Annotated in this window: 53 protein-coding genes, 2 tRNA genes and 11 pseudogenes (1 of these 66 only partly in view); 26 read left to right on the plus strand and 40 right to left on the minus strand. The window is 68.3% G+C overall.

What is annotated here, in order from left to right; genetic code table 11:
• Positions 1-1248 (minus strand): annotated as a pseudogene (radA, locus tag C7T91_RS13360) (DNA repair protein RadA); the annotation flags it as partial.
• A gap of 127 nt (positions 1249-1375) precedes the next feature.
• Positions 1376-1513: pseudogene (locus C7T91_RS13365) on the minus strand (paraquat-inducible protein A); the annotation flags it as partial.
• A gap of 1 nt (position 1514) precedes the next feature.
• On the opposite strand from C7T91_RS13365, the pseudogene C7T91_RS13370 reads away from it, so the two are divergent.
• Positions 1515-1848 (plus strand): annotated as a pseudogene (locus C7T91_RS13370) (helix-hairpin-helix domain-containing protein); the annotation flags it as partial.
• Between the two features lie 4 nt (positions 1849-1852).
• Here the strand turns inward: C7T91_RS13370 and C7T91_RS35660 are convergent.
• The 4 genes and pseudogenes from C7T91_RS35660 to C7T91_RS13385 form a co-directional block, all read right to left on the minus strand.
• Positions 1853-2089, minus strand: a pseudogene (locus tag C7T91_RS35660) (TIGR04282 family arsenosugar biosynthesis glycosyltransferase); the annotation flags it as partial.
• A complete protein-coding gene (locus tag C7T91_RS13375) occupies positions 2086-2514 on the minus strand; it encodes a GNAT family N-acetyltransferase (protein ID WP_201742099.1) in 429 nt (142 codons plus the stop codon). The gene C7T91_RS13375 and the pseudogene C7T91_RS35660, both read right to left, overlap by 4 nt.
• A complete protein-coding gene (dapE, locus tag C7T91_RS13380) occupies positions 2511-3656 on the minus strand; it encodes a succinyl-diaminopimelate desuccinylase (protein WP_108259679.1) in 1146 nt (381 codons plus the stop codon). The genes C7T91_RS13375 and dapE overlap by 4 nt, the downstream gene beginning before the upstream one ends.
• A 64-nt stretch (positions 3657-3720) precedes the next feature.
• Complete coding sequence (locus tag C7T91_RS13385) at positions 3721-4059, minus strand: hypothetical protein (RefSeq protein WP_108259680.1); 339 nt, start codon at positions 4057-4059, stop codon at positions 3721-3723.
• A 100-nt stretch (positions 4060-4159) separates the two neighbouring features.
• Between C7T91_RS13385 and C7T91_RS31600 the strand changes: the two genes are divergently transcribed.
• Together C7T91_RS31600 and C7T91_RS13395 are read left to right on the plus strand one after the other, a co-directional pair.
• Positions 4160-5683, plus strand: a complete 1524-nt coding sequence (locus C7T91_RS31600; protein WP_145962877.1) for a hypothetical protein — start codon at positions 4160-4162, stop codon at positions 5681-5683.
• Positions 5684-5770: 87 nt separating this feature from the next.
• Positions 5771-6505 (plus strand): competence/damage-inducible protein A, encoded by a 735-nt coding sequence (locus C7T91_RS13395; RefSeq protein ID WP_108259682.1) that lies wholly within the window; start codon positions 5771-5773, stop codon positions 6503-6505.
• Between the two features lie 84 nt (positions 6506-6589).
• Here the strand turns inward: C7T91_RS13395 and mnhG are convergent.
• From mnhG to C7T91_RS13430, 8 genes and pseudogenes are all read right to left on the minus strand, one after another.
• Positions 6590-6862 (minus strand): annotated as a pseudogene (gene mnhG, locus C7T91_RS13400) (monovalent cation/H(+) antiporter subunit G); the annotation flags it as partial.
• Positions 6859-7161 carry a monovalent cation/H+ antiporter complex subunit F gene (locus C7T91_RS13405; protein ID WP_108259683.1) on the minus strand — a complete coding sequence of 101 codons (303 nt, stop codon included), beginning with the start codon at positions 7159-7161 and terminating at the stop codon, positions 6859-6861. The pseudogene mnhG and the gene C7T91_RS13405, both read right to left, overlap by 4 nt.
• Positions 7161-7643: a Na+/H+ antiporter subunit E gene (locus C7T91_RS13410; protein WP_108259684.1), complete on the minus strand. Its 483-nt coding sequence runs from the start codon at positions 7641-7643 to the stop codon at positions 7161-7163. Before C7T91_RS13410 ends, C7T91_RS13405 begins: the two co-directional genes overlap by 1 nt.
• A complete protein-coding gene (locus tag C7T91_RS13415; protein WP_108259685.1) occupies positions 7640-9028 on the minus strand; it encodes a Na+/H+ antiporter subunit D in 1389 nt (462 codons plus the stop codon). Before C7T91_RS13415 ends, C7T91_RS13410 begins: the two co-directional genes overlap by 4 nt.
• The gene (locus C7T91_RS31605; RefSeq protein WP_145962878.1) at positions 9028-10119 is read right to left on the minus strand and encodes an Ig-like domain-containing protein; all 1092 of its coding nucleotides are present in this window, start codon (positions 10117-10119) and stop codon (positions 9028-9030) included. Before C7T91_RS31605 ends, C7T91_RS13415 begins: the two co-directional genes overlap by 1 nt.
• Positions 10005-11990, minus strand: a complete 1986-nt coding sequence (locus C7T91_RS13420) for an Ig-like domain-containing protein (RefSeq protein ID WP_108259686.1) — start codon at positions 11988-11990, stop codon at positions 10005-10007. The genes C7T91_RS31605 and C7T91_RS13420 overlap by 115 nt, the downstream gene beginning before the upstream one ends.
• A gap of 22 nt (positions 11991-12012) precedes the next feature.
• Positions 12013-12477: a hypothetical protein gene (locus C7T91_RS31610; protein WP_145962879.1), complete on the minus strand. Its 465-nt coding sequence runs from the start codon at positions 12475-12477 to the stop codon at positions 12013-12015.
• An 86-nt stretch (positions 12478-12563) separates the two neighbouring features.
• Positions 12564-12935, minus strand: coding sequence for an ArsR/SmtB family transcription factor (locus C7T91_RS13430; protein WP_108259688.1), 372 nt, complete (start codon positions 12933-12935; stop codon positions 12564-12566).
• Positions 12936-13096: 161 nt separating this feature from the next.
• Here C7T91_RS13430 and C7T91_RS35665 point away from each other — a divergent pair.
• Positions 13097-13357, plus strand: a pseudogene (locus C7T91_RS35665) (ABC transporter permease); the annotation flags it as partial.
• Here C7T91_RS35665 and C7T91_RS13435 read toward each other — a convergent pair.
• Positions 13356-14104: pseudogene (locus C7T91_RS13435) on the minus strand (ABC transporter ATP-binding protein). The pseudogenes C7T91_RS35665 and C7T91_RS13435 overlap by 2 nt on opposite strands.
• Positions 14101-14644, minus strand: a pseudogene (locus tag C7T91_RS13440) (MlaE family ABC transporter permease); the annotation flags it as partial. The pseudogenes C7T91_RS13435 and C7T91_RS13440, both read right to left, overlap by 4 nt.
• A 171-nt stretch (positions 14645-14815) precedes the next feature.
• Between C7T91_RS13440 and C7T91_RS13445 the strand changes: the two are divergent.
• From C7T91_RS13445 to C7T91_RS13455, 3 genes are all read left to right on the plus strand, one after another.
• The gene (locus C7T91_RS13445) at positions 14816-16447 is read left to right on the plus strand and encodes a molybdopterin-dependent oxidoreductase (RefSeq protein WP_407943297.1); all 1632 of its coding nucleotides are present in this window, start codon (positions 14816-14818) and stop codon (positions 16445-16447) included.
• Between the two features lie 128 nt (positions 16448-16575).
• A complete protein-coding gene (locus C7T91_RS39475; RefSeq protein WP_108259689.1) occupies positions 16576-16830 on the plus strand; it encodes a transposase in 255 nt (84 codons plus the stop codon).
• Complete coding sequence (locus tag C7T91_RS13455) at positions 16791-17678, plus strand: AcvB/VirJ family lysyl-phosphatidylglycerol hydrolase (protein WP_108259690.1); 888 nt, start codon at positions 16791-16793, stop codon at positions 17676-17678. The genes C7T91_RS39475 and C7T91_RS13455 overlap by 40 nt, the downstream gene beginning before the upstream one ends.
• 3 nt (positions 17679-17681) lie before the next feature.
• Here the strand turns inward: C7T91_RS13455 and C7T91_RS13460 are convergent, their stop codons facing one another.
• The 5 genes and pseudogenes from C7T91_RS13460 to rpmI form a co-directional block, all read right to left on the minus strand.
• Positions 17682-18938 (minus strand): MGH1-like glycoside hydrolase domain-containing protein, encoded by a 1257-nt coding sequence (locus C7T91_RS13460; protein ID WP_108259691.1) that lies wholly within the window; start codon positions 18936-18938, stop codon positions 17682-17684.
• A gap of 141 nt (positions 18939-19079) precedes the next feature.
• Positions 19080-19214, minus strand: a pseudogene (locus C7T91_RS13465) (hydrogenase expression/formation protein HypE); the annotation flags it as partial.
• A 1718-nt stretch (positions 19215-20932) separates the two neighbouring features.
• Positions 20933-21931 (minus strand): annotated as a pseudogene (locus C7T91_RS13470) (amidase family protein); the annotation flags it as partial.
• Between the two features lie 98 nt (positions 21932-22029).
• Positions 22030-22392, minus strand: a complete 363-nt coding sequence (gene rplT, locus C7T91_RS13475; RefSeq protein ID WP_108259692.1) for a 50S ribosomal protein L20 — start codon at positions 22390-22392, stop codon at positions 22030-22032.
• Positions 22393-22404: 12 nt separating this feature from the next.
• On the minus strand, positions 22405-22605 hold the full coding sequence (gene rpmI / locus C7T91_RS13480; protein ID WP_108259693.1) for a 50S ribosomal protein L35: 201 nt from the start codon (positions 22603-22605) through the stop codon (positions 22405-22407).
• Positions 22606-22801: 196 nt separating this feature from the next.
• On the opposite strand from rpmI, the gene C7T91_RS13485 reads away from it, so the two are divergent.
• Together C7T91_RS13485 and C7T91_RS13490 are read left to right on the plus strand one after the other, a co-directional pair.
• Complete coding sequence (locus tag C7T91_RS13485; protein WP_108259694.1) at positions 22802-23158, plus strand: DUF1428 domain-containing protein; 357 nt, start codon at positions 22802-22804, stop codon at positions 23156-23158.
• A 55-nt stretch (positions 23159-23213) separates the two neighbouring features.
• Positions 23214-23981, plus strand: coding sequence for a MauE/DoxX family redox-associated membrane protein (locus tag C7T91_RS13490; RefSeq protein ID WP_108259695.1), 768 nt, complete (start codon positions 23214-23216; stop codon positions 23979-23981).
• A 34-nt stretch (positions 23982-24015) separates the two neighbouring features.
• On the opposite strand, the gene C7T91_RS13495 is transcribed toward C7T91_RS13490, so the two are convergent.
• Both C7T91_RS13495 and pyk read right to left on the minus strand, forming a co-directional pair.
• The gene (locus C7T91_RS13495; protein WP_108259696.1) at positions 24016-24543 is read right to left on the minus strand and encodes a DUF1269 domain-containing protein; all 528 of its coding nucleotides are present in this window, start codon (positions 24541-24543) and stop codon (positions 24016-24018) included.
• Between the two features lie 93 nt (positions 24544-24636).
• Complete coding sequence (pyk, locus tag C7T91_RS13500; RefSeq protein WP_108259697.1) at positions 24637-26082, minus strand: pyruvate kinase; 1446 nt, start codon at positions 26080-26082, stop codon at positions 24637-24639.
• A 90-nt stretch (positions 26083-26172) separates the two neighbouring features.
• Between pyk and C7T91_RS13505 the strand changes: the two genes are divergently transcribed.
• Together C7T91_RS13505 and C7T91_RS13510 are read left to right on the plus strand one after the other, a co-directional pair.
• Positions 26173-26961 (plus strand): N-formylglutamate amidohydrolase, encoded by a 789-nt coding sequence (locus C7T91_RS13505; RefSeq protein WP_108259698.1) that lies wholly within the window; start codon positions 26173-26175, stop codon positions 26959-26961.
• 69 nt (positions 26962-27030) lie between these two features.
• On the plus strand, positions 27031-27345 hold the full coding sequence (locus C7T91_RS13510; protein ID WP_201742100.1) for a DUF1244 domain-containing protein: 315 nt from the start codon (positions 27031-27033) through the stop codon (positions 27343-27345).
• Positions 27346-27373: 28 nt separating this feature from the next.
• On the opposite strand, the gene C7T91_RS13515 is transcribed toward C7T91_RS13510, so the two are convergent.
• Together C7T91_RS13515 and C7T91_RS13520 are read right to left on the minus strand one after the other, a co-directional pair.
• Positions 27374-27601, minus strand: coding sequence for a DUF6732 family protein (locus C7T91_RS13515; protein ID WP_108259699.1), 228 nt, complete (start codon positions 27599-27601; stop codon positions 27374-27376).
• A gap of 83 nt (positions 27602-27684) precedes the next feature.
• Positions 27685-28044 carry a response regulator gene (locus C7T91_RS13520; protein ID WP_108259700.1) on the minus strand — a complete coding sequence of 120 codons (360 nt, stop codon included), beginning with the start codon at positions 28042-28044 and terminating at the stop codon, positions 27685-27687.
• A gap of 326 nt (positions 28045-28370) precedes the next feature.
• Here C7T91_RS13520 and cbiB point away from each other — a divergent pair, with 326 nt between their 5' ends.
• The gene (cbiB, locus tag C7T91_RS13525) at positions 28371-29153 is read left to right on the plus strand and encodes an adenosylcobinamide-phosphate synthase CbiB (RefSeq protein WP_108259701.1); all 783 of its coding nucleotides are present in this window, start codon (positions 28371-28373) and stop codon (positions 29151-29153) included.
• Between the two features lie 20 nt (positions 29154-29173).
• Here the strand turns inward: cbiB and def (C7T91_RS13530) are convergent, their stop codons facing one another.
• Positions 29174-29668: a peptide deformylase gene (gene def, locus C7T91_RS13530; protein WP_108259702.1), complete on the minus strand. Its 495-nt coding sequence runs from the start codon at positions 29666-29668 to the stop codon at positions 29174-29176.
• Complete coding sequence (gene def / locus C7T91_RS13535) at positions 29665-30201, minus strand: peptide deformylase (RefSeq protein WP_236638226.1); 537 nt, start codon at positions 30199-30201, stop codon at positions 29665-29667. Before def (C7T91_RS13535) ends, def (C7T91_RS13530) begins: the two co-directional genes overlap by 4 nt.
• A gap of 139 nt (positions 30202-30340) precedes the next feature.
• Here def (C7T91_RS13535) and C7T91_RS13540 point away from each other — a divergent pair, with 139 nt between their 5' ends.
• Positions 30341-31519, plus strand: a complete 1179-nt coding sequence (locus tag C7T91_RS13540; RefSeq protein WP_108259703.1) for a MalY/PatB family protein — start codon at positions 30341-30343, stop codon at positions 31517-31519.
• A 37-nt stretch (positions 31520-31556) separates the two neighbouring features.
• On the opposite strand, the gene C7T91_RS13545 is transcribed toward C7T91_RS13540, so the two are convergent.
• Positions 31557-32387: a TAXI family TRAP transporter solute-binding subunit gene (locus C7T91_RS13545; RefSeq protein WP_108259704.1), complete on the minus strand. Its 831-nt coding sequence runs from the start codon at positions 32385-32387 to the stop codon at positions 31557-31559.
• Between the two features lie 17 nt (positions 32388-32404).
• The gene (locus tag C7T91_RS13550; protein WP_269101512.1) at positions 32405-33091 is read right to left on the minus strand and encodes an alanine racemase; all 687 of its coding nucleotides are present in this window, start codon (positions 33089-33091) and stop codon (positions 32405-32407) included.
• Positions 33092-33994: 903 nt separating this feature from the next.
• Between C7T91_RS13550 and C7T91_RS13560 the strand changes: the two genes are divergently transcribed.
• The 3 genes from C7T91_RS13560 (at position 33995) to kduI (ending at position 37074) form a co-directional block, all read left to right on the plus strand.
• Positions 33995-34987: a TRAP transporter substrate-binding protein gene (locus C7T91_RS13560; protein WP_161555889.1), complete on the plus strand. Its 993-nt coding sequence runs from the start codon at positions 33995-33997 to the stop codon at positions 34985-34987.
• Between the two features lie 161 nt (positions 34988-35148).
• Positions 35149-36234, plus strand: a complete 1086-nt coding sequence (gene bglB, locus C7T91_RS13565) for a beta-galactosidase BglB (protein WP_108259708.1) — start codon at positions 35149-35151, stop codon at positions 36232-36234.
• 3 nt (positions 36235-36237) lie between these two features.
• Entirely contained in the window at positions 36238-37074 is an 837-nt protein-coding gene (gene kduI / locus C7T91_RS13570) for a 5-dehydro-4-deoxy-D-glucuronate isomerase (RefSeq protein WP_108259709.1), read from the plus strand.
• Positions 37075-38603: 1529 nt separating this feature from the next.
• Here kduI and C7T91_RS35680 read toward each other — a convergent pair.
• The 4 genes and pseudogenes from C7T91_RS35680 to fabI all read right to left on the minus strand — a co-directional run.
• Positions 38604-39701, minus strand: a pseudogene (locus C7T91_RS35680) (aminotransferase); the annotation flags it as partial.
• A gap of 6 nt (positions 39702-39707) precedes the next feature.
• On the minus strand, positions 39708-40205 hold the full coding sequence (gene gpt / locus C7T91_RS13580) for a xanthine phosphoribosyltransferase (protein WP_108259711.1): 498 nt from the start codon (positions 40203-40205) through the stop codon (positions 39708-39710).
• Positions 40206-40225: 20 nt separating this feature from the next.
• On the minus strand, positions 40226-40843 hold the full coding sequence (locus C7T91_RS13585) for a LysE family translocator (protein ID WP_108259712.1): 618 nt from the start codon (positions 40841-40843) through the stop codon (positions 40226-40228).
• Positions 40840-41643 (minus strand): enoyl-ACP reductase FabI, encoded by an 804-nt coding sequence (gene fabI / locus C7T91_RS13590; RefSeq protein WP_108259713.1) that lies wholly within the window; start codon positions 41641-41643, stop codon positions 40840-40842. Before fabI ends, C7T91_RS13585 begins: the two co-directional genes overlap by 4 nt.
• A gap of 128 nt (positions 41644-41771) precedes the next feature.
• On the opposite strand from fabI, the gene pdxH reads away from it, so the two are divergent.
• The 6 genes from pdxH to C7T91_RS13620 all read left to right on the plus strand — a co-directional run bounded on the left by pdxH (position 41772) and on the right by C7T91_RS13620 (position 45531).
• On the plus strand, positions 41772-42377 hold the full coding sequence (gene pdxH, locus C7T91_RS13595) for a pyridoxamine 5'-phosphate oxidase (RefSeq protein WP_108259714.1): 606 nt from the start codon (positions 41772-41774) through the stop codon (positions 42375-42377).
• A gap of 129 nt (positions 42378-42506) precedes the next feature.
• Complete coding sequence (locus C7T91_RS13600; RefSeq protein WP_108259806.1) at positions 42507-43085, plus strand: cold-shock protein; 579 nt, start codon at positions 42507-42509, stop codon at positions 43083-43085.
• Between the two features lie 107 nt (positions 43086-43192).
• A complete protein-coding gene (locus C7T91_RS13605) occupies positions 43193-43621 on the plus strand; it encodes a DUF192 domain-containing protein (protein ID WP_330848843.1) in 429 nt (142 codons plus the stop codon).
• Positions 43599-43675 (plus strand) — tRNA-Pro (locus C7T91_RS13610). The genes C7T91_RS13605 and C7T91_RS13610 overlap by 23 nt, the downstream gene beginning before the upstream one ends.
• A gap of 738 nt (positions 43676-44413) precedes the next feature.
• A complete protein-coding gene (locus C7T91_RS35685) occupies positions 44414-44623 on the plus strand; it encodes a DUF1656 domain-containing protein (RefSeq protein ID WP_108259715.1) in 210 nt (69 codons plus the stop codon).
• Positions 44620-45531 (plus strand): HlyD family secretion protein, encoded by a 912-nt coding sequence (locus C7T91_RS13620; RefSeq protein WP_108259716.1) that lies wholly within the window; start codon positions 44620-44622, stop codon positions 45529-45531. Before C7T91_RS35685 ends, C7T91_RS13620 begins: the two co-directional genes overlap by 4 nt.
• Positions 45532-45573: 42 nt before the next feature.
• Here C7T91_RS13620 and C7T91_RS13625 read toward each other — a convergent pair whose 3' ends face one another.
• Positions 45574-46614 (minus strand): mechanosensitive ion channel family protein, encoded by a 1041-nt coding sequence (locus tag C7T91_RS13625; RefSeq protein ID WP_108259717.1) that lies wholly within the window; start codon positions 46612-46614, stop codon positions 45574-45576.
• Between the two features lie 23 nt (positions 46615-46637).
• Between C7T91_RS13625 and C7T91_RS35690 the strand changes: the two genes are divergently transcribed.
• Complete coding sequence (locus C7T91_RS35690; RefSeq protein WP_108259718.1) at positions 46638-48689, plus strand: xanthine dehydrogenase family protein molybdopterin-binding subunit; 2052 nt, start codon at positions 46638-46640, stop codon at positions 48687-48689.
• Between the two features lie 174 nt (positions 48690-48863).
• On the opposite strand, the gene C7T91_RS35695 is transcribed toward C7T91_RS35690, so the two are convergent.
• A complete protein-coding gene (locus tag C7T91_RS35695) occupies positions 48864-49382 on the minus strand; it encodes an ATP-dependent nuclease (protein WP_236638227.1) in 519 nt (172 codons plus the stop codon).
• A 47-nt stretch (positions 49383-49429) separates the two neighbouring features.
• On the opposite strand from C7T91_RS35695, the gene C7T91_RS13640 reads away from it, so the two are divergent.
• Positions 49430-49765, plus strand: a complete 336-nt coding sequence (locus C7T91_RS13640; protein ID WP_108259719.1) for a tyrosine-type recombinase/integrase — start codon at positions 49430-49432, stop codon at positions 49763-49765.
• Positions 49766-49815: 50 nt separating this feature from the next.
• Here the strand turns inward: C7T91_RS13640 and C7T91_RS13645 are convergent.
• The 5 genes from C7T91_RS13645 to infA all read right to left on the minus strand — a co-directional run bounded on the left by C7T91_RS13645 (position 49816) and on the right by infA (position 51977).
• Positions 49816-49890: transfer RNA gene (locus C7T91_RS13645), tRNA-Phe, on the minus strand.
• An 88-nt stretch (positions 49891-49978) separates the two neighbouring features.
• Entirely contained in the window at positions 49979-50146 is a 168-nt protein-coding gene (locus tag C7T91_RS13650; RefSeq protein WP_108259720.1) for a DNA gyrase inhibitor YacG, read from the minus strand.
• A complete protein-coding gene (locus tag C7T91_RS13655) occupies positions 50143-51174 on the minus strand; it encodes a ribonuclease E/G (RefSeq protein ID WP_108259721.1) in 1032 nt (343 codons plus the stop codon). Before C7T91_RS13655 ends, C7T91_RS13650 begins: the two co-directional genes overlap by 4 nt.
• Entirely contained in the window at positions 51171-51749 is a 579-nt protein-coding gene (locus tag C7T91_RS13660) for a Maf family protein (RefSeq protein WP_108259722.1), read from the minus strand. The genes C7T91_RS13655 and C7T91_RS13660 overlap by 4 nt, the downstream gene beginning before the upstream one ends.
• A gap of 9 nt (positions 51750-51758) precedes the next feature.
• Positions 51759-51977, minus strand: coding sequence for a translation initiation factor IF-1 (infA, locus tag C7T91_RS13665; RefSeq protein WP_011455993.1), 219 nt, complete (start codon positions 51975-51977; stop codon positions 51759-51761).
• Positions 51978-52377: 400 nt separating this feature from the next.
• On the opposite strand from infA, the gene C7T91_RS13670 reads away from it, so the two are divergent.
• Together C7T91_RS13670 and C7T91_RS13675 are read left to right on the plus strand one after the other, a co-directional pair.
• On the plus strand, positions 52378-53244 hold the full coding sequence (locus C7T91_RS13670; RefSeq protein WP_108259723.1) for a 5'-nucleotidase, lipoprotein e(P4) family: 867 nt from the start codon (positions 52378-52380) through the stop codon (positions 53242-53244).
• A gap of 269 nt (positions 53245-53513) precedes the next feature.
• On the plus strand, positions 53514-53724 hold the 5' portion of the coding sequence (locus C7T91_RS13675) for a ketosteroid isomerase-related protein (RefSeq protein WP_108259724.1). Its footprint extends 182 nt past the window's final position; only the first 211 of its 393 coding nucleotides appear in the window; the start codon lies at positions 53514-53516; its stop codon lies beyond the right edge, outside the window.

The raw sequence follows: 53724 nt of genomic DNA on the forward strand, positions 1-53724 counted from the left end.
TTTNCGCCGCCTCTTTCAACCGGTTTTCCATCTGTGTGACAGGACGCAGCGCTCCCGAGAGGCTGATCTCGCCGAAGACGACGGTGCCTTCGGGCAGGGCCTGGTCCTCGCGCGCCGACAGGAGCGCCGCCGCCACCGCCAGATCGGCGGCCGGTTCGCTCATCTTCAGCCCGCCCGCGACGTTGAGATAGACGTCGAGCCCGGCGAAGGAGAGGCCGCAGCGCGCCTCGAGAACCGCGAGGATCATCGCCAGCCGTCCCGAGTCGAGTCCGACGGTGGACCGCCGTGCCTGGCCCGCGGGCGCGGGCGCGACCAGCGCCTGGAGTTCGCAGAGCACCGGGCGGGTGCCCTCGATGCCCGCGAAGACCACCGAGCCCGGCGACGGCTTGCCGCGGCCGTCGAGGAACAATGCCGAAGGGTTGCGCACCTCGGCCAGCCCGCGTCCGGTCATCTCGAAGACGCCGATCTCGTCGGCGGGGCCGAAGCGGTTCTTCACCGCGCGCAGGATGCGGAACTGGTGGCCGCGCTCGCCCTCGAAATAAAGCACGGTATCGACCATGTGCTCGACCACGCGCGGCCCGGCGATCTGGCCTTCCTTGGTGACATGTCCGACCAGGATGACCGACGTCCCGCGGGATTTCGCGAAGGTGGTCAGTTCATGCGCGGCGGCGCGGACCTGGCTGACCGAGCCGGGCGCGGAATCGACCGTGTCGAGCCACATGGTCTGGATCGAGTCGATGACGGCAAGGTCGGGCGCGGTCTCCTCCAGCGTGGTGAGGATGTCGCGCAGGTTGGTTTCGGCGGCGAGCTGGACCCTGGCCTTGCCGAGCCCGAGCCTCTGCGCGCGCATCCGCACCTGCGCCGAGGCTTCCTCGCCCGAGACATAGACGACCTTCAGCCCGGAATGCGCGAAGGCCGCCGCCGCCTGCAGGAGCAGGGTGGACTTGCCGATGCCCGGATCGCCGCCGACCAGGATCGCCGAGGCCGGGACGAGCCCGCCGCCCAGCACGCGGTCGAGCTCCTCNGACGCGGGTCTCGCTGCGCGGCGGCGGGGCTTCCTCGGTGGCGAGGTCGAGAAGCGGCACGGATTTGCCGCGCAGCGCGCCGAGCGACTTGCCGNGGACCGGCGGCGAGGGGGCGTTCCTCGACGATGGTGTCCCAGGCGCCGCAGGCATCGCAGCGGCCCATCCACTTGGCATGGGCGGCACCGCAGGAGGAGCAGACGAAGGGGCGGGGTTTCTTTGCCATGATGGCTGGTTGCCCGAAGCCGGGGCCGGGGGCAAGGGGTGAGGGGCCGGGGGGGGGGGGGGGGGGGGGGGGGGGGGGGGGGGGCGCGCCCCCCCCCCCCCCCCCCCGATACCCCCTCTCCCGGCGCTCAGAACCTCCGCCAGCTGAGGAGCAGCGAGGCGAGCACGCAGAAGGTGAAGAGCCAGAGCCCCCAGGCGGTTTCGACATGGCCGATCCCGGTGCCCTTGGCGACGACGACGTAGAGCGCGATCAGGAAGATGTCGGCCGTCGAGCAGTTCCACCGCGACGGCTGGATCAGGGAACCGGCCGACATCTTCGCGCTGAAAGCGCGCTACGGCCAGGGCCTGCAGCAGCTGAAGAACCGCGAGGGATGGGGCGACAAATCGGCGGCGAAGCTCTTCGACGCGATCGACGAGCGCCGCCGGATCGAGCTGAACCGGGTGATCTTCGGCCTCGGCATCCGCCATGTCGGCGAGGTCGCGGCGGCGGATCTGGCGCGCCATTACGGCAGCTGGGACGCCTTCCTGCGCGCCGTCGACCTGGCGCGCCCCGCCGAGCAGCGCCACCAGCTGGCCGAAGTGGCCGTCGAGGAGGAGCGCCGTGGCCCCTGCGCGACGCGCGGCAGGTCGCCGGGCCAGACGCGGCTCTCCAGCCCCTCGCGGTCGGGGCTGACCGCCAGAACCAGATCCCAGCGCGGATCGCGCAGCCGCCGCAGCAGTCCCGCGCATTGATGGCGGAACCACCAGGCGGCCGGGACCGCGCCGATCTCGCGGCCGAGCCTTGTCTTCACCCGTCCCGGATGCGGTTCCTTGACCATCACGGCCAGGCGCGGCCGGATCATGCGAGGGTCAGCCACATGTCCTTGTGGGGGATGCCGGCGTCGTCATAGATCTCGCCATCCTCGGAGAAGCCGAGATTGCGGTAGAATCCCAGCGCGTCGACCTGCGAGGACAGCTTCGCCGTCGCGATGCCGTCGGTCGCGCGGATCGCGTCGAGCGCGGCGAACATCAGCTGCGCGCCGACGCCGGTGCCGCGATAGGTGTCAAGGACGCAGACCCGCTCGATCTTGGCGGTGTCGCCGATCACCCGCCAGCGCAGCGTGCCCGCGGGATTCCCGGCCTCGCGCGCGATCAGGTGGCGCGCCGTGCCGTCGAGCCCGTCCCATTCCAGCTCGGCCGGCACGTTCTGTTCTCCGATGAAGACGGCCTCGCGCAGCGCGCGGATATCGGCCATGTCCTTGTCGCCCTTGGCTTCGGTGATGGTCATTGCGCGAAATACTCCCTGAGGATGCGGGCGTAGATGGCCTTCAGTTTCGGGATCTGCGCGGTCTCGACCCGCTCGTCCACCTGGTGCATGCGGTGGCCGACCAGTCCGAATTCGACGACCGGGCAGTGGTCCTTGACGAAGCGCGCATCCGAGGTGCCGCCCGAGGTCGACAGCTCCGGCACGATCCCGGTCTCGGCTTCGGCGGCGCGCGCGATCATGTCGCTGAGCGGTCCCGGCGGCGTCAGGAAGCTTTCGCCGGAAACGGCGGTGGTCATGTCGAATCCGATGCCGGTCTCCGCCGCGACCTCCGCCATCTGCTCTCCGAGCCAGGCCGCCAGGCTGTCGGAGGTATGGATGTCGTTGAAGCGGATGTTCACCGTCGCGCGGCAGCTTGCCGGGATCACGTTGGTCGCCGGGTTGCCGGTGTCGAAGGTGGTCACCGCCAGCGTCGAGGGATCGAAATGGTCGTTGCCTTCGTCGAGCACGGCGGCGCTCAGCCGGTCGATCAGCTTCGCCATCGCCGCCACCGGGTTCGCGGCCTTGTGCGGATAGGCGACATGGCCCTGGATGCCGGTCGCGGTGAAGAACGCGCTGACCGAGCCGCGCCGCCCGATCTTCATCATGTCGCCGAGCCGCTTTGGGCAGGTCGGTTCGCCGACGAGGCAGAGCGCCATCGCCTCGCCCTGATCCTTCATCCAGTCGAGGATCGCCACCGTGCCGTCCTTGGCCGGGCCTTCCTCGTCGCCGGTGATGGTCAGGATCACCGCGCCGTCGGGCGGCGTTTCCGTCACCAGGTCGATCGCGGCGGCGGCAAAGGCGGCGACGCCCGATTTCATGTCGGTCGCGCCGCGGCCGTAGAGCCAGCCATCGGCCTCCTCGGCACCGAACGGGTCCATCGTCCAGGCGGCGGCATCGCCCACCGGCACCACGTCGGTATGGCCGTTGAAGCCGAAGGTCTTCGGATGGCCCCTGGCGCCCCAGCGGGCAAAGAGATTGGCGGTGCCGTTCCGGTCGACGCGGGTGCAGGCGAAACCGGCGGCGGAGAGCTCGGCGGCCAGAAGCTCCAGCGCGCCGCCTTCCTCAGGGGTAACGGAGGGGCAGCGCACGAGGCGGCGGGTCAGCTCGACGGGATCGGTGGTCATCGGCGGTCTCCTTCTGGGACGGGAGTACCGCGCGGGGCCGGGGGGCGCAATCCGCCCGCCGGGATCAGCCCTTGTCTTCGTCTCCGAAGAACGGGGTCATCTGCGCGACGATCACGGCGTTCTCCGCGAGCGCGCGGTCCATCAGCCCGGCCTCGTCCTCGTCGATCTCGTGGCCCATGTCTTCGCGTTCCGCGCGGGTGCCGTAGCCGGTGACGTCGAGCGGCGCGAGGTCGGCCTGCTTCAGCACGGCGACGGTCTCGCGCACGGCCTCGGCCTCGTCGACGCCGGAGGAGTAGCACATCAGCGCCGCCCCGGTCGCGCCATCGGGCAGCCCGTCCCCTGCCTTGCGGCCGATCTGGACGAGAAGGGTGAAGACCTGCTGGGGTTTCTTTTCCTTGGACATGGCCGCCAGATGCGCGGGATTGGATGCGGCGTCAAGCGGGTTGTTCGGGCGGGGCCACGCGGGCAGGGTGGGGGCGGATTATTTGAATGAGTTGCAACCTATGATCTTTAGCGGGAACGACGGCGCGGAAGAATTTCTTGGTCGCTACCCTGTTCGCATCCGCAACCTGATGGGAGTCAGATCGGCGCTGCGCGCTGCGCCGGTTATCGGCTATAATGGGGTTGCTAGCGCGCAGTTGATGGCACTTCCCCTAATGCGAGGTCTGCTATCTTGCGCTGCTGCGCACAACAGGTCTGAAGCTGCCCTCCGTGCCGCGACGAGATCTGCGTCAAAGCAGGCGTGGTCTCTCGGCGCCGAGCTTGAAATGCTAGAGGGAAGTGTTTCCGGCAATGTTATTGGCTCGGCAATTGGTGCGTTTCAGGCGACCTGCTGGGGCGCGAGCTTTTCGGAAATGGATGATGAGCCATCAACATTTTACCGGAACCCGACAAGGGCTCAAGCCATGGCGATATCCGGCTTCCTGGCGGGCGATCACCTATCTCGGGCTCTGCGGGTGTCCGCAGAAACAGATGCCAAGTCGCTGGAAGCGCGTTCGGGCGCGGTCTCTGACCTGCTAGCTTGTCCCCTATGGGCTATTGAAAAGGAGCCGAATGAACTCATCGACGGCAGGGTGCGGATCCTAGAGCAATTGAAAGCAGGATCTTCTCAGGAGTCGTTCTGGGATCGATGGTGGGCAGGAATGCTTGCCGGCGACTGGACCGACTGGGACCTCTGCCGCGACATCGCCCTGATCCCGGACGACACTTGGAAGGAAGGCCCGGCAGCGGTGGCCGATGCGATCCGGGAGATTGAGGCGAAACACGCCGAGCAGCGTTTCCCTGTTGCCGAACGCGTCGAGCCGACACCGGATGGGGACCGGCTGCGCATCGTGCCGCTGGACATCTCGAACGGGGACCTGCTGTCGACCGGGCTGGATGCCGTGGAGACGGCATTGGACCGGGCGCTGCGCCGGGGTGGCAACGGGCTGATGGACAGTTGCTACGAGGTCGAGATCCTGCGGGACACGATCACGCGTTTCGCCAACAACCCGCAGCGCGTCGAGATGGACCTGATGCTCGCCGCGAAGTCGCTGCACCGGCAGGTCGAGACGAAGGAATATGCCGACAGCCCGGAAGTGCTCGGCCTGATCGAGACCTGCCAGACCTCGGCGCTCGATATCCGCGCGACCCATCCGCCGATTGCCGAGGCGCGGGACTTGCGCCTGTCGCAGTCCCTGCGCGAGATGACCGACGAGCAGAAGGAACTGCTCGAAGTGGCGGAGCCAGTCATCGCGCCGATAGAGACCGACGAACTTCGCGAAGAGATGCGCGAGGATATCCGGAGGCTCGCCGCGCCGACTGGTCCCGTTCCGCGCCATGGAACGCTCGGCCCGGCGGAGCGGAACCCCGGATTGGTTCAGGTTGATGCCGCCAACCGCGTTTTCAGCCGTGGCGCGAAGATGTGGCGGCGGCTCAAGGAGGACGAGGCGTTGCGTGAAAAGCTTTGGAAACGCGGGGTCGATGTCGCGCAGGTGCTTGGTGCACTTTCTGGTGTGATCATGCTTGCCCTGACGCTGCTTGGCTGAGGCTTATGTCAGCATAGTTGATCCCGTGCTGGAACAGGACTAGCCAGAGCCTAGATGTGGCGGAGCGGTTTCCGGAAAGGACAGGACATGACGGACAATCCCACGGCGGCGATGCTGGTGATAGGAGACGAGATCCTCTCGGGCCGGACCCGCGACTCCAACATGCATTTCCTCGCAGGCGCGCTGACCCGCCACAACATCCCGCTGATGGAGGTCCGCGTCGTTCCCGATGTCGCCGCCATCATCACCGCCGCGGTCAGGGCGCTGTCGGAGGCCTACACTTACGTTTTCACCTCGGGCGGGATCGGGCCGACCCATGACGACATCACCGCCGATGCCGTCGCCGCCGCTTTCGGCGCCCCTATCGGTGTCCGCGACGATGCCCGCGCGATCCTCGAGGCGCATTACGCCAACCGCGGCACCCAGATCAACGAGGCTCGGCTGCGCATGGCGCGCATCCCCGACGGCGCGGGCCTGATCGACAATCCGGTCTCCGCCGCGCCGGGATTCACCCTCGGCAATGTCCATGTGATGGCGGGCGTGCCGACGGTCTTCGAGGCGATGGTGGCCTCGGTCATCCCGAAGCTCACCGGCGGCGCGCCGCTCCTGAGCCAGTCGGTGACGCTCTACATCCCCGAGGGAGAGCTCGCCGGACCGCTCGGCGCGCTGGCGCTGGAATTCCCCGAGCTCTCCATGGGCAGCTATCCGTTCCAGCGCGACGGCGCCTTCGGCGCGCAGATCGTCGTGCGCGGCACCGACGGACCCCGCATCGACGCAGCGATGGCGCGTCTGGGCGAGGTGCTTCCGCAGGTGGGCAAGTGAGCCTGCCGGGCCCCGAGGCGATGCGCGCGGCGCTGGCTGCGACCTGGCCTCGCGCGTCAGGTCGCGGGTGCGCCAGAGCGGCACCCGCGTCGACACCGCAGCGCGGCCGACCATGTGCGCCCCGATCGGCGCGGTCAGCAGCAGCAGCAGGATGATCGCCACGGCGCGGATCCAGACCTCCAGCGTGCCGGCATGCACCGCCACCGCCAGAACCGTCAGTCCCGAGGCCAGCGTGCCGATCTTGGTGGAGGCATGCATCCGGATCAGCACGTCCGGCAGCCGCAGCAGCCCGAGCCCGCCGAGCAGCGTGAAGAAGCCGCCGCCCAGCACGAGAAGGGCGGTGATCGCCTCGGTCATCGGTCGTCCTCCCCGTCGCCGGTCCGGTCCTCGTGGCTGCGCTCGGCATAGCGGGCGAGGGCGACGGTGGCGAGGAAGCCGACGATCGCCAGGACAAGCGCCACGTCGAGGAACTCGCCATGGCCGAAGCTGATCGCCGTCAGCCCGCAGAACACCACCAGCATCAGCGTCATCATGTCGAGCGCCACCACCCGGTCCGGCAGGCTCGGGCCCTTGACCAGCCGGAAGAAGGCCAGCACCAGCGATAGGACCACCATCGCGAAACCGGCGGTGAGCGCGTAGTAGAGCAGGGTCTCCATCAGGTTTCTCCTTCCACGGCGGCAATGACCTTGGCTTCCATGCCCTGTTTCAGGTCGCGCACCAGCGCCTCGGGATCGCGGGCGAACATGGCATGGATGCGCAGCGTGCGTCGGTCCTCGCTGATGTCGAGGCTGAGCGTGCCCGGGGTCAGCGAGATCAGGTTGGTCACCAGGAGGATCCCGGCATCGCTGCGGACATCGAGCGGCATGTCGATGATCGCGGGCTCGGCGCGGTGGCGCGGGGTCAGGATGTCCACGGCAACCGCGACGCTGGAGACCACGAGTTCGTAGAAGAAGAAGAGCACGAGCCTGATCCAAGCCAGCGCCCGGTCGGGATAGCGGCTCGGCCCGAGGATCGGGCGGACCAGCCACAGGACCGCGTAGCCCAGCACGAAGCCGATCACCAGATTGGCCAGCGTGACGCTTTCGGTCAGCGCGACCCAGGCGATCGCGAGGAGGAGATTGAGGCCGAACCCGGTCATCCTGCGTCTCCTTCCGCTGTCCGCAGGGGCGCGCGGTCGCCCAGCACCGCTTCGATGTAGTCGGCCGGGTCGAGAAGCTGCGCGGCCGAGCGCTCGGCGAAGGCCATGAAGGGCTCGGGCATCAGCCCGATTGCCAGCGTCATCGCGGCCAGCGCGCCGATGGGAAGGACGAAGCCCCGCGCCGTGCTCCGGTCGAGCGCCGCGAACGAGGGCTGGCGGCCGTCGGGATGCGGGCTCCAGAACGCCTCGGCCCAGATCTTGGTCATCGAGTAGATGGTCAGCAGACCGACCGCCAGCGCCACGGCGGCGATTGTCCAGGCCCCGATCTCGAGCGACGCCTTGACCAGCAGGAACTTCGCCCAGAACCCCGAGAGCGGCGGGAAGCCCGCCAGCGAGAAGGCCGGGATGACGAAGAGGAGCGCCAGAAGCGGCGCCGACCGGTAGAGCCCGCCGATCCGCGACAGCTCGGTGCTGCCCGTCAGCCGCTCGGCCGCGCCCGCGATCAGGAACAGGTTCGCCTTCACGATGATGTGGTGCAGGAGGTAGAAGACCGCGCCGGCGATCGCCAGGGGCGTCAGGAGCGCGAGGCCGAGGATCATGTAGCCGATCTGGCTGACGATGTGGAAGGACAGGATCTTGCGGATGTCGCTCTGGGCGGCGGCGCCGAGCACGCCGGTCACCATGGTCAGCCCCGCCACCCACAGCAGGATCTGGTGGGTATAGCCGGTGTCATGGTCGAAGATCAGCGTGAAGGTGCGCAGCAGCGCATAGACCCCCACCTTGGTCAGCAGCCCGGCAAACACCGCCGAGACCGAGAAGGCGGGCGTGTGATAGGCGGCGGGCAGCCAGAAGAACAGCGGGAAGACCGCCGCCTTCACCCCGAAGGCCACGAGGAACATGGTGGCGATGACGCTCAGCAGCCCCGGATGCACCCTGTCCACGGCGCCCGCCAGATCGGCCATGTTCAGCGTCCCGGTGGTGCCGTAGAGCAGCCCGACCCCGGTCAGGAACAGCGCGGTGGAGACGAGGTTCAGCGTCATGTACTTGACGCCGCCGTCGATCTGCGCGCGGCCGCCGCCCAGCACCAAGAGGCCGAAGGAGGCGATCAGCATCACCTCGAACCAGACATAGAGGTTGAAGAGGTCGCCGGTGACGAAGGCGCCGCAGACCCCGGCGATCAGCATGTTGAAGAGCGCGTGATAGCCGAGCCGCTCCAGCCGCGCGTCGATGTCGGAAAGCGCATAGACCGATACGGCGAGCGCGATCACCGCCGTGATCAGCACCATCACCGCCGACAGCAGGTCAGCGACCAGCGTGATGCCGAAAGGCGCGGCCCAGCCGCCCATCTGCCCGGCGACGACGCCCGCGGCCAGAACCTCGCGCATCAGCAGCGCGGCGGCGGCCAGCAGCGGTCCAGCCGGTCGGCCCCGCGCAGGCCGCGCACCAGATCGCCATGCTCCGTCTGCAGCGGCTCGCCCTCCGGGCTCTGGGCCGGCGTGATCACATCCGCCGCCGCCGTGCCGGTGACGGTGACCCCCGAGGGCGTGTCCGCGACATCCTCCACCTGCACCGACAGCGCCTGCCCGGTCTGGCCGGTGCCGTCGAACGCCGCGACCGTCACCTCGTAGAAATTGTCGCCATCGGCATCCTGCGGCGCCTCGAAATTGGGATGCATGGCGAAGGCCAGCGCCCCGGTCGCGGCGTCGATGGCGAAGAGCGCGGCATCCGCCCCGCCGGTCACTGCGTAGCGCAAGGGATCGCCATCGGCATCCGCCGCCGCGACCGTGGTCACCGCGCGGCGGTTCTCGGGCAGGACGATCTCCGCCGCCGCGCCGCCGCCATCGGTTGTGATCACAGGCAGGTCGTTGACCGCGGCAATTGCCAGCGTGACGCCCTGCACCGTCTCGAACAGCCCGTCGGCGGCGGAGAGCTCCAGCGCCACCTCGCCGTTGAAATCGGCAGGCGGCGTGCCGGTGATCCGCAGCGTCTCGGCGTCGAAGCCGATCCAGCCCGGACGGGCCGTGCCGCCCGCGCCGCGCAGCTCGATCAGCAGCGGGCCGCCATCCTCGTCGATGACCGCAGGCAGCGCGAAATCGAAGGCGGTGTCCTCGCGGCCCTCCAGCACGCCGATTTCCGCGATCACCGGCGGGGTCGGCACGGCGCCCACATTCACCGTGACATGGCCGATCGCCCTGACGCCCGAGGAGTCCCGCAGCTCGTAGTCGAAGCCGCCCACCCCGTTGAAGGCCGGGAGCCCGGTGACGGTGATCTCGCCCGCCTCCAGCGCGACCGTCACCCCCGAGGCGCCGAAAACCCGGGCCAGCTCGATGCCCTGCCGGTCGACATCGTAGTCGTTGGCCGTCAGCCGCGAGGCGAAGACCGCCAGCTCGGCCCCCTCGTCCATTTCCAGCAGGTCATCCACCGCGACCGGGGCATCGCCGACGGGCAGCACCTCGATCTCGACCGTGGTCGGCACCTCGAAGCCGGTCTCGTNATCTCGTAGCCCGCATCCGAGACCGCCACCGGCACGTCGAATTCCGGCATGACCAGCACGGTCGCATAGCCGATGGAGCTGGCGCCGTGTTCGTCCGTCACCCGGTAATGGAAGCCGCCATCGCCGAAATAGCCTGCCCGGCCGAGGAAGACCGCGGTCTCGCCCTCCTGCCAGGCGGTGCCGTTGTCGCCGTCGAAAATCTCGACGATGGCGAACGCGTCGTCCTCGACATCGCGGTCGTTGAACAGCAGATCGGCGAAATCGACGACGATCGGCATGTCCTGGTCGCCGAAGAAATGCCCGTCCTCGTTGGCGATCGGCGCGTCATTGACCGCCGCGATGTCGAAGGTGACCGTGCCGGTATCGCGCAGCCGCCCGTCGGTGACGGTGTAGCGGAAGCTGACCGGGCCGGTGACATTCTCGTCCGGCACGAATTGCCAGCGGTTGTCCGGCAGCTCCAGCAGACGGCCGTCGGCCACCTCGGTCTCCAGCGAGACGAAGCTCAGCCCGTCGCCGTCCGGGTCGGCGTCATTGGCCAAGAGGTCGGCAATGGTGAATTCGAAAGGCACGTCCTCGACCGCGGCGAAGACATCCGCGACCGCCTCGGGGCGCTGGTTGGTGCTGATCACCCGCAATTCGACCAGCCCCTCGCTCTGCCCGTGCCGGTCATCGGTCAGCTGGTAGCGGAAGCTGGCCTCGCCCGCGAAATCCGGGTCGGGGGCGAAGGTGATCACGCCGTCTTCGAAAGCCAGCGCGCCATGCTCGGCGCCGCTGACGCCGAGGAAGCGGATCGGGTCGCCGTCGACATCGTAGTCATTGGCCATCAGTTCGGCCGGGTCGATCTCGATGGAGCCGTCCTCATGGAGCGACAGCCGGTCGGTCACCGCCACCGGCGGGTCTAGCAGCGAGGCGATGTCGAGCACCACCGTGCCCGCCACCGCGCCCTCGGCATCGTCGGTCAGGGTGTAGGCGAGCAGATCCTCGCCCGCGAAGCCCGCTTCGGGCGTGTAGCGCACCTGCGCCGCCGCATCGCCGTCGAGCGTGACCGTCACCGTCTCGGTCAGGCTTTCGCTGGCATTCGCGCTGGCGAAGACAATGCCGTAGCTGCCCGACACCTCCAGCGGCACCAGCGCGGCGATCTCCCCCGTTGCCGGGTCGAGGCTCATCCAGCCGGGCAGCGCGGAGCCGTCCGCAAGGGTTGCGCTCCAGGTGCCGCCCGCGACACCGGCCGAGGCGGGCGCGATGGACCGGCTGCCGGGGATCAGCTCCACCATGCCATGCGCCGCGGCGCCGATCGCCGTGACGCGCAGCGCGTCGCCATCCTCGTCGCGGTCGTTCCGCAGCAGATCGGCGACATCGAAGACCACCGAGCCGCCCTCGAACAGCGCCACCCGGTCCTCATGCGCCACCGGCAGCTCGCGCGCCGCCAGCACGTTGAACACGATCAGCGCGGGCGCATCGGACTCGCCGCCCTTTTCGTCATTGGCCGAATAGGCGAAGGCGAGCGAGCCGTTGTAGTCGTCCGGCGTTTCGACATCGATCCGCTCGGGGCTGCCGGTGACGCGGACGCCGGCGCTGTCCTCCGGATCGAGGGTGAAGGTTTCGTCCACCACCGCCTCGGTGATCAGCGCCATGGCCGGCAGGCCGTTCGCCGCCGGGATCGCGATCCGCACCGGCACCGCCCCGACATAATGCGACGGCGGCATGCCCGAGAACGTCATGGTCGCCGGATCGAAGCTCAGCCAGCTGTCGAGCGGCGCGCCGCTTTCGCGGGTGGCCGTCAGACCGCCGGCACCGGAGAGGTCGAGGCCGAAACGGCCCTCTGCCTCCAGATCGGCGATCCCGGCCAGCATCGCGTTGACCGCGTCGAGCGGGTCATCGGGCGACAGCAGCAGCTCCAGCGCGAAGCCGCCATCGGTGGCGCGGTATTCGTGCTCCTCCAGCTCCGGCAGGGCCGCGGCATCGGGCGTGAAGGTGACGAAGATGCGCGCCGCGCCCGCCGCCGCGTCCGGCTCGAAGCCCGACAGCGCCAGTTGCCGTGACGCCCTGCCCGCCCGACAGCACCGGCGCGGCCGGTTCCGCCACCGGCTCCGCCGCGCGCAGGCATTCCACCACGATCAGGCCGAAGCGCTCGGCCGTCTCCTTCGGGACCGCCGCCCAGTCATCGGCCAGGAGCTGTTCCAGCGCGGGACCGTCGATGCCGGAGTCCTGCGCGGTCGCAACGGCGCAGTCGCAGTAGCCCGGGCTCGAATCCGCCGCTGCCGCGCAGACCTCGTAGGGATCTGCACGCACCTCCGGGGCAGCAAGTAATGCCGCCGCGATCGCCAGGGCCTGCCTCATCGTTCCGTCCGTTCCGGATGCTTGCTGGGGCCCGACAATAGCACATGGCGCGGCAGGGGGCCACGGAACGGGGCGTCCGGGGGCCTTCAGGCCCCGGCGGCCTGGGCTTCGGCGCCACAGCAGCCCGCTTCCGGACCGGTGATGGCGTCCAGCACGCTGCGGCAGGCGCCGGGGTTCCCGCCGCAGCAATCCTCCATCAGGAAGCCGAGCAGCCCGCGCATCCCCTCCATGTCCGCGAAATAGCGGATCGAGCGGCCCTCGCGGCGCGAGAAGACCATGCCCGCCTGCGCCAGGATCGACAGGTTGGCGGAAAGCGTGTTGGGCCGCACCCCGAGCCGGGTGCCGATCGCGCCCGCGGGCAGGCCCTCTGCCCCGGCCTGCACCAGCAGGCGGAACACATCGAGCCGGGTTTCGTGGCCGAGCGCCGACAGCGCGGCAAGGGTTCGATTCTTGTCCATCCCGCAGGAATATCGGAAAAATCCGCCGCCGTCCTCCCGTCTGGCCGCCGGTCGCGCGGCTGTGTCCCCGCGGCCCCTTGCGGCACAGGGCATTTTGCGGCAGGTCTTTGTCCGGGCGGCCTTCCGGGGCTTGAGTGCCCGTGACAACGTTAAGGGGTGCCATGGGACTGCTCTCGCCGATCGCCGCTCTGGGACGCAATGTCCTCTCCGCGCTTGCCTGGGTGGGACGGCTGTCCATCTTCGCCGCCGACACCGTCCGGCACATTTTCGCGCCGCCATGGTATCCGCGCGAAATCTGGCATGCGCTGATCGCCATCGGCTGGCTCAGCCTTCCGGTGGTCGGCATGACCGCGATCTTCACCGGCGCCGCGCTGGCGCTGCAGATCTATGACGGCTCGGCGCGGTTCTCGGCCGAAGGGATCAGCGCACCGCCGCGATCGGCCCCTCGGCGGAGCCCGACACGAATTGCGTCACGTAGGGGTCGCCGCAGGTATCCATCTCGGCGACCGGCCCGGTCCATCGGATCTTGCCGCCATGGAGCATCGCCACCTTGTCGGCGATCGCCCTGACGCTCGTCATGTCATGGGTGATGGTCATCGCGGTCGCGCCCATCTCCACCACGATCTCGCGGATCAGGTCGTTGATCACGCCCGACATGATCGGGTCGAGCCCGGTCGTCGGCTCGTCGAAGAAGATGATCTCGGGCTCGGCGGCGATGGCGCGGGCGAGGCCGACGCGCTTCTGCATGCCGCCGGACAGCTCGGCCGGGAACTGGTCGGCGACATCCGGGGTCAGCCCGACGCGGCGCAGCTTCTCGATGGCGATCTCGCGGGCCTCGGCGCGCGGCCGCTTGAGCTTGCCCCTGAGCAGCCGGAAGGCGACGTTTTCCCAGACATGCAGGCTGTCGAACAGCGCGCCGCCCTGGAAGAGCATGCCGAAGCGCGACAGGAATTCCTCGCGGTCCTGCTTCTCGACATCCTTGCCGTCGACCAGGATCGTGCCCTTNGTCGGGATGGATCAGTCCCAGCACGCATTTCAGCGTCACCGACTTGCCCGTGCCCGAGCCGCCGATGATCACCATGCTCTCGCCCTTCGGGATCGCCAGNGTCGACGCCGCGGAGGATTTCCTTGGACCCGAAGGCCTTGTGGATGTTCTGAAGCTCGATCATGCGGAGAAGAACANCCTCGGTCAGCAAGTAGTTGGAAGCCAGGATCAGCACGGAGGCGGCGACGACGGCCGTCTTGGTGGCCTTGCCGACGCCTTGGGCGCCGCGGCCCGACTGCATGCCCTGGTAGCAGCCCATCAGCGCGATCAGGAAGCCGAAGACGGCCCCTTTCACGACCCCCGAGAACACGTCGTCGAAACTGAGGATGTTGACGGTGTTGTGGATGTAGGTCGCGGCGTTGAAATCGAGCCGCTCGGTCGCCACCAGGTAGCCGCCCATGATGCCGATCACGTCGCCCACCGCGACGAGGGCGGGCATCGACAGGGTCGCGGCCAGCACGCGCGGCGCGGTCAGGTACTTCATCGGATGGGTGGACAGCGTCACCAGCGCGTCGATCTGCTCGGTCACCTTCATCGTGCCGATCTCGGCGGCGACCGACGAGGCCACCCGCGCCGCGACCATCAGCCCGCCGAGCACGGGGCCAAGCTCGCGAACCATGCCGATGGCGACGATCTGCGGCACCACGGATCGCGCCGACGCGCGCGGCGGCGGTGTGCAGGATCATCAGCCTGGCGCCCGCGGCCCCGCTCCAAGGGATCGGCACTCGGCGAAACGCTGGCGCTGGCCGGGCGCGGGCTGCATCCGCTCGTCGGCGGCGCCCGGGCCGGCTGGGACGACGCCACCGCGCTGATCGCGGAAAAGTTCCGCGGCACGATCGCCGAACACGGGCCGGACAGCGTCGCCTTCTATGTCTCCGGGCAGCTGCTGACCGAGGATTACTACGTCGCCAACAAGCTGATGAAGGGCTTCATCGGCTCGGGCAACATCGACACCAATTCGCGGCTCTGCATGGCCTCCTCGGTCGCGGGCCACAAGCGCGCCTTCGGCACCGACACCGTGCCCGGCCAGTACGAGGACCTCGAGGAGGCCGACCTGATCGTGCTGGTCGGCTCCAACCTGGCCTGGTGCCATCCGGTGCTCTACCAGCGCATCCTGGCGGCGAAATCGGCGCGGCCGGGGCTCAGGATCGTCAATGTCGATCCGCGCCGCACCGCGAGTTCGGACATGGCCGACCTGCATCTGGCCGTCGCGCCGGGCTCGGACGTGGCGCTGTTCAACGTGCTGCTGGCGCAGATCGCGGCGCAGGGCGCGGTCGACCAGAGCTATGTCGCCGCCCATGTCGCAGGCTACGAGGCGGCGCTGAACGCCGCCAGCACCGAGGATGCCTCTGCCACCGGCCTGTCCCGCGACGAGCTGCAGGCCTTCTGCGACCTGTGGATCCGCACCGAGAAGGTGGTGACGGTCTATTCGCAGGGCGTGAACCAGTCCTCTTCGGGGGCCGACAAGGTCAATGCGATCCTGAACTGCCACCTCGCCACGGGCCGGATCGGCAAGCCTGGCATGGGGCCGTTTTCCGTGACCGGCCAGCCGAACGCCATGGGCGGACGCGAAGTCGGCGGATTGGCCAACATGCTGGCCTGCCATCTCGACATCGAGGAGCCCGCCCACCGGCTGGCGGTCAAGGACTTCTGGGACGCGCCCGCCATCGCCGCAACGCCGGGGCTGAAGGCGGTGGACATGTTCCGCGCCGTCGGCGACGGCCGGATCAAGGCGCTGTGGATCATGTGCACCAACCCGGCGGTCTCGATGCCCGAGGCCGATGCCGTGGCCGCCGCGATCGAAGCCTGCCCCTTCGTCGTGGTCTCGGACATGTTCGCCGATACCGACACGGCGAAACTCGCCGACGTGTTCCTGCCCGCCACCGGCTGGGGCGAGAAGACCGGCACCGTCACCAATTCCGAGCGCTGCATCTCGCGCCAGCGCGCCGCCCTGCCGGTGCCGGGCGAGGCGCGCCATGACTGGCAGGCGGTCTGCGCGGTCGCGGCGCAGATGGGCTGGGGCGCGGCCTTCGACTACAGCTCTCCGGCCGAGATCGCATCCGGGGCCTCCGCCCGCCCGGCATGTTTTCCGCCTGCGGGCCATGCCGGGTCTCGGCTGTTCGGATGTCCCGACCCCGGCGATCCGGGTGCCGCGCCGAGGGCCGGTCTCCGGGATGGCCGGACGGCGCAGCGCATCCGGGCGGCGGGAATTCGGGAGAAATCGCGCAGATGCCATGTCCCGTCCGGAGGATCCTCCTTGCGGTCCGCTGCCGGCGCGGGGCCTGCTGGACTCCCCCGGACGCTTCGCTTGCGCGGGGCCTGCCGTCCCGTGCCTTCGGAAAACAGGCGTCTCCGTGGCCTTGCTGCACATATCGGCGAGAGCGATTCACCTCGGGAATTCCGATGTTTGGTTCGATGGCCTGCCAAGGCCTGCCACCTCCCGCCACCGCACGGCGAACTGGGCTGACCATAACGCTTCGCTGAAGCGGCGAGGATCGTTGTCCATCCGGTTCGATCCGGACATGTCCCGGCAGGCGGAGCGAAGCGGCAAGCGCGGCCACCCCGGGACCTTCTCCGAACGGGGAGGGCCAGGCCATGATCCGGGGGATCCTGTCCCCGGCGAATGCGATCCGGAGCTGTCTCACGCTGAAGGTCCCGCTCCGCCGGACCGTCGGCCTGGTCGCAAGCCTGATCGAGATGGCCGGGCGCGACTGGCCCGTGCCCGGCCATGCGGCGCTGTGCCGGCGGGCGCCCTGCCCCGCGCGCCGGTCGTCTTGGGCTTCGGCGACGCCGCCGGTCTGGCCCATGAGATGGCACGCCTGCATCCCGAACGGGTCAAGGGACTGGTAACGCTTGCCGAAGCACCGCCCGGCGCCTGCAACGCGCCCGCCGCGGAGGCGAAGGCCCCGGTCCGCTGGCATCTCGCCGGACCTGCCGGAACGCCTGCCTATGGCGACGGAATTCCCGGCACGCGGCGCTACGAACCGACCGGGCAGGACCCGGATCCGCTGATCCCGGCCTATCTGGCCCTCGCGGGCATGGACCACGCCTATGATGCGGGCGGAGACGGCGGGTTCGGCACCGGCCTGCCGGTCACCCTGCATCCCGCGCCCGAAGGCAGCCCTGGACGGCATTATGCGATCTTCCTCTCCGGCGATGGCGGCTGGGCGCGGTTCGACGACCGGATCTCGGACCTTCTGGCCGCCGAGGGCATGCCGGTGCTGGGCGTTTCCTCGCTGAAATACCTCTGGACCGCAAAAAAACCCGAAGAGATCGCCGCCGACATTGCCCGGCTCGACGGCGCGGCCGCCGGACCGCTCGGCCGCGACCGGCTGGTGCTGATCGGCTTCTCGATGGGGGCGAGCGTGCTGCCCTTCGCCCTGCCCCATCTGCCTGCCGGTCTGGCGCACCGGCTTGACGGGGTGGTCCTGCTCTCGCCCGAGGAACGCACCGGCTTCGAGATCGTGATCGGCGGCTGGCTCGGCAAGCAGACAGGCACCTCCGACGTGGTTGCAGCGCTCGGCGATCTGCCCGGCGGCCTGCACGTGCTCTGCCTCCACGGCGAGGAGGACAAGGCCAGCGCCTGCCCCGCCGCATCGGGCCATGGCATCACGCAGGTCACCCGCTCCGGCGGGCACCACATGGAAAACGACTACGAGGGGCTGGCCGGCCAGATCACCGGCTTCCTCGGTCCGTGATCTTCAGGCCAGTTCGATGCTGACGCCCGCCCAGGCCAGCCAGACCGCCGCGGTCCAGGTGAAGGACCCGCCGCCTGCGGGCGCGCCGTCGCGCGGATCGAAATACTCGGCAAAGCCGTGGCTGGCGATCAGCCGTCCGGTCGTCTGCCGCAGCATCTGTCCCTGCGGATGGCCGAAATCCTCCAGCCCCATGCCGACCAGCATGTTCAGCACGCCCCAGACCGGCCCGCGCCAGTAGCGCTTCGGGTCGAAGCGGGGATCCTGGAGCGCCAGGCTCGGCACGCCATAGGGCAGCGGCGCGAGAACCTCGGCCAGGGTCCCGGCCAGTTCCGGCCGGTCGATCCCGCCATACCAGGCCAGGAAAGACGCATTCGACAGCGTCCCGGAAAATTCGCCGTCGAGCGCGTTCCTCGAGTCGTAGGCCCGGATTTCGGGGTTCCACAGCGTCTCCGCCCCCTGCTCCAGCATCTGCAGGTCGTTCCACAGGCTCGCCGTCGGCAGCCCCTGCTGCTCGCCCAGCCAGATCAGGTCGCGCACGCCGCGCATCAGCGTGAAGGTCATGGTCGGATCGGCGACGAAGAAGGGCTGGTCCACCGCCAGGCTCGGCGCGTGCCAGCCCAGCCGCCGCCCGCGCTGCACCAGCCAGATATAGCGGTCGTAATCGTCCTTCGTGGGCCGCATCGCCGCGTGGACATGGTCGAGATCGCGCCGCACGTAATGGCCGACATCTGCCGGATCGATCGCCGCCATCGCCTTGTCCCAGTCGGCGGCATTGTCGCGCCCCGACTCCCAGGGATGGGCGATGCAGATCGCGCCCTCATGCTGGCGCCAGGCCATGAACCACTGCACCCAGCGGCGCATCGGGTCGAAAAGCATCCGCACCGGCACCGCCCCCATCGCAGGGTTCGCCTCGTAGAGCCGCCGCGCGAAGCTCAGCGACACCGGCGGCTGGGTGATCCCCGAGGACGGCAGCGGCCCGCGGCATTGCCAGACATCGGGGCCGGGGAAATAGCCGGGATCGGGGCGGTGGAACAGGATATGCGGCACCATCCCGTCAAGCCACTGGCCGGAATAGAGGATCTCCAGCTCGCGCCAGGCCCGCGCCGGATCGAAGGCGGCAAAGCCGAGCGCAGCGAAGGCGCTGTCCCAGTTCCACTGATAGGGATAGAGCCCATGGGTCGGGATGGTGTAGCCGCCCCGGTCATTGTCGCGCATGATCTGGATCGCGCGTCGGTCGAGTTCGTCCTTGATCGCCTGCATCACCTGCTCCGGCCGCGGCCCCCTGCACCGGACCGTCCCCCCGTGATGGCGTCCTTCGCGGCCGGGGACAAGCCGGCGGACGCGCGGCGCCGCAGAAACCGGCCGGGATTTTCGGCAAATGCCCGCCGATCGGGCGGCATCTCAGCAGATCCGGGGCAGCTGTTCGCCGACCAGCATGTCGACGATCCGCGCGCCGCCGAAGAGCGTGCGCATCGTTACCCGGCCCGGGCTGCCCCCGATGGCCCGGCCGATCACCGCGGTGCATGGTCTCCCGCGCGGCGTCCTGCATGGTCTTCCAAGGCCCCGGGCTGGTCGATGGCCTCCGTCCCGAAGAGGCCGGTGACGCTCCCGGCAAGCGCGTTCTCGCAGGACCCGCCGCCGCGTCCTGCGGACGGGTCGGCGTCCGCGCCGGCCGGGCGCCCGGTGCGCTTGAGGGACAAAGACTGCGGTCCGCGCTCCGAGTGCTGGGTCAAACCCCTGTTTCCAAGCGNATCCGCGCTCCGAGTGCTGGGTCAAGCTACTGTTTCCAAGCGTCTTTCCCTGCCGGATCGCCTGCTCCGGCGCATCGGGCGCGACCCGGGCCGTCCTCGAGGCCGGGCCGCGCCACCCGACGGGCCGCCGTGCGAACCCATCGATCCGCGTGCCATTTANTCCGACGGTCCGCCGTGCGAACCCATCGATCCGCGTGCCATTTAGGCGCCATCGGCGGTCCCCGCCCCGGGTGGCACCTGCGTGGAATCCGATGCCCGCAATTTGCCGGGCCGCCCGGCCCGGAAAGCCCGGTTGAGCTTGCCGTTTCCGCCCCGGAATGAGCCAGGTCGCGCCGTCGCCGATCGGGCTCGGACCGATGGCGCCACGATCGGCAACTCCGGGCGACAGTGGCGAATGCCCTCCAGGCCCGGCCCGCGCACACGCCACCCGTTTCAAGGCATGCCGGACTTTGCGCGCGCCGCAGGGTTTGCGGGTGCCGGACCGGGCCTTCCGGATCCCGTCCTGTCGTTCGGCATCGCGCCGCATGCGCGGCGAGGCCCGCGACGGGGCCCGTGCGGCGGCGCCGCTGCGCCGCGTCTGCGGGCTCGAGGGGCGCACCATGCTGGTCTGCATCGGCGCGATGAAGGCGGCGACCAGCTGGCTCTTCGCGCAGCTGCGGACAATGCCCGAGGTCGCCGTCTCGCCGCTGAAGGAGGTGCATTTCCTCGACGCGAAATTCGGCGGCACGGCACTCGCGGAGCCCGAGGCGCTGGCGGTCCGGCGGCTCGAATTCCACCTGCGCCAGCCCGGCGATCCGGCCGAAAACCTGCGCAGCCGCCCGGCCTTCCGCGCCAGCGTCGACCGGCTGCGGATGATCTATGACGACAGCGCCTATTTCGAGCATTTCGCCGGCCTTGCCGGGCCGCGCACGCAGGTTTTTGCCGACATCACCCCGGCCTATGCCTGCATCGGCGAGGCGGGCTTCCGCTACCTGCGCGACGCCTGCGTGCTGCAGGGCCTCGCGCCGCGGCTGGTCTTCATCCTGCGCGACCCGGTGGACCGGCTCTGGTCGCATCTGCGTTTCCTGCCGCAGCTGAACCGCGATCTGGACCCGGTCCGCGACTGGCAGGCGATGCTGGACGATCCGGCCGTGGCGGAGCGGTCGGACTACCGCGCCACGATCCGCGCGCTGGACCAGGTCTTCGCGCCGCAGGAGGTCACCGTGCTGTTCTACGAAACCCTGTTCGGGGACGGGTTCGCCGGGCTTTGCCGCGGGCTTGGCGTGCCGCTGCCCGCCGTGGACGCGGCGGCCCGGTTCAACCGCACCAAGCTCGAAGCCGAGATGCCGGAGGCCGCCCGCCGCGCGGCAAGCGGCGGCCACCGGCGCGGTGCCGGTGGGCAGCGAAGGCTGCAATTGCGCCGAGGCCGTGGCGACCGGCGCAACCTGGGTGGTGCCGCCCTGCCAGGCAGAGCAGCCGGCGAGGCCCAGCCCCGCGACGAGAAGAGCCAGGCCTTGCTTCATGTCACCACCACTTCTGCGGTTTGGCCGCGAAACCCGCGGCGGTTTCGAGGACCTGCGCCTGGTTCAAGAGCGCGCCTTCCTCCCAGGGCTTGCCGATCAGCTGCAGCCCCATCGGCAGCCCGTCGGCATTCACGCCGGTCGGCACCGCGATGCCGGGCAGGCCAGCAAGGTTCACCGTCACGGTGAAAACGTCGTTGAGATACATCTCCACCGGATCGGCATCGGCCATCTCTCCGAGCCCGAAGGCCGCGGTCGGGGTCGCCGGGGTCAGGATCGCGTCGATCCCCTCGGCAAAGGCCTGCTCGAAGTCGCGCTTGATCAGCGTGCGGACCTTGCGCGCCTGGTTGTAATAGGCGTCGTAGAAGCCCGCCGACAGCACGTAGGTGCCGACCATGATGCGGCGCTGCACCTCGGGGCCGAAGCCCTCGGCGCGGGTCTTCTCGTACATCTCGGTGATGCCGTCGCCCTGGCCCAGCTTGGCGCGGTGGCCGTAGCGCACCCCGTCATAGCGGGCGAGGTTCGAGGACGCCTCGGCCGGCGCGATCACGTAATAGGTCGGCAGCGCGTATTTGGTGTGCGGCAGCGAGATGTCGACGATCTCGGCACCGGCGTCCCGCAGCATCGCCGCGCCCTCGTCCCAGAGCTTGGCGACCTCGTCGCGCATGCCGTCCACGCGGTATTCCTTCGGAATGCCGATCTTCTGGCCGCGGATGTCGCCGGTGATCATCGCCTCGAAATCCGGCACCGCCAGATCGGCCGAGGTCGAATCCTTCGGGTCATGCCCCGCCATCGCGCCCAGCATGATCGCCGCGTCGCGCACGGTCTTGGTCATCGGGCCCGCCTGGTCGAGCGACGAGGCGAAGGCGACGATGCCCCAGCGCGAGCAGCGCCCGTAGGTCGGCTTCAGGCCGGTGGTGCCGGTGAAGGCCGCAGGCTGGCGGATCGAGCCGCCGGTATCGGTGCCGGTCGCCGCGAGGCAGAGATCGGCCGCGACGCGCGCCAGCGCGGCAACGACGGGCGGGAGCGCCCCTGTCCCGGAAACGGAAAAGGCCCCGGCGCTTGCGCGCCGGGGCCCGGGAAAACCGGATTACCGCCGGATCAGGCCAGGGCAGCCTTTGCCTTGGTCACGATGGCGCCGAAAGCGGCCGGCTCGTGAACGGCCAGATCGGCCAGGACCTTGCGGTCCACTTCGATCCCGGCCTTGTTCAGGCCGTCGATGAAGCGGGAATAGGTCAGGGTTGCATCTTCGGCGCGCACGGCGGCGTTGATGCGCTGGATCCACAGAGCGCGGAAGTTACGCTTGCGGTTCTTGCGGTCCCGCGTTGCGTACTGGTTCGCCTTGTCGACGGCCTGGGTGGCGGTCTTGAAGGCGGTGCTGCGGCGGCCGTAATAGCCTTTTGCAGCGTCCAGGATCTTCTTGTGGCGACGGTGGGTGACGACTCCGCCTTTGACTCGGGGCATCTGTGTAACTCCTTAGCGGGCGTACGGCATGTAGGTCTTGACGATCTTCTCGTCCGGCTTGCTCAGGACAGTGGTGCCCCGTGCATTCCGGATGAACTTGGTCGTCCGCTTGATCATCCCGTGGCGCTTGCCCGCCTGAGCGACCTTGATGCGCCCGGTGGCCGTCACCTTGAAGCGCTTTTTGGCGCCCGACTTGGTCTTCATCTTCGGCATTTTCTGCTCCTCGACTGGAGGTGATCGCCCGACTCGGCATGCCAGTTCACCGGACGGACGGGTAGAGCCGCGGTCTTTATGGCGCACGCCGCCAAATGGCAAGCCCTTTCCGCAGCCCCTGCGCCGACGGACGTATCGCAACCCGCCGCGCTGCGCCAGACTGGCTGCAGCACCCCCCGCAACAGGAGACGATTCGATGACCTATGTGACCGGAATGGCCGTGCCCGTGCCCGCCGCGAAGAAGGCGGAGTACATCGCGGGCTCCGAGCGCAGCTGGCCGCTCTTCCAGCGCGCGGGCGCGCTCGAGATGAAGGAATGCTGGGGCACCGACGTGCCCGAGGGCGTGCTGACCTCCTTTCCGATGGCGGTGAAGAAGGAACCGGACGAGGTCGTCGTGCTCTCCTGGATCCTCTGGCCGGGCAAGGCCGAGGCCGAGGCCTGCTTCGCCGCCATGGAGAGCGACCCCGCCTGGGCCGAGGTCTTCGCCGCAGGCATGCCCTTCGACGGCAAGCGCATGATCCATGGCGGCTTCGAGGTGGTCGTCTCGCGCTGAGGGAACCCCTGCGGCCGCTGCCCGTTCCCTTTCCAGCCCCGGAAGGAGAGACGCCATGCCCCGCGACACCCATGACACGACCGGCAAGGCCCAGCTCTGGCGCATGGCCATGCCGGACCACCTGTGCCCGTTCGGCTTGAAATCGAAGGCAATGCTGGAGCGCCACGGCTTCGACGTCGAGGACCACCTGCTGGCCAGCCGCGAAGAGGTCGAGCGGTTCAAGCACGACCACGCGGTCAGGACCACGCCGGTTACCTGGATCGGCGGCGAGATGATCGGCGGCCATTCCGAGCTGGCCGCGCATCTCGGCGAACCGCTGCCGGACCCGGATGCCCCGAGCTACCGCCCCGTCCTGGCGATCTTCGCCGTGGCCGCGCTGGCCGCGATCGCGCTGAGCTTCGGCGTCTTCGGCACGCCGCTGACGCTGCGGGCGATCGAATGGTTCGCGGCCTTCTCGATGGCGATGCTCGCGGTGCAGAAGCTGCAGGACGTGGAGAGCTTCTCGACCATGTTCCTCGGCTATGACCTGCTGGCGCGGCGCAAGGTCGGCTATGCCTATCTCTACCCCTATCTGGAGGCAGGTGCGGCGGTGCTGATGATCGGCGGCGTGCTGACTTGGCTCTCGGCGCCGGTGGCTCTGGCGATCGGCACGATCGGCGCGGTCTCGGTCATCAAGGCGGTCTGGATCGACAAGCGCGCGCTGAAATGCGCCTGCGCGGGCGGCAAGTCCAACGTGCCGCTGGGCTTCGTCTCGCTGACGGAGAACCTCGCCATGGTGGCGATGGGCCTCTGGATGCCGCTCCGCGCCTTCGGGGTGGTCTGAGGGTCCGGGCGGGGCTGCCCCCGCCCCGCCCAAATCAGGCCGGTGCGGCCGGCACGTCGGTCGGCGCCAGATCGTTGTCCTCGATCAGCGCACGCAGGCTGGCCTCGTCGGTCTTGGTCAGCGAGGTCTGGATCACCCGCCCCCTGGCGCGGAAGCCCTCGAGCCGCTCCAGCACCTTGTCGCCGGTGGCGCGGCGCACCAGCACGAAGACCATCGAGCCGCCGGGCTGCAGGCTGCCGCCCATCTCCTTCATGAACTTGTCGTTCACGCCGAGATCGGTCAGCGCGCCCGACAGCGCCCCAGCCCCGGCCCCGGCCGCGACGCCCAGGAGCGGATTGAGGAACACGACCCCGATCAGGAGCCCCCAGAAGGCGCCGCCGACGGCGCCGGCCGCGGTCAGGTTCACTTCTTGATGCAGCTTGACGTCGCCCGAGGCATCGCGCGTCACCACGACCGCATCCTCGATTTCCAGCAGGTATTCCTTCTGCAGCTTGATGAGCTCGGCGCGCAGCTCGAACCCGGTGGCTTCGTCATCGAAGCCGAGGACAATCAGATCGGACATGGCACTCCCTCCGGATGAAAAGAACGCCGCCCCGTGCGGAGCGGCGTTCAAAAGAGGTCGGCATCCCAAGACCTTCGGTCAAGCCCTTGCGGATCAACCCGGCTCGATCGAGAAGATCAGCCGCTCTTCGCAGGGCGCGACGCGCAGGATGTTCGTGGTGCCCGACTGGTTGAACGGCACGCCCGCGGTGACGATGATGCTGTCCTTCGACTCGGCGATGCCGAGCTGGCGCGCCGCGCGGGCGGCGTTGACCACGGCCATCTTGAAGCGGTCGACCTCGCCGGTGGTGGCGCAGGTCACGCCCCAGTAGAGACAGAGCCGCCGCGCAGTGGAGATCAGCGGCGTCAGCGCCACGACCGGCACGCGGGGACGTTCGCGCGAGACCAGAGCGGCGGTCGTGCCCGAATGGGTGAAGCAGCAGATCGCCTTGACATCGGCGGTCTCGGCCAGGTTCCGCGCCGCCAGCACGATGCCGTCAGCGACGGTGCGCCGCTCGATATGGCGCGAGGCGTCGAGGATCTGGTGGTAGTTCGAATCGCATTCCACCGAGATCGCCACGTTGTTCATCGTGGTGACGGCCTCGACCGGATATTTGCCGGCCGCGGATTCCGCCGAGAGCATCACAGCGTCGGCGCCCTCGTAGATCGCGGTCGCCACGTCCGAGACCTCGGCGCGGGTCGGCATCGGGCTCTCGATCATCGATTCGAGCATCTGCGTCGCCACGATCACCGGCTTGGCGGCGGCGCGGCAGGCGCGGATCAGCCGCTTCTGCACCGGCGGCACGGAATGCACCGGCAGCTCGACGCCGAGATCGCCGCGCGCCACCATGATGCCGTCGGAGGCGGCCAGGATGTCGTCGAAGCTCTTCAGCGCGGCGGGTTTCTCGATCTTGGCGATGATCGCGGCGCGGCCGCGCGCCAGCAGGCGCGCCTCGGCCACGTCTTCGGCGCGCTGCACGAAGCTCAGCGCCAGCCAGTCGACGCCCAGATCGCAGACGAAGGCCAGGTCCTTGCGGTCCTTTTCGCTGAGCGCGGCCAGCGGCAGCACCACGTCAGGCACGTTGACGCCCTTGCGGTTCGAGATCTCGCCGCCGATCACCACGGTGCAGTCGGCGAAATCGGGACCGCATTTCTCGACCTTGAGGCGGATCTTGCCGTCATTGACCAGGAGCATCGAGCCCGGCTTCAGCGCCGCGAAGATCTCGGGATGCGGCAGGCGCACGCGGGATGCGTCGCCGTCGGCCTCGTCCAGGTCCAGCCGGAAGGACGCGCCTTCCTCGAGAAGCTCGGAATTCCCGGCAAAGGTGCCGACGCGCAGCTTCGGACCCTGGAGGTCGGCGAGGATGGTGATCGGCGAGTTCAGGTCGGCCTCGACCTGGCGGATGATCCGGTGGCGCTCGGCGATCTCGTCATGGCTGCCATGGCTCATGTTCAGGCGGAACACGTCGGCGCCCGCCTCGTGGAGCGCGCGGATCCGCTCGTAGCTGGAGGATGACGGACCGAGCGTGGCGACGATCTTTGTGTTGCGTTGGCGTTTCACTTGCAGCCTCCCTTTCGGTACAGGGACGCTAATGACCCAAAACGATGTTAGCGGCAACAGTGCAGTACCGCGCAGTCAGGAGAGTGTGAAATGTCCACGGCCTTCGAAGTGACCGGAGCAGAGCGTAGCGGGGCATGGGTGGTCAGCTGCGACCATGCCACGAATATCGTGCCTGCTGCGGTCAATGGCGGCGATCTGGGCCTGGCCCCGAAGGACATGGAGCGCCACATCGCCTATGATGTCGGGGCCCTGGGCGTGGCGCTGGCGCTCGGCGAAGCCCTCGATGGCCCGGTGGTGTCGTCGCGCTTCTCGCGGCTGGTGATCGACCCGAACCGCGGCGAGGACGACCCGACGCTGCTGATGCGGCTCTATGACGGCTCGATCATCCCGGCGAACCGCCATGCCGGGCCGGAAGAGACCGCGCGGCGGCTCGATGCCTGTTACCGGCCCTATCACGGCGCGCTGGCCGAGCTGATGAGCGCGCGGCCCGAGCCGGTGCTGGTCTCGGTGCATTCCTTCACCCGGCAGCTCGCCGGGCGGCCGCCGCGGCCCTGGCAGATCGGCATCCTCTCGGCGGCGGACCGGCGGCTCAGCGAGGCGCTGATCGCCGCGCTCTCGGCACCGGATTTCGCGGATTGGGTCGAAGAGGTCTCGGGCGCGCCGCTGGCGATCGGCGACAACCAGCCCTATTCGGGCCATCTGCCGGGAGATGCGGTCGACCGCCACGCGCTGCGCCAGGGCCATCTGAACACGCTGATCGAGATCCGCAACGACCTGATCGCGACCCCTGCCCAGCAGGCCGCCTGGGGCGCGCGGCTGGCGCCGATGCTGCGCCGGGCGCTGCATGACGTCGGCGAGGCCCGCGATCCGCTGGGCTGACCACGGCGCCTCTGGACCCTGCCCGAAAGCCGCGCCAGACTGGGCGCAACCCTGAAGAGGAGACCGGCCATGAGCCTTCCCGAGATCGACCCGCAGACGCAGACCGAGCTGGAGGCCGCCGCCTTCCGCCGCCTGCGCGACCACCTGGCCGCCCGCACCGACGTGCAGAACATCGACATGATGAACCTGGCCGGGTTCTGCCGCAACTGCCTGAGCCTGTGGTACCAGGAGGCCGCCAACGAACGCGGCATCGAGATGGACAAGGCCCAGGGCCGCGAGGCCTTCTACGGCATGCCCTATGACGACTGGCGCGCGCAGCACCAGACCGAGGCGACGGCCGAGCAGAAGGCCGCCTTCGAGACCGCGCACAAGGCCCATAGCTGAGCCCGCAGCCGAGCCGCGGGCATCACGTTCAGGCGGCGTCGGCCTCGGGCTCGGCGCCGCCCTGCTCTTCCGCCCCGGCCTCGTCCTTGCGGCCGCGGCCCTTCAGTCCGGCCCAGAGCCCGACAAGGATCGCCGCGCCGACCGCGGCGCCCGCCACCCAGTGGCTGTGCCCTGCCAGATCGGCCAGATGCCCGGGATGCGCCAGAGCGGCGCCGGGCGCCGACACGAGAACGGCGCCAGTCAGGATGCGTGTCATGGGAAGAACCTCACCTTGCTGCGGCGCGACACTAGGGCCGCGGCAGGCGGGCTTCAATGGTTTTTCCCGGACCGCGGCCCGGATCAGGACGTCCCGTAATGGTCCAGCACCGCGTCGAGGTCTTCGGGCAGCGTGTCATGGCTCAGCATGGCGCAGGCATTGGTGGCGTGGCGGAAGATCGAGCCGTCGGAGAAGAAGCTCTGGCGGGTGACGAAGACCACCTTCATGTCCGGCCAGCGGTAGCCCGCCACATCCGCGACGGCAAAGGGGCTGCCTTCCTCCAGCAGGGCATCCAGAACGAGAATGGAGAAGCTCCGGCGGCTGAGCTGCTCGACGGCCTCCTCCTGGCTGTGGACCAGGGTGACCTGCTTGCCCGAACGCTCCAGATGGCGTTGCCAGAGCCGCCCGAGCTCGAGGTCGCTTTCCACGATGAGGACGTGCATGAAGTCTCCTGATGCTCCCTGATCCTTAGCTGGCGGCATGTATTTTGCGGCCCGGTTTCGCCGCCTCCAGATGCCGCCCAAAGAATTACCAAAGTCTTAAAATCGCCAAGTTTACGTTAACGGAACCGCCGGAAAACCGTCATTTTTTCTGCGCCGCAGCACAATGTCGCAATGCACGCATTGGTTGCACGTTAAGTCAAGTCTGCGGAGAAAACCACAGCGGCGGAGGAATGCCGGACTGGATCGCGCGTGCGAATCGGGTGGACACCGGCAGGGGAGGAAGGGATCACCGACCCTGCCCCGAAGACCAGCCGGATCCTGTAGGCATGATAACGACTCACGCCGCCTGCCTTGCTGCAGCGCTGATAATTGACGCCCTGATGGGCGAACCCGATGTCCTGTGGCGCCGCCTGCCGCATCCGGCGGTGCTGATGGGCCGCGCGGTGGCCTGGCTCGACCGCCGCCTGAACAGCGGGGCCGCCCGCCGGATCAAGGGGATGGCGGCGCTCGTCCTTCTGGTGGCCGGTGCCGTGCTCCTCGGCCTTGCCATCGAGGCCCTGCCCTTCGGCCCGCTCTGGTCGGTGCTCTGCGCCGCGGTCCTGCTGGCGCAGAAGAGCCTCTGCCAGCATGTCGCGGCCGTCGCCGCCGCGCTGCGGCAAGGGCTCCCCGAGGGACGGCAGGCCGTCGCCATGATCGTCGGACGCGACACCACCGCGATGGACGCCCCGGCCATCGCCCGCGGCGCGATCGAAAGCGCGGCGGAGAACCTCTCGGACGGCGTCGTCGCCCCCGCCTTCTGGTACCTGCTGCTCGGCCTGCCCGGCATCCTCGCCTACAAGATCGTGAACACTGCCGACAGCATGATCGGCTACCGCACCCCGCGCCACGAAGAATTCGGCTGGGCCTCGGCCCGCTTCGACGACCTGCTGAACTTGGTTCCTGCGCGGCTGACCGCGATCCTGATCGCCGCGCTCTGGTCGCTCTGGGGCGCCTGGCGCAGCATCGCCGCCGAGGCCCGGCGCCACCGCTCGCCAAATGCCGGCTGGCCCGAGGCCGCGCGGCCCGGCCCAACGGGAAGAGGCGGCCCGCGGCAGCGGGCCGTCCGATGACGGGCGGGAGCGCCCCGTTCTCAGCGGAGCTTGGCGGCCTTCTTCAGCAGCATGCTGCGCTTCACCTTGCTCAGGCGGTCGAAATACATCTTGCCGGCGAGGTGGTCGACCTGGTGCTGCACGCTGGTTGCCCAGAGGCCGATGAAATCGCGTTCTTCGGTCTCGCCCGCGGCATTGAGGAAGCGCACCGTCACCGCCCGCGGCCGGGTCACCCTTGCGGAGACGCCGGGCAGGTTGGGGCTGGCTTCCTCGTGGTCGCGCGGCTCGATCGAGCTGTGCAGGATCTCGGGATTGGCCATCAGCACGGCCTTGCCGCGCTCGTCGGAGGCATCGACCACGGCCAGCTGCCGCATCACCCCGATCTGGCAGGCGGCCAGTCCGACGCCCGGCATCGCATCCATGGTCTCGACCATGTCGGCCCAGAGCGCGCGCACCTCGTCATCCACCGCCGCCACCTCGGCGCAGGGCGTCCGCAGCCGCTTGTCCGGCCACATCACGAAGGGGCGGACGGTCATAGCGCCTTGCGCGCGCGGTCGCGCTTCAGCTTCTGCATCTTGCGGGTGATCATCTGGCGCTTCAGCGGCTTGAGGTAGTCGATGAACAGCTTGCCGTCGAGATGGTCGATCTCGTGCTGCACGCAGGTCGCCCAGAGCCCGTCGAATTCCTGGCTCCGCTCGGTTCCGTCGCGGTCCATCCAGCGGACCTGCACCAGCTTCGGACGGGTCACCTCGGCATATTGCTCGGGGATCGACAGGCAGCCTTCCTCGTAGACATTGGTCTCGTCCGAGGCCGCGGTGATTTGCGGGTTGAACATCACCGTTGGCTGCGGTTCGGCGCCTTCCTCCTTGACGCAATCCATGACGATCACGCGCTGCAGCACGCCGATCTGCGGCGCCGCAAGCCCGATGCCGGGCGCGTCGTACATGGTCAGGAGCATGTCGTCGGCAAGCGCGCGCAGCTCGTCGGAAATGTCCGGGACGGGCTCGCAGACCGTCTTCAGACGCGGGTCGGGATGGATGAGGATCGGACGGATGGCCATGACGGTCATCTAGGACAAGCCGGGGCGGGGCGCAATCGGCAGGACGCGCAAAAACGCCGGGCCGCAGGCCGGATTTCCGCAGGGACAAGGTGGCATCGTGCCGGGTCCTGCCCTAGCTTCTGCCTGTTGAGTTCAGGAGAAGGTCGGCATGGCATTCGATTTCGACCGCGTGATCGAGCGGCGCGGCAGCAACTGCGGAAAATGGGACAACATGGAGAAGATCTATGGCGTCCCGGCAGCGGACGGGCTGGCCATGTGGGTCGCCGACATGGATTTCGCCACCGCGCCGTCGGTGACCGATGCGCTGCACGCCATGGCCGATCACGGCGTCTTCGGCTACATCGCCTCGGAGGATGCCTATCGCGAGGCGGTCTGCTGGTGGATGCGCACGCGACATGGCTGGCAGGTCGCGCCGGAGACGATCTTCACGACCAACGGGCTGTGCAACGCGGTGGCGCTGGTGCTCGACGCCTACACGGCGCCGGGCGACGGCATCGTGCTGATGGCGCCGGTCTACCACGCCTTCGCCAAGACGGTCCGCAATGCCGGGCGGGTGGTCGAGGAACGGCTGCTGCGCCACGAAAACGGCCGCTACGAGATGGATGTCGACGCCTGGGACGCCCAGCTGACCGGCAGCGAAAAGGCGGTCATCCTGTGCTCGCCGCACAACCCGGGCGGCCGGGTCTGGAGCGTGGCGGAGCAGAAGGCGCTGGCGGCCTTCGCCGAGAAACATGACCTGCTGATCATTTCCGACGAGATCCACCAGGACCTGACCTATCCCGGAGCGGCGCATGTGCCGTTCCTGAAGGCCGCGCCCGAAGCGGCGGCGCGCACGGTTGTTCTGAACGCGCCGTCGAAGACCTTCAACACGGCGGGCATGCATTGCGGCCAGGTGATCATCCCGGATGCGGCGCTGCGCAAGGTCTTCGCGGCACGGATGCAGGCGCTGGCGCTGGCGCCGAGCTCGGTCAGCCTCGAATCTGTCCGCGCCGCCTATTCGCCGGAAGGCGCGGCCTGGGTCGATGCGCTGCAGGGCTATCTGGACGGCAACCGCCGGGTCTTTGACGCGGGCGTGAACGCGATTCCGGGGGTCCGCTCGATGGAGCTCGAGGCGACCTATCTGGCCTGGGTCGATTTCTCGGGAACCGGCATGGAGACCTCCGAGGTGCTTGACCGGGTGCAGAACCGGGCGAAGATCGCGGGCAATCTCGGCGCGACCTTCGGCGCCGGCGGCGAAAGCTTCGTGCGCTTCAATCTGGGCACCCAGCGGGCGCGGATCGAAGAGGCGGTGTCGCGGCTGCAGGACGCGTTCTCCGACCTCCAGTGAGTGCGGCGGGCAGGGCGCAGGCCCTGCCCGGACGGGTTCACTGCGAGGCGGCGACGATGTCGCCATAGAGCTTGCGGTCGGCCGATTGCAGCCCGCCGCCGATCACGATGTAGGAGGGCACGACATAGGCGTCGTTCTTCTCGTCGAAGAAATGCCCGGGCACCTCCATCTCGACGGTCTCGCGGGCATAGAGGCTCTTGCCGCGGAACTCCATGTCGTTGATGTCCTTGTCATAGAGCTCGCCCAGCTCCCAGCCGTCCTGCAGCAGGCCGATCACCTCCTCGTTGCCGGCCACGCCGACCATCAGCATCGCGTCGATCGCGCCCTGCTCGGCCAGGGTCCGCGCCAGCAGCGTCAGGTCATGCACCGGCTTCGCCGAGGCCCAGTCCGAGCCGTTGCCGTGGTCGCCGGTCTCGATCGAGACGATGGTGCGCCAGAACAGCTCCGTCCCCGAGCCGATCGTGTCGACTAGGATGCGGCTGTCCTCGTCGAGATCGCTCAGCTCGTCCATGCGGCTGTCCGGCGGGAACAGGATGAAGGCGTATTCGTCGCCGTAGCTGCCGACGGTCTTCAGGTCGCAGCCTTCCTGCTCGCGCGCATAGATCGCGTCGATCTGCATGATGCCGACCGTCGCCCGGTCGCCGCAGAGCGCCAGCGAGATCGCGTCGGAGCCCTCGTAATTGTCGATCCAGACCTCGTGGCCGCGCTGGCCCAGCCGCTGGGCGATTTCCTCGCCGCGCTTCTCGTAGCCGCGCCCCTGCTGGCCGACGGCGACATGCACGGCGTTCTCGCCGGGTTCGGACTGGGCGAGGGCGGGGGCGGCCGGGGCCGCCAGGGCCAGGACGGCCGGGATCAGGAAGTTGCGCATCGTCTCCTCCTCGTGGGTCAGGCCCCGCCGGGCGCGGCGCCGGATGGCATGTTCCGAGACATAGGAAAAACCCGGCCGCGATGCGACCCCCGCGCGGCCCCGGCGGTGGAATTCGATACTGTCTTGACGCCGCGCCCCGATCGGCGCAATTGCCCGGCCATGGCTACCGGACATCTGACAATCGATCTCGACGCAGTGGCGCGCGGCTCGTCGGCGCAGGCGAGATGCGACATCAGCAGCTCGGGCTTCGCCGCCAGCAGGCTGTCGCGCAGCCCCTGCCATTCGGCGGGCTCCATGCCGAGCCGGTTCATGCCGCTGTCGAGCTGCACGCCGAACCGGTGGCCGGGCAGCGCCTCCATGTGGCGCTTCGCCTGTTCCGCGCTGTTGAGCATCGGCACGAGGTTGTTGCCGCGGATCAGCTCGGCATCGCCGGCCATGTGGCCGGAAAAGACGCCGATCCAGAAATCGGGGCCGAGCGCCGCACGCAGCGCGGCGCCTTCCTCCGCGGCGGCGACGAAGAACTTCCGCGCCCCCGCCTTCGCGAGCGCCCCCGCGATCCGGTCGATGCCGAGGCCGTAGCCGTTGGCCTTGACGGTCGCCGCGGTGGTCGTGCCCTCTGCGGTCATTGCATTCAGGGCCCGCCAGTTGCCTGGCTGCGCGGCGCCAAGATCGCCCGGATCGGCGCGCCGGCCGACCTGACCTATGACGTGTCCGAGCTCGGCACCGGCCGCGACGCGCTGGTGAAGCTCGCCGCGGCGGACCATTCGGACAAGGCGGACATTCCCGGCATCGTGATCGTCGGGCAGGGCGCGCTGCGCGAGGCCGATGGCGAGGCGGTGCTGAGCCAGCCCTTGTCCGCGATCAGCGCGGCGGCGGTATTCCCGACCTTCGGCCGCCACCGGATGCTGCGCCGCGCCGCATTCCGGCAGACGTTCCTCCGGCCGGACTCCGCCAGCATTTCGAACCGCCGTGCCGCCAGCCCGGCATCCGCGGCCTCCGTCATCCCGCGGGCCGTCATCCGGACCCCGGTGCCGGGGCGACGCCCCCGCCTTGCACAAGCAGGGCGCGCTTTTGCGGACCTCTTTTCCGGCCGGGCATCCCATCAGAGGTCCGGTCGGTCGAAAGCGATCCTTGACGAAGCCCGCCGCGCTGCCGCGGCACGGAGGGGAAAGGATGGCCGAGCAATGTCGCGGGCGGTTGGCCCGACCGCGACGTGCCCCGGCGCCCGCAGGCAAACCGGAGCACTGTCTGCCGGATGGGGAGCTCCTCTCCGGCCCGGCGCTGCACCGGATCGGGCCATCGGACCGGACCGCGTGACCATGGCCGGGTGACCCAGCCTCCGGCATTCTCCGGAACCCGGGCAAGACATCGGAGCACGCACCGGCAGGGGTGAGCGCATCGACCAGCCCCACCGGGGGAAGAAGGCGCACCGCCCGGGACCGAGCTCCGCAGCCACCTCCGCCACCTCCGCCACCTCCGCCACCTCGAATAGATGAAATTTTCTTTCATCTTGCGCAAAAGGCGGATTTTGACCAGAAACCTGCATGCCGATCCTGCTGCGCAGTTCGCCGCGGCGCAGACCGGCCGATGCTCTGGGAGGACACCTGATGAAGACTCTTTCGACCAAATTCGCGATCCTGGCGGCCACCGCAGCCGTCAGTGCCGTCACCGCAGGCGCTGCGGATGCGAAGGTGCGGCTGAAACTGGCGAACGCGCTCGCAGAAGACCACCCGACCAGCGTCGTGCTGCAGCAATTCGCCGACGAAGTCGAGGAGCGGACCGATGGCGAGGTCGTGTTCCGCCTGTTCCTCAACGGCGTGCTGGGCTCGGAGCGCGAGGTGCTCGAGCAGCTGCAGAACGGAGCGGTCGACGTCACCCGCGTCTCGGCCGCGAACCTGGAGAATTTCAACCCGGTCTATTCCGCCTTCACCCTGCCCTACCTGTTCGGCAGCGAGGCGCATTTCTACAAGGTGATGGACGGCGAGACCGCGGACATGATCTACGAGGCCTCCGCCGAAAGCGGCTTCAAGGGCCTGACCTATTTCGATTCCGGCGCCCGGTCGTTCTATACCAAGTCGCAATGCATCGAGACCCCAGCCGATCTGGAAGGCCAGAAGGTGCGGGTGATCAACTCCCACACCTCGATCCGCATGGTCGAGCTGATGGGCGGCATTCCGACCCCGATGCCCTATGGCGACATCTACACCTCGCTGCAGCAGGGGGTGATCGACGGCGCCGAGAACAACCCGACGGCGCTGACGCTCGGCCGCCACGGCGAGGTCGCCAAGTGCTATTCGCTCGACGAGCACCAGCGCATCCCCGACTTCCTGGTGATGTCGAACCGGGCGCTCGACAAGCTGACGGACGCGCAGAAGGCGATCGTCAAGGAGGCCGCGGCGCATGCCACCGAAGCGCATCGCGAGATCTGGGCCGCCGCCGTCGACGAGGCCATGGAGCAGATCGCCGAGATGGGCGTGACCGTGGTCGAGCCCGATATCGAGCCGTTCCGCGCCAAGGTTGCGCCGCTGGTCGAGGAATACGGCAAGGACCCGCAGGTCAGCGCGCTGATCGAGGCGATCGGCAAGGTCGAGGCGGACTGAGCCCCCGGACCTCCGTCCCCCGGCGGAGGCCTCTCCGACATGACGGCCGCGGACGGAGCCCCGTCCGCAGGCCACCCGTTTCCGCCGCGGCGGACCGGCGCGGACAGGATGGCTGGCCGCGCCGCCCGTCCGGCCGTGCCGTCTTCGAAAGGATCAGACCCGTGCGTTCCACCCAAGAGCTCCGCAGCAGCATCGATGCGCTTGTCGGCGGCCTCGCCTCCCTCAAGGACGAGGGCAAGTTCGACGAGCCCAATCTCGACGGCAGCGCGGGCGACTATGTCAGCTTCGACTCCTGGGAATGGCCGCAGGGCGTCGGCCTCTACGGGCTGGCGCAGCTCTGGCGGCAGACCGGCGATGCGCGGCTGAAGGAAATGCTCGAGGGCTGGTATGCCCGCCAGCTCGAGGCCGGGCTGCCCGCGCAGAACGTCAACACCACCGCGCCGCTGCTCGGCCTGTCGCTTCTGTGGCGCGGGACCGGCGAGGACCGCTGGGAAGCGCCGATGCGCGACTGGGCCGACCGCATTCTCGTGGACATGCCGCGCACCGCCTGCGGCGGCTTCCAGCACAATGTCTCGGACAAGATCAACGACGACGAGCTTTGGGACGACACGCTGTTCATGGTGGCGCTGTTCCTTGCCAGCTATGGCCAGGGCGCGGGACGCAAGGACCTCGTCGAGGAGGCCACGCTGCAGTTCCTCGTCCATGTCCACTATCTCTGCGAACGCGAAACCGGGCTGTGGTTCCACGGCTGGACCTTCGACGGCAACCACAATTTCGCCCGCGCCCGCTGGGCCCGCGGCAACAGCTGGATCTCGGCCGGGGTGCTCGACCTGCTGGAGCTGGCCGAGCTCGACGGCGCGGTCGGCCGCTACCTGACCTGGGTGGTCCGCGCCCAGCTCGACAAGCTCGTCGAGTTCCAGGCCGAAAGCGGCGCCTGGCACACGCTGGTCGACGACCCGTCCTCCTACGAGGAGATCTCGGCCACTTCGGCGATCGGCTACGCGCTGCTGAAGGGCCACCGGCTGGGCCTCGGCCCGGACAGCTGGAAGGAAGCCGGGCTGAAGGCGCTCGACGCCACGCTGGCCAATATCGGCGCGGACGGCGTCGTCGGCAACGTGTCCTACGGCACGCGGATGGGCCATGACCTGCAATTCTACCGCGACATCCCGATCCAGCCGACCGGATACGGCCAGTCGATGGCCATCCTGCTGCTGGTCGAAGCGCTCAACATCGCCAAGGAGGCCTGAGCCATGTTCACCGAGACCAAGTACGGCGCCTCCCCGCGCGACATCCCGGGCTACACCAACGAGCGGCTGCGCGAGGAATTCCTGCTGGAGAACCTCTTCGCCGAGGACCGGCTGCAGATGGTCTACACCCATGTCGACCGGATGATCGTCGCCGGGGCGCTACCGGTGTCGCAGCCGCTGGTGATCGAGAGCGGCGAGGCGCTCGGCACCGAAAGCTTCTTCTCGGCGCGCGAGGCGGGGATCGCCAATCTCGGCGGGCCGGGCCTGCTGGTGGTCGACGGCGAGACCGTCGAGATCGCCCATCGCGACATCTACTATGTCGGGCGCGGCACCGGCTCGGTCTCGATGGCCTCGGTCGATCCGGCCAATCCGGCGGCCTTCTACATCAACTCGGTTCCGGCCGGCGAGGACCTGCCCGGCGCGCTGATCCGGCGCGAGGAGTCGAAGCCGGTCGAGATCGGCGAAGCGGCCCGCGCCAACCTGCGCACCCTGCGGATGTACATCCATCCCGAGGTCTCGCCGAGCTGCCTCTTGCTGATGGGCATCACCGAGACCGCGCCGGGCAGCGTCTGGAACACCGAGCCGCCGCATCTGCACGAACGCCGGATGGAGGCCTATGTCTATTTCAACATGGCCCCCGAGGACCGGGTGATGCATTTCATGGGCGAACCCAGCCAGGTGCGCACCCTGGTCGTCGCCGACCGCCAGGGCGTGCTGTCGCCGGCCTGGTCGATCCACATGGGGGCGGGCACCGGGCCCTACTGCTTCGTCTGGGGCATGACCGGCGAGAACAAGGCCTATGCCGATTTCACCCCGGTGCCGGTGAAGGACCTGCTGTGATGAAGGACGGCGGCATGGACGGGATGGCAGGGGCGCTCCGGCGCCCGCTCGGCAAGGGCGCGCCGGTCTGCTACTGGCAGCTTTCCGGCACGCGCAGCGCGGAATACGACGTCGTGCCGCGGCCGATGTCGGGCAGCATGGATGCGCAGTTCTTCCTGACCAAGGAGAAGAACTTCATCCCGCATGAATATCCCTGCCGCACCGAATTCGCGGCAGAGCGGCGCGGCCGCCGTCCGGTGGTGCATGACCCTGCGCCGGGCGGCCGGGTCTGGACGCCGTTCGGCTCGCCGCGCGTCGATCTCTCGGGCTTCTGGTTCCGCGCCACCGAGATCTCGACCTGGGCCGAGACCGTCATCGAGGCGGAAGCAGCGGGCACGGCGCGGCTGCGGCTGTCCTGCTGCGGCGGGGCGGTGCTCTGGGCCAACGGCACCGAGATCGGCCACATGAGCGCCTATCAGCGCAATTTCGAGACCGCCGCCGAGTTCGAGGTCCCGCTCCGCGCCGGCGCGAACGAGATCGCGGTCTATTTCGACGATCTCGCCGAACGCGATGCGCGCTACTTCTTCCAGCTCGACTGGCTCGACGGGCCCGAGGCCGCGATCCGGCTGCCGGTCGGCTGCGACGCGCAGACCGCCGACCGGATGGAGGAGCTGCTCGAGCAGATGCATTTCGAGCGCCCGGCCTATTCCTCCGGCATGGTCGCCTTCGCCTGTCCCGTCGCGATCGGCCGCGACATCGCGGTCGAGGTCGAGGTGGCGGGCGATTTCCTCGCCGAGGAGCACCAGCTCCTGACGCTCGGCCTGCCCGACGGCGCGACCCGCCTCGTGCTCGGCGAGGTGGAGGACTTCCCCAGCGATTTCCGCCATTTCGAGGTGAAGCTCCGCTGCGGCGGGCTGACCCTGGAGCGGCCCTTCACCGTCGAGATCGCCCATGCCGCCGCGCAGGGCACGCCGCCTGCCACGCTGGAGGCGCGGATCGACGAAGCGCTCGGCCATGTCGCCCATCGCGGCTATGCCGATTCCAGCTCGGCGCTGGCGCGGCTGGCGCTCGGTCTCGGCGGCGCCGAAACCGAGCGGATGATCGCCGCCTCGCTGCCGAAGATCGAGGCCTGCCATGACTGCGCCGATTTCCATCTGGTGCCCCTGCTTTTCGCCCGCATCCGCTTCGGCGGCCTGATCGGCGACGAAACGCGCGCACGGATCGACGCCGCCATCCTCGGCTACCGCTACTGGATGGACGAGCCCGGCAATGACGTGCAGTGGTTCTTCTCGGAAAACCACGCGCTGCTGTTCCACACCTCCGCCTATCTCGGCGGCGCGCTGCTGGCGGGCGAGACCTTCGCGCGCTCGGGCGTGACCGGCGCCGAGCTGTCGCTGCGCGGAGCGGAGCGCCTGCGCGCCTGGTTCGACCATTTCGAGGCCTGGGAGATGGCCGAGTTCAACTCGGTCCCCTATTTCCCGATCGACCTGAAGGGCCTGACCGCGCTCGCGGCGCTGGCGCATGACGCGGATATCCGCGCGCGGGCCGAACGCGCCGTCCTGCGCGCGGCCTGCGGGTCCGAAGAAGCTGCCGGGCAGCGCCAGCACCGCCGCCTCGTCCACCATGGCGCGGCAGAGATCGGCGGCGTCCATGGCAAACGGGTGTTCGACATAGGCGAAATAGGCGCCCGCACCGCGCAGCCGCCAGCCGGGAAGCTCCGTCATGGCGGCCTCGACCGCGGCGCGGCGGGCGAGGATTTCCCGGCGTTCGCCCTCGAGCCAGGCATCGAGGTTCTCGAGCCCCCAGAGCGCGCCGATCTGCCCCGGCTGCGACACGCAGATCACCATCGTGTCGAGGAACTTCTCGATCTCGGAGATGTGACCGGGCGCGGCGGCGATGGCGCCGACCCGGTGGCCGGTCAGCCGGTAGGCCTTGGAGAAGGAATAGAGCTGGATGACGGTGTCGTCCCAGTCCGGATCGGCCAGCAGGTCATGCGGACGGCCGTCGCCGGACATGAAGTCGCGGTAGGTCTCGTCGATGACCAGCGCGATGCCGCGCGACCGGCAGAGATCGCGGAAGGCGGCGATCAGCGCGGGCGGGTATTCGGCGCCGCAGGGATTGTTCGGGCTGACCAGCACGATGGCGCGGGTGCGCGGGCCGATCAGCGCCGCGGCTTCCTCGGGGTCGGGCAGCAGGTCGTCGCCGGTCTCCAGCGGCCGGGTGACGATGCCTGCCATGTCGAGCCACATGGCGTGGTTGAAATACCACGGGCAGGGCAGGATCACCTCGTCGCCCGGAGCGGCGAGCGAGGCGATGGTGGCGCAGAAGGCCATGTTGCAGCCCGCGGTGATCGCGATGTTGGCCGCGCCGACCGCGCCGCCGTAGATCCGCGCCACCCGCGCGGCCAGCGCCTCGCGCAGCGGGTCGTTGCCGAGCACCGGCCCGTAGAGATGGGCGGATGTGTCGGACAGGATTGCCTCGGCCATCGCCTGGCGCAGACCTTCTGGCGGGGCGGCGACCGGGGCGGCCTGGCTGACATTGATCAGCGGGCGGTCAGCCGGGAAGGCCCGGCCCTTCACCCAGGCGCGGGACTCGACGATGGGCGAGGCCATGCAGGCATGCAGCGCGGGGGCGAGGGGCAGGGTCATGTCAGCTCACTTGCGGTAGGGTTCGACGTATTGCAGCGCCATGTCCCAGGGGAAGAAGATCCAGGTGTCCTGGCTGACCTCGGTGATGTAGCTGTCGACCTGCGGCTTGCCCTTGGGCTTGGCATAGACGGTGGCGAAATGCGCCTTGGGATACATGCCGCGGATCAGCTCCAGCGTCTTGCCGGAATCGACGAGGTCGTCGACCACCAGGATGCCGGTGCCGTCGCCCATCAGCGACGCCTCGGGGGCCTTCAGCACCACCGCCTCGGCCTGGGTCTGGTTGTCGTAGGATTTCACCGAGATCGTGTCGACGGTGCGGATGTCGAGCTCGCGCGCGACGATCATCGCGGGCGCCATGCCGCCGCGGGTCACCGCCACCACGGCCTTCCAGGTTCCGTCGCCGGGACCCTGGCCGTCGAGCCGCCACGCGAGCGCCCGGCTGTCGCGGTGGATCTGGTCCCAGCTGATGTGGAACCCTTTTTCGTGGGGAAGGCGATCGGTCATGGCAGTGCCTTTCTCTTTGGTCAGTCGAGCGCGAGCGAGAGGCCGAACCCGGCGAGCGCGGCGCCGAAAACCCGCTCGATCCGGCCCTTGAGCCGCATATAGGCGGATCTGGACCGCGGCAGGGAGAAGATTCTGGCCACCAGCAGGTTCGCCGCGATCTCGTTCAGGGCGACGACGGCGAGGATCACCGCCAGCCAGGAGGCGGGCGCATGCGGCGGCACGAGGGTGATGAAGACCGCGCCGAAGAACACGGCCGGCTTCGGATTGGTCAGCTGCAGCACCAGCCCGAACCGGGCGGCACCGAGCGCCGAGAGCGGCCGTGCGGCCGCTTCGCCGGTCTCGAGCGGCGCATCCGCGGCGCGCCAGGTCATGATGCCGACATAGAGAAGGAAGGCGGCACCGGCGAGCTTCATCGCGAAGAACAGGCCCGGGACGAGCTGGAACAGCACCGACATGCCCAGAAGGGCGGCCGAGGCCCAGACGATCGCGCCGATGGCGAGGCCGACCGAGAACCCGGTGGCGGGGACCATGCCCCGCGACGCCGCCAGCCGCACCGTCATCAACACGGCCGGCCCGGGCGAGAAGGCCGCGGCCAGATGCGCCAGGAAAACCGGCAGCAGGACCGCGGCCGGGATCATTTCTCGATGTCCGGTGCGTCGACGGCCTTCATGCCGACGACATGGTAGCCCGCATCGACGTGATGGATCTCGCCGGTGACGGCGCGGCCCATGTCCGACAGCAGGTAGAGCGCCGAATTGCCGACTTCTTCCTGCGTCACGGTCCGGCGCAGCGGCGCGTTGTACTCGTTCCACTTCAGGATGTAGCGGAAATCGCCGATGCCCGAGGCCGCGAGCGTCTTGATCGTGCCGGCCGAGATCGCGTTGACGCGGATGCCCTGCTTGCCCAGATCCTCGGCAAGGTAGCGCACCGACGCTTCCAGCGCGGCCTTGGCGATGCCCATGACGTTGTAATGCGGCATCACCTTCTCGGCGCCGTAATAGGTCATGGTCAGGCAGGAGCCGCCCTCGGTCATCAGCTTCTCGGCGCGCTGGCAGACGGCCGTGAAGGAATAGACCGAGATGTCCATCGTGGTGCGGAAATTGCCCGGGGTGGTGTCGACATAGCGGCCGCGGAGCTCGCCCTTGTCCGAAAAGCCGATCGCATGGACGAGGAAGTCCAGCTTGCCCCAACGTTTTTCCAGCTCGGAAAACAGGGCGTCGATCGAGGCGCCGTCGGCAACGTCGCATTCGTACACCGCATCGGAGCCGATGCTTTCCGCCAGCGGAATGACCCGCTTCTTCAGTGCTTCCCCTTGATAGGAAAAGGCAATTTCGGCTCCGGCGTCGGCGCAGGCCTTGGCGATGCCCCAGGCGATCGACTTGTCGTTCGCGACGCCCATGATGAGGCCCCGCTTGCCGGCCATGAGAGCTGTTGACATTCTGGTTCTCCGACAGTCCTTGATTTCAGGTCCATTAGGCGATTGTGTAAAAAGCATCAAGCGCGGAGCCGGACGCTCCCATGGGCCAGTGCACCGCGACCACATCAGTTTCAGGCAAGACCGAGTGTATGAGTGACAGGGACGGCATTTTTTCGGGGGACGACCCCTACGCCTTGATGCGCAGCTGGCTGGACGAGGCCGGCAAGACGGAATTGAACGATCCCAATGCGATGTCCCTGGCGACGGTGGATGCGGACGGGCTGCCGAACGTGCGGATCGTCCTTCTGAAGGACATCGACGATGACGGGATCGTGTTCTACACCAATTACGGCAGCCGCAAGGGGCAGGAGCTGATCTCGGCGGGCAAGGCCGCGGCCGTGTTCCACTGGAAGAGCCTGCGCCGCCAGATCCGCCTGCGCGGCATGGTGGAGAAGGTCCCGGGCGAGCGCTCGGACGCCTATTACCGCAGCCGCGCCCTGCAGAGCCGTCTCGGCGCCTGGGCGTCGCAACAGTCGCAGCCGCTGGAGTCGCGCGGCAAGCTGATGGCCGAGGTGGCGAAACTGACGGTTTCGAAGGGGCCGAACCCGCCGCGTCCCGACTGGTGGGGTGGCTTCAAGCTGACCGCGGGCGAAATCGAATTCTGGGCTGACGGAGCGTTCCGGTTGCATGACCGTTTCCGCTGGACACGTCAAACCGGAGAGGAAAACTGGTCAGTTTCGCGGCTCTATCCGTGAGGTCAGGGCTAAAACAATCTAAGTAAACGGAATATTAGATTTTTCTCCTTGCAACCTATGAATGTGGTCTCCTAACGTGAAACCGGGGAGAGGATTGGAGGAAAGTCATTGCAGATGTACGTGAACCGCATGGATACAGAGCAAGACGGTCAGATCGTGCAGGGCCACGTCAAATGGTTCGACCCCGGCAAGGGGTTCGGATTTGTCGTGTCCCTGGCCGGCGGCGGCGACATCCTCCTGCACGCGAACGTGCTCAGGAACTACGGACAGAGCTCCGTGGCGGATGGGGCAGCGATCGAGGTGGTGGTGCTGGAAACGGCACGCGGCCGCCAGGCGATCGAAGTGCTGAGGATAGAGCCGCCCGCGACCGGAGAAGAAGATGAGAAGGCGTCGTTCCTTCCGGGCGGGTTCTCGCCCGAGGATGCGGGGCCGCTGCAGCCGGCAAGGGTTAAATGGTTCGACAAGACAAAGGGCTTCGGCTTTGCCAATGCCTTCGGCAAGCCCGACGACATCTTCGTTCACATCGAGGTGCTGAGACGCTCCGGGCTGGCGGATCTGCAGCCGGGGGAAGCGGTCTGCGTGCGCGTGGTGGAAGGCCGGCGCGGGCTGATGGCGACATCGGTCACCTCCTGGGAGAGCGCGCTGCACGGGGACGAGGACCAGATGCAGGCGCAGGACGAGGACCAGGAAGAGCAGCAGGACGCCTGACCGGGCTTGTCCTCGGACTGCTCTTCGCGGCGCAGGCGGCCGCGGCCGCCGGGTGTTCCGGCGACCGCGTCGATCTGCGCGGGGACTGGGGGCAGGCCTCCTTTTCGGTGGAGCTTGCCGTCTCGGCCCGCGAACGCAATGTCGGCTTGATGAACCGGGAGCATCTGCCGGCAAATGCCGGGATGCTCTTCGTGTTCGATCCGCCGCGCAGCGTCAGCTTCTGGATGCGCAACACGCTGATTCCGCTCGACATGATCTTCCTCGACCGCGAGGGCGTCGTGCAGACCATCCACGAAAATGCGGTGCCTCTGGACGAAACGCCGATCCCCGGCGGCGACGGCATCTATGCGGTGCTGGAGATCAATGGCGGCCTGTCGCGCGAACTGGGCATCGTTCCGGGCAGCGAAATGCGCCACCCGGTCTTCGGCGGGCGCGCGGAATGGAGCTGCGGAAAAAAAAAAAAAAAAATCGGGGCTTCCGTTCCGGCGGGAGCTGGGATAGGACCACTCAAATCGGGGCGTAGCGCAGCCTGGTAGCGCGACGGTTTTGGGTACCGTAGGTCGCAAGTTCGAATCTTGCCGTCCCGACCATCACTTGACAGCATGCGGCTGCATCTCCTGTCACAGTTTTCGTTCCCGCCTGTTCCAGTTTCGCGCCGGTGGCCGCAGCCATTGGCGGCTTTCGCGCGGCTTCGTGCTCTATGGTTGGGACCGCGGTGGCCACATTCCAGCCGGTGAACGCAGCGATCTCTTTCAGTTCGCAGTCGGCCATCGGAAGGCGGGGAATGGCGGTGCCCCGCGCGTCGTACAGGTGCAGTTCCCGCGCGTCCCGGGGCGGTCGCGCCCTTCCGGGACGGCACCCCGAGATAGTCTTCATGGCTCTGGGGCTGGTCCTGCGATGTGACCGGAAGGCCGGATTGTCCCTCCGGCGTGGCGTCGATCAGGCGGCCATGCGTGGCGTCGCCGGGATTGTAGCCGTCTTCTTCCGGCGGCCATTGCGATTTTCCGCGATGATGAAATGTCTGCCCCCTAACTTCGACAGCTGGGGGCGGGAAATCGATGGTCCCTGGAGGCCACGGGACGCATTTTCAATAAGTTACAGGGCTGAAATGGCCGGATCCGGCCCTGGCGCCGCAGTTGCACGCGGCGTTATGTAACCCATTTGGAAAACGACGGATTGCGGAATATCCTGCATTCCCTCCGGGGTCTCGCCGGCGCCCGCAGCGCGGCCGAACGGCGCGTCCGCGACAGCCTGGTCGGCCTCAGGAGCGCGGCCTGCCCCGGAGATGCCCCGCCCGACCTGTTTCCTTCCGAACGGAGGCTCTCCGCATGACATCCGACCTCGATCTTGCCGGCGTGTTCATCCCGGGCCTGCTGGTCCTCCTCGGGACCAGCTACGGGATCTACCGCCTGCTTCACCGGCTGCTCGCGCGCATCGGCGCCTATGCCCATGTCTGGCACCCGGCCCTCTTCGACATCGCCCTCTACTTTTCCGTCCTGGGCGCCTCCGTCCTCTTCATGGAGCACGTTTTGCCATGATCGCATATCTCCAACGAAACGGCGGCCGCGTCGCCATGACCGCCGCCATGATCGCCTGTGCCGGGGTGCTCGGCCACCATGTCTGGGACTACTACATGAACGCGCCCTGGACGCGCGACGGCCGGGTCAGCGCCGATTCCGTGCGGATCGCGCCGCAGGTCTCGGGGACCATCGACAGCGTGGCGGTCACCGACAACCAGTTCGTCCGCAAGGGCGACCTTCTCTACAAGATCGGTCCGGAAAGCTTCGAGCTGGCCGTCGAGCTGGCCCGGGCCACGCTGGACAGCCAGCGCGAGACCATGGAGTTCAAGGTCTCGAACGCCAACCGGGCGATACGCCTCAAGGATGCCGGAACGGTCAGCGCCGAGAGCATCGAGCAGGCCACCCGCGAGGCCGCCGCCGCGCGTGCCGATGTCCGCGGCGCGGAAGCGGCCCTGGCCATCGCCGAGCTCGACCTGAAACGGACCGAGGTCCGCGCGCCGGTCGACGGCTATGTGACCAACCTGCACCTGCGGCCGGGCGATTACGCGGTGGCGGGCACCCCGGCGATCACGGTCATCGACGCCGGAAGCTTCGGCGTGACCGGCTATTTCCGGGAAACCCAGTTCGGCCGCATCCATGTCGGCGATGCCGTGCGGGTGAAGCTCATGGGGATGCCGGGCACGATCACCGGCCATGTGGAAAGCGTGGGCCGGGGCATTGCCGACAGCAACATCGACCCCGATGCCTACGGGCTCCCGGCGGTCGATCCGGTTCTCGACTGGGTCCGGCTGGCGCAGCGCATTCCGGTGTCGATCCATATCGACCGGATCCCCGAGCGGATGCTGCTGGCCACCGGCATGACCGCGACGGTCCATGTCGACGAAGCCCCAAGCCGCGGCGGCGCGGCCGCGGCAGACCCGTCCTGAGCGGCCGGGCGCATCGGCCGGGCGGCGTCTGCGGGATGCAGTTCACGCCCGGCGGGCACCGGGCGTGGGCTTGAGCACCACGTTCACCTCCGAGCCTTCCTTGATGTAGAGATCGCGGTGGCCCAGCGGCGTGCGGATGCCGTGCGCCCGGTAGCTTTCCCAGATCGCCAGCAGCACCTGGCTGCGGACATTGATCACGCCGTTCACCGGATCGTCGATCCAGAACCGCATCTCCAGGTTGACCGAGCTGTCGCCGAAGCTCATCAGCCGGCAGACCGGCGCCGGATCGGCCATCACCCGCGGCGTGTCCCGCGCCGCCGCCTCCGCGAGCTCCATCGCCAGGCGCACGTCGCAGTCGAAGGAGACGCTGATCGGCGTCAGCAGCCGCAGCCGGCGGTGGTTGTAGGACCAGTTGACGATGCGGGTGGAGATCAGCTCTTCGTTGGGCACCAGCCATTCGGTGCCGTCGCGCGTCGTCAGCGAGACATAGCGGGCATTGAGCGCGGTGACCCAGCCGAAGAGCTGCACCTCGCGGTTCGACGGATCGGACAGCTCCAGCACGTCGCCCGGCTTGATCGAGCGGTCCGAGAGCAGCAGGAGCCCGCTGATCAGGTTCGACATCGCCTTCTGCATGCCGAAGCCCAAGCCCACGCCGAGCGCGCCGGTGAAGAGCGCGAAGGCGCTGAGATCGATGCCGATGCTGGCCAGTCCGACCACCACGGCCAGCGCGACCAGCGTGAAGCGCAGCAGCTTGCCGGTCAGCACGCGCAGCGACGGCGTCATCCCGGTCGCGGCATTCATCTGGGTCTCGAGCAGCCGTGCCGCGGCCAGCGCGCCCCAGAGCAGCACGGTCAGCTGCACGGCGCCGCGCAGCAGGTCGAGCAGCGACAGGCGGACCGTGCCCAGCCGGAAGCCGATCTGGTCGAGCCAGACGATGGCCGGTTCCAGGAGGCCCATCACGCTCAGCGCCGCGATGGCAAAGGCGCAGAGCGCGACCGTCCGCGACCAGAAGGCGTTGCGCACCAGCAGCGACAGCAGGCGCAGGCCGCACCAGAAGCCCAGAAGCTTGGCCGCCGCCGCCATCAGCGACGGCCCGCGACGCGGGCATGCCGCTGGTGCACGAGGACTTCCCCGGAAACGAGATCTTCGTCCACCGGATCGGCGACGCAGCGGCGGCGGAGGCCGCGCTGGCCGCCGCCCCGCATGTGATCGAGCGCCGGATCGTCATCAACCGCATCCACGCCAGCCCGATGGAGCCGCGCTCGGCCACCGGCCATTACGATGCGGAGCGGGACCACTACACGATCTGGGGCGGCGTGCAGCGCTCCTTCGCGGCGCGCGACATGCTGGCGGGCGATGTCTTCGGCATCAGGCCGGACCAGCTCGACGTCGTGCCGGGCGATGTCGGCGGCTCCTTCGGGCTCAAGGGCTCGATGAATGTCGAGATGCCGCTGGTCGGCTGGGCGTCGAAGCGGATCGGCCGCCCGGTGAAATGGACCGCGACCCGCACCGAGGTGCTGACCGGCGACGACCATGCCCGCGACATCATCGTCGATGCGGCGCTCGGCTTCGGAGAAGACGGCCGGCTGCTGGGGTTCCGCGCCGCCACCGTGTCGAATATCGGCGCGCATGCCGGTTATTTCGGCTTCGCCCCGGCGGTGATGAACCTCGGCTCGATGGCCGGGCCGTACACCATCCCGGCAATGCATGTGGAGGCGGTCGGCGTCTGGACCCATACCGCCCCGGTCGCCCCCTATCGCGGCGCGGGCCGCCCGGAGGCCGCCCTTGTGATCGAGCGCATGGTCGACGAGGCGGCGCGGCTGCTCGGCATGGACCCGGCGGAGATCCGGCGGCGCAACCTGATCCCCGAAGGCGCCTTTCCCTACCGGACGGCGCTGAGCTTCACCTATGACTGCGGCGAATTCGAAGCGGTGCTCGACAAGACGCTCGCCGCTGCGGATTGCGCGGGCTTCGCGGAACGCCGTGCGGCCTCCGAAGCGAAGGGGATGCTGCGCGGCATGGGGCTGGCCATGTGCATCGAGACCGCCGGCGCCGCCGGGCAGGAGAATGTCGCGCTGCGCTTCGCGCCGGATGGCCGCGTCGCGGTGCTGGCCGGATCGACCAATCACGGCCAGGGCCACGCGACGCTCTATGCCCAATATCTCGGCGACGGGCTCGGCTATGAAGGCGGCGAAATCGAGGTGATCGAGAGCGACACGCGCGAGGTCCGCACCGGGGTCGGCACCGGCGCCTCGCGCAGCGCCGCCTTCGGCGCGGCGGCGATCACCGATGCGATCGGCAAATGCGAGGCGCGCGGCCGCCGGATCGCGGCGCATCTCCTGCAGGTCGGCGAGGCGGAGCTGGATTTCGCGGACGGCGTCTACCGCTCCGCCGGGGCCGGGATCAGCTTCCGCGAGGTGGTGCGCGCCGCTTTCGATCCGGCGATGCTGCCTGCGGGCATGGAGCCCGGTTTCCACGAGGAGGGCCTGGCGCGCTTCGAAGCTCCGAGCTTCCCCAATGGCTGCCATGTCTGCGAAGTGGAGATCGACCCCGAGACCGGCACGGTCGAGGTGCTGCGCCATGTGCTGACCGACGACGTGGGCTTCGAGGTCAACCCGATGCTGGTGCGCGGCCAGCTCCATGGCGGGGTGCTGCAGGGCGCCGGGCAGATCCTGATGGAGGACATCGTCCATGATCCGGAGGGCCAGATCCTGACCGGCTCCTTCATGGATTACGCGATGCCGCGCATGTCGGATTACTGCATGGTCGAGGCCGGGAGCCATCCGGTGCCGACGTCCACGAACCCGGCAGGCGTCAAGGGCGCGGGCGAGAGCGGCACGGTGGGCGCGATGCCGGCGCTGGCCAATGCGATTGCCGATGCGCTGGCCTGCCGCGGCGCCGAGCTTCCGCAGATGCCGATGACCCCCGCGAAGATCTGGGCGGCGCTGCAGGCCGCTGGGGCATCCACCGCATCAGTTCAATTGGGCGTTGCCGCGGCAGCGATGTATTTGCCAAAATCACGCGTCATGCCGCAGGCCAGAGCCGCTTTCGCGGCCTCCTCCACTGCTTTCGGGTTGGTCAGCGCAAGAGCATCCTCGAACGTGCTGGGCGTGATGGCTTGGGTCTGCGTGCCCTGTGTCACCTCTTGCGGGATCTGATAGGAGACTGCAATGGTCTGGGAGGTATCGGTGTGGCAGAGTTTGTTTGCCGGCGCAGCCATCAGCTTGTCCACCTCTGTCATCTCGGGGAGCCAAGATTTCAGAGCGTGGTTCGTGGTTTCCTGAGCGGCCCCCGAGCGCGGCCGGGCCGATTTCCAGGCATTCCTTTCGCCTTTACCTTTGCCTTTCTTGACCTCGATTTTTACCTTCGTCGCGGCATCGAGATCGGTGATGATCAGCGTCGGCACCTCCAGCGCCTCGATCAAGGGCCGCATGCGGTGTGCGTGGCTGCCCCCCCAGCCGTAGGAAGGAAAGATAAGCCACTGCAAGGTCAGGGTAATGATGCTGGATCAGATGTGGCAGCAGGATCCGCTCTGCGGCGCCCTCGATCACGACGATGGCGTCGGCGAAGAATAGATCAAAATGTGTGCTCAGCAGATACCGCGTCACGATGCGTTGGGTTTCCGTATCCTCGCCAAAAAGCCCAGTCATATTCGCCACGGTGGCAGTGGGCACAACTCCGTGATCAGGCAGCTCGCGTTTAAAATAGCGCAGCTCCTCAAACGCCGCAGCGTGCGCGATATGGCCTGAATGGGTGCTCACGACCAACTGGGTGGCAAATGCGGCCTCTTTGTGCAACAAGGCCGATTTCCAGTTTGTAGTACGGTAGCGGGCAGGTCCGGGCTTCGTCATGGCAGGTTCTTAACCCACCGGATTCACCCAGTGAATCCCGGAAGCCGATGGGTTCTGCAACAACGCCGATCAGCGGCTTCGGCAAGCCCTTCACGTCGAACGGCTTCGGCAACCGGATGCGCAAATGGGCGGATGCGGCAGGGCTAAAGAATTGCAGCACGCATGGCCTGCGCAAGGCTGCCGCCGCGCGGCTCGCGGAAAAAGGCTGCACCGAGAAAGAGATAATGGCGATCACCGGGCACCGCACCAGCAAGGAAGCGACGCGCTACACCCGGGCGGCGAGCCAGAAGACCCTTGCCGACAGCGCCATGGCGAAGCTATCCCGGACGGCACAAGGGGAAGAGAGTGGCCCCACCCCACGAACGGCTAAATTTGAAAGGTGAGACCACTTCGGACCCCAGATGCCTGATAACGAAAGAAGCCTAGAAACTAGTGGTGCCCGGGGGCGGAATCGAACCACCGACACGAGGATTTTCAATCCACTGCTCTACCCCTGAGCTACCCGGGCACGGGCTTGAGCGGTGTGTTCCTCCGCTCGGGTTTCGGCTGTCTATTCAAGGTCGCCGGGGGTGTCCAGAGCCAAAATCAAAAAAACTTCAATGACGCTGCGGCAGGTCCTGTCCGCCATCGTCATCGGGCTCGTCATCCGCCGGGATCGCGTAGGATCCGGTCAGCCAGCGGGCCAGGTCGACATCCGCGCAGCGCCGCGTGCAGAACGGACGGTAGCGCGGATCGGCCGGTTTTCCGCAGACCGGGCAGCTCATGCCGGGATGTCGTGCAGCGGCAGGCGCTCGCGCTTGCGCTGCAGCTCGGCATGGCCCAGCGGCGTCCAGCCGACGAAGGCGGTCTCCACCGGATCGTCGCGCAGCGCCGCCTTCAGGACCTGCTCCCAGCGGGTGCGGTCCTTCTTCGGCATCGGCGCGAGGTCGAGCACGATCTGTCCCGACAGGCCCTTGAGCCGCAGCAGGCGCGGCAGGGCGCGGGCAGCCGCGATGTTTGCCTTAAGTCCGGCCGCCGGCGACGTGTCGCCTCCGGTATTGACGTCGACCGCGACCAGCGCGCGGGTCGGCTCGACATAGATCGACGCCCCGCCTTCCAGCTCGGCACGGGCCCCGAGAATGCCCTCGATCAGCTCCTCGGCCCCGAAATGCGCGAAGGCCGCCGGATCTTCGAGGACCTCGTCGGGCTCGGGCCAGTCGCGCCAGGCCAGATCCGCAGGCTCGGGACCGTCGACCAGCAGTTCGGGCTCGCCTGCAAGATCGGCGCAGACCTGCCCGGCAAGCTCGGCCATCGAGGCCAGGTCGTCGGCCAGCTCCTCGGCCGTCGCCTCGCCCGCGGCCGATCGCAGGATCGCGCCATGGCCGGGTTCCAGCTCGATGCCATGGGCCACCGCGGCAATCTTCTCGCGCAGCTCCTCGTCGCGGATCTGGCGCGAGATGTTCACCCCCGGCGCATTCGGGGTGACGATGGCATAGCGGCTCTTGAACAGCAGCTTGGGCGTCACCGGCACGGCCTTGCCGGGCTCGGCATAGCCGGTCACCTGCACCAGCAGGGTCTCGCCCGGAGCCAGGCCCTTGCCCTGCCGGAAATACCCCTTTTCCCCGCCGCCGAGGCTGAGGATCACGCCGCCCTGCCCCTTCAGCGGCCGGTCGACCCTGGCGCGGTAGATCGCGCCGATCGCCGGGCGGTCGTCTTCGGGCGCGACCAGCACGTCCTCGAGCACGCCGTCCTTCAGCAGGATGGCCGTGTGGCGGCCGCGCCATTCTCCGAGGAGAACCTGGTATCCGTTCATGCGGAAACTCCCATGACTGGGTAGCCGAAGCTGCGCAGCAGCGCCGCCGTCTCGGCAAGGGGAAGACCGACGATGCCGGTGAAGGAGCCCTCCATCCAGGCGACGAAGGAGGCCGCGCGGCCCTGGATGGCATAGCCCCCGGCCTTGCCTTCCCATTCGCCGCTGGCGACATAGGCCTCGATCTCGGCCTCGGTGATGCGCTTCATGCGGATCTGGCTGCTGACGACGCGGCCGCGCACAACCCCGTCGCGGCGCAGCGCCACGGCGGTGATCGCCCGGTGGCGGCGGCCGGACAGCAGCCGCAGGAAGGCGCGGGCCTCGTCGGCATCCGCGGGCTTGCCGAGGATGCGGCGGCCGACGGCGACGGTGGTATCGGCGCAGAGCACCAAGTCCCCCGCCTCCGCCGGAACGGCGGCAACCTTGTCGGTCACGATTCGATGGCAATAGACCCGCGGCAGTTCACCTGCGCGCGGGTCCTCGTCGATGTCGGGGGGAAGGATCGCGTCCGGGACGATGTCGAGCTGCGACAACAGCTCCCGCCGCCGGGGCGAGCCCGATCCCAATATCAGTCGCAAGGCTGGACCTTACTTGAAGCGGTAGTTGATCCGACCCTTGGTCAGATCGTAGGGGGTCATTTCCACCTGGACTTTGTCGCCGGCAAGAACACGGATCCGGTTCTTGCGCATCTTTCCTGCCGTGTGTGCGATGATCTCATGGCCGTTTTCCAGCTCGACCCTGAACGTCGCATTCGGCAGGAGTTCCTTCACGACACCAGGAAATTCGAGCATTTCTTCCTTGGCCATGGTCACTCCACGATTGATTACGATGGCATTCCGGGCCTGAGTCCGGAATGAGCGTGTAGATGCGCCGAAACACGGTGCAAATCAAGGGCACGAATCGTTCCGGCGGCGAATGTTACCGGGAATCCCCTGCAAAATCCCTGATCGGGGCCGCGACCTAGCAGGCTGCTGAAATAGTCGGGCCTCGACGCCGTTTGCAGAACATGATTCATCTGCATGCGGCCGTCGCGCGGCTGCTGCGGCAGCGACCGGCGGCAGGCCAACCCGTTGCACGGGGCTTGCTTTCCAGCCGCGGGCACGGCTGCCGCGGCGGAAGGAGCAAAGTTAATTTGACAGTTTTGTGACAGTTGCGCAGTCTCCGTCGGTATCAGACCGGATTCCCGACAGCCCCAAGGATTGCCCGATGACTTTGCGTATCAGCCGTTCCGTTTCCGCCCTTGCCCTCGCCGCCGCGCTGGCGCTGCCCGCCGCCGCGCCGGTCCTCGCGCAGGAGGCGGTGCCGCAGAACGACCTGATGAACGCAACCGTCTGGATGGAGACCTCGGTCGAGTACAAGGCGACGGTGATGCAGCTCTACAAGATGGCGCAGGCGCAGCTCGATGCCGCGCTCGCCGACAGCGCCTGGACCGCCGTGCCGGACAAGCAGGGCGAGGGCTATGAGGATCTGCCGGTCGCGATCATCTCCGATCTCGACGAGACCATGCTCGACAACGGCAACTACCAGGCGTCCCTGGTGGTCCGCGGCACCAGCTACAGCTCGTCGGAATGGGCCGATTACGTTGAAAGCCAGACCTCCGGCGCGGTGCCGGGCGCGGTCGATTTCGCCAATTACGCCGACGGCAAGGGCGTGAAGGTCTTCTACGTCTCGAACCGCAAGGAGCCGGGCAAGGAGGCGACCATCGCCAACATGGAGGCGCTCGGCTTCCCGATGGGCGGCAATGTCGACACGGTGCTTTTGCGCGGCGGCAAGGAGGAATGGGGCTCCGCAAAGGAGAACCGCATCGCCCATGTCGCAGAGAACTACCGCGTCGTCCTGCTGATGGGCGACAATTTCGGCGATTTCTCCGACGCGGCCGATGGCAGCCTCGAGGAACGCGATGCGGCGCTCGAGGCGGCGATGGATCATTTCGGCCATGACTGGATCGTGTTCCCGAACCCGGAATACGGCTCCTGGGAATCCGCGACCTTCGGCGGCGACTGGTCGCTTTCCGGCGACGCGCGGCGCCGGATGAAGATCGACGCGATGGAGGCCTGGACCCCCGCGCAATAGGTCCGTCCCGGACCGCAGGTTTCCGTCCGGCCGGGGAGGGCCGTGGACGGAGGACGCCCTTCCGGTCTTCCGGGAGGGCGTTTTGCTGCCCGCCCGGGCGGCGGCGTTGCGGCAGGGCCTCTGGACGGGACCGCCTCCCCGGATGCATTCCGCGCCGCGGGATTGCGGCGGACTGCGCGGATGCCCCGGCAGGTGCGGAACCGGGCCTTTCGGCGGTCTTGCGGAGCGCGCCGGCGCAGCCTAAGGGACCGGAAACCAACGGAGGGTCCATGAGCACCAAGGCCATCATCACCGCCTATTACGAAGCCTTCAATGCAGGCGACACCCAGACCATGCTGGATCTGCTGACCGACGATGTGGAGCACCACGTCAACCAGGGCGGCATCCGCAAGGGCAAGGATGTCTTCGCCGAATTCTGCGCGCATATGGACCGCTGCTATTCGGAAAACCTCACCGACATGGTGATCTTCGCCGAAGGCG

It is taken from the genome of Mangrovicoccus ximenensis, from assembly GCF_003056725.1.
Taxonomy (GTDB): Bacteria; Pseudomonadota; Alphaproteobacteria; order Rhodobacterales; family Rhodobacteraceae; genus Mangrovicoccus; species Mangrovicoccus ximenensis.

Coding starts and splice junctions, on each gene's coding strand:
- C7T91_RS13375 (WP_201742099.1), bottom strand. CDS start 2,514: ATGACCATCACCGAAGCCAAGGGCGACAAGGACATGGCCGATATCCGC.
- dapE (WP_108259679.1), bottom strand. CDS start 3,656: ATGACCACCGATCCCGTCGAGCTGACCCGCCGCCTCGTGCGCTGCCCC.
- C7T91_RS13385 (WP_108259680.1), bottom strand. CDS start 4,059: ATGTCCAAGGAAAAGAAACCCCAGCAGGTCTTCACCCTTCTCGTCCAG.
- C7T91_RS31600 (WP_145962877.1), top strand. CDS start 4,160: ATGATCTTTAGCGGGAACGACGGCGCGGAAGAATTTCTTGGTCGCTAC.
- C7T91_RS13395 (WP_108259682.1), top strand. CDS start 5,771: ATGACGGACAATCCCACGGCGGCGATGCTGGTGATAGGAGACGAGATC.
- C7T91_RS13405 (WP_108259683.1), bottom strand. CDS start 7,161: ATGGAGACCCTGCTCTACTACGCGCTCACCGCCGGTTTCGCGATGGTG.
- C7T91_RS13410 (WP_108259684.1), bottom strand. CDS start 7,643: ATGACCGGGTTCGGCCTCAATCTCCTCCTCGCGATCGCCTGGGTCGCG.
- C7T91_RS13415 (WP_108259685.1), bottom strand. CDS start 9,028: ATGCGCGAGGTTCTGGCCGCGGGCGTCGTCGCCGGGCAGATGGGCGGC.
- C7T91_RS31610 (WP_145962879.1), bottom strand. CDS start 12,477: ATGAGGCAGGCCCTGGCGATCGCGGCGGCATTACTTGCTGCCCCGGAG.
- C7T91_RS13430 (WP_108259688.1), bottom strand. CDS start 12,935: ATGGACAAGAATCGAACCCTTGCCGCGCTGTCGGCGCTCGGCCACGAA.
- C7T91_RS39475 (WP_108259689.1), top strand. CDS start 16,576: ATGATCCGGGGGATCCTGTCCCCGGCGAATGCGATCCGGAGCTGTCTC.
- C7T91_RS13455 (WP_108259690.1), top strand. CDS start 16,791: ATGGCACGCCTGCATCCCGAACGGGTCAAGGGACTGGTAACGCTTGCC.
- C7T91_RS13460 (WP_108259691.1), bottom strand. CDS start 18,938: ATGCAGGCGATCAAGGACGAACTCGACCGACGCGCGATCCAGATCATG.
- rplT (WP_108259692.1), bottom strand. CDS start 22,392: ATGCCCCGAGTCAAAGGCGGAGTCGTCACCCACCGTCGCCACAAGAAG.
- rpmI (WP_108259693.1), bottom strand. CDS start 22,605: ATGCCGAAGATGAAGACCAAGTCGGGCGCCAAAAAGCGCTTCAAGGTG.
- C7T91_RS13485 (WP_108259694.1), top strand. CDS start 22,802: ATGACCTATGTGACCGGAATGGCCGTGCCCGTGCCCGCCGCGAAGAAG.
- C7T91_RS13490 (WP_108259695.1), top strand. CDS start 23,214: ATGCCCCGCGACACCCATGACACGACCGGCAAGGCCCAGCTCTGGCGC.
- C7T91_RS13495 (WP_108259696.1), bottom strand. CDS start 24,543: ATGTCCGATCTGATTGTCCTCGGCTTCGATGACGAAGCCACCGGGTTC.
- C7T91_RS13505 (WP_108259698.1), top strand. CDS start 26,173: ATGTCCACGGCCTTCGAAGTGACCGGAGCAGAGCGTAGCGGGGCATGG.
- C7T91_RS13510 (WP_201742100.1), top strand. CDS start 27,031: ATGAGCCTTCCCGAGATCGACCCGCAGACGCAGACCGAGCTGGAGGCC.
- C7T91_RS13515 (WP_108259699.1), bottom strand. CDS start 27,601: ATGACACGCATCCTGACTGGCGCCGTTCTCGTGTCGGCGCCCGGCGCC.
- C7T91_RS13520 (WP_108259700.1), bottom strand. CDS start 28,044: ATGCACGTCCTCATCGTGGAAAGCGACCTCGAGCTCGGGCGGCTCTGG.
- cbiB (WP_108259701.1), top strand. CDS start 28,371: ATGATAACGACTCACGCCGCCTGCCTTGCTGCAGCGCTGATAATTGAC.
- def (WP_108259702.1), bottom strand. CDS start 29,668: ATGACCGTCCGCCCCTTCGTGATGTGGCCGGACAAGCGGCTGCGGACG.
- def (WP_236638226.1), bottom strand. CDS start 30,201: ATGACCGTCATGGCCATCCGTCCGATCCTCATCCATCCCGACCCGCGT.
- C7T91_RS13540 (WP_108259703.1), top strand. CDS start 30,341: ATGGCATTCGATTTCGACCGCGTGATCGAGCGGCGCGGCAGCAACTGC.
- C7T91_RS13545 (WP_108259704.1), bottom strand. CDS start 32,387: ATGCGCAACTTCCTGATCCCGGCCGTCCTGGCCCTGGCGGCCCCGGCC.
- C7T91_RS13560 (WP_161555889.1), top strand. CDS start 33,995: ATGAAGACTCTTTCGACCAAATTCGCGATCCTGGCGGCCACCGCAGCC.
- kduI (WP_108259709.1), top strand. CDS start 36,238: ATGTTCACCGAGACCAAGTACGGCGCCTCCCCGCGCGACATCCCGGGC.
- gpt (WP_108259711.1), bottom strand. CDS start 40,205: ATGACCGATCGCCTTCCCCACGAAAAAGGGTTCCACATCAGCTGGGAC.
- C7T91_RS13585 (WP_108259712.1), bottom strand. CDS start 40,843: ATGATCCCGGCCGCGGTCCTGCTGCCGGTTTTCCTGGCGCATCTGGCC.
- fabI (WP_108259713.1), bottom strand. CDS start 41,643: ATGTCAACAGCTCTCATGGCCGGCAAGCGGGGCCTCATCATGGGCGTC.
- pdxH (WP_108259714.1), top strand. CDS start 41,772: ATGAGTGACAGGGACGGCATTTTTTCGGGGGACGACCCCTACGCCTTG.
- C7T91_RS13600 (WP_108259806.1), top strand. CDS start 42,507: ATGGATACAGAGCAAGACGGTCAGATCGTGCAGGGCCACGTCAAATGG.
- C7T91_RS35685 (WP_108259715.1), top strand. CDS start 44,414: ATGACATCCGACCTCGATCTTGCCGGCGTGTTCATCCCGGGCCTGCTG.
- C7T91_RS13620 (WP_108259716.1), top strand. CDS start 44,620: ATGATCGCATATCTCCAACGAAACGGCGGCCGCGTCGCCATGACCGCC.
- C7T91_RS13625 (WP_108259717.1), bottom strand. CDS start 46,614: ATGGCGGCGGCGGCCAAGCTTCTGGGCTTCTGGTGCGGCCTGCGCCTG.
- C7T91_RS35690 (WP_108259718.1), top strand. CDS start 46,638: ATGCCGCTGGTGCACGAGGACTTCCCCGGAAACGAGATCTTCGTCCAC.
- C7T91_RS35695 (WP_236638227.1), bottom strand. CDS start 49,382: ATGACGAAGCCCGGACCTGCCCGCTACCGTACTACAAACTGGAAATCG.
- C7T91_RS13640 (WP_108259719.1), top strand. CDS start 49,430: ATGGGTTCTGCAACAACGCCGATCAGCGGCTTCGGCAAGCCCTTCACG.
- C7T91_RS13650 (WP_108259720.1), bottom strand. CDS start 50,146: ATGAGCTGCCCGGTCTGCGGAAAACCGGCCGATCCGCGCTACCGTCCG.
- C7T91_RS13655 (WP_108259721.1), bottom strand. CDS start 51,174: ATGAACGGATACCAGGTTCTCCTCGGAGAATGGCGCGGCCGCCACACG.
- infA (WP_011455993.1), bottom strand. CDS start 51,977: ATGGCCAAGGAAGAAATGCTCGAATTTCCTGGTGTCGTGAAGGAACTC.
- C7T91_RS13670 (WP_108259723.1), top strand. CDS start 52,378: ATGACTTTGCGTATCAGCCGTTCCGTTTCCGCCCTTGCCCTCGCCGCC.